Here is a 56,003-nt window from a genome sequence, read left to right on the forward strand (position 1 = left end):
AGCAGATGTCAGAGACCCGACAGTGGTTGCAAGGGCTGCAGCGCGCCCCTCAGGCAGCGGATTCGCCCGGCTGGCTCAGGGCCGCCGTCGTGCGCCGGTCGATCTTGCGGCTGAGCACCACCGAGGTATAGGTCTGCTGAATGCCGTCGATCAGGCCGATGCGGTCCAGCAGCGCATCGAGCTTTTCATTGCTCTCGCAGCGCACGAACACCATGTAGTCGTACTGGCCGCTGACGGCAGAGACCTCCTCGACCTCGGTGAAGCGGTTGAGCGCCTGCATGACCAACGTGGCCGTCTTGGGCTGCACGCGGATGCCGCAATACGCCCGCACGGCAGACTGCTCCACGCGTGCGCCCAGGCGCACGCCGTAGCCGGCGATCACGCCCTCTTGCTCCAGCCTGGCAATGCGCGCCACCACCGTGGTGCGCGCCAGATTCATCTGCCGAGCCAGATGTGCGGTGGAAGCCCGTGCATTGGTCTGCAGCAGACGCAGCAGCTGGCGGTCGGTTTCATCAAGACGGTATTCCATGCGGTTCCCTGGATTTCAACGGCAAGCACCCATGGAGGCTGCCCGGATGTGGTTCCACATTTCGGCAGAGATCTCCCCCAATCCGGCGATTTTATGCGTTGCGCATCGTCGTTCTATCGACAGGAGCTGCACTTTTCCTGGTACCGCGGCGGCAGGAACGGCTCTCCAACCCTCGCCGACCAGCAGCCGCCTCAACTGGCACCACCAGCTCTTGGGATATTCATCAGAAACAAAAGTAACTAATTACAAATTCTTGGTGCGACAGGAAGCAGGGACCACGCAGGGACCTGACTACGGAACCGTATGAATCATTAGCATGCACCCCATCTTTCCTTCACAAAAACTGCTCCAGGCGCACCGCTGCCACTTGAGGCAGCGCTGATCGGGCGTACCGGCGCCTGCGAAACGCTTTCATAGCGTGCTGTATGCAAGATGGATCAGTACTTGCAAATACATGCATTTCCGCTAGATTGACCCCGCAGGCGTAAATTTTGTGTACTCAAGTTACCCCGCACCTCTTGTCTGATCTGCCCCGAGGAGGATTTCCTGTTCCCGCTGCCCGCCGGGCCGCTCGTTCACCACCATGACAAGGGCATGGCCGCCATGCCCGACGAACGCGCGCAGAGTCCGGTGCCTCCATTCGGTCTCCACAGGGGAGACATATGTCACATCGCGCCGCATCCGGAGATCCGTGGAGCCTTCCACAAGCTGCAACGCCCTGGCGGGACAGCTTTGTGCTGGGCGGGGTGCTGTTCCTGTGCTCGGCCGTGGCGCTGGGCCTGCGCTCTCCGGAGCATCTGTCGTCCCTGTGGCTGTCCAACGCCCTGCTCCTGGGCTGGATGCTTCGCAGCCCGGCCTACAGCCATAGACACGGCTGGACGGCTGCCGCCATTGCCATGGCACTGGCCGAATGGCTTTCCGGCAGTCCGCTGGACCAGACCCTGTGGCTGACCTTTGCCGACCTGGCCGCCGTGGCCTGCGGCTGGGTGATGATGCGGCGCCTGCCCCAGCGGGTGCAGCAGATGCGCTCCCCTTCCTCGGTGCTGCACCTGGTGATGTGCAGCCTGCTGGTGAGCGTGGTCGGAGCCGTGCTGGGCTCGGCGGGCATGCACCATCTCATGCATTGGCCCTGGCAGCCCATGATGGCCATGTGGTTCAGCAGCGAGTTGATGCACATGACCCTGTTGCTGCCTGTGCTGCTGAGCCTTCCGGCAAAGCTGGAGCCGCTGTCCTGGCGCAGCCAGCCATTCAAACAAACGGCGCAGGCCTTGCTGCCGCTGCTTGCCCTGGCGATTTCCGAATCCATTGCCATCTACCTGGGCGGACCAGGCGCGCTGTCGCTCACCATGCCGGCCATGCTGCTGTGCGCCATGCGCTATCGGCTGTTCGTGGTCGCCCTGCTCAACCTGGTCAGCTGCGCCATCAAGCTGGCCACGTTTTCCCATGTGTTGTTCAGTTCGCCCGGCACCGAGCTGGAGACGACGTTCTCCTTCCGCCTGGGTCTGGCCATGCTGTCGATCGGCCCGCTGGCCGTAGCCTGCACGCTCATGGCTTTCAAGGACATGCTCAGCAAGCTGCGCCATGCAGTGAACCACGATGCGCTGACGGGACTGCTGGCACGCACCAGCTTTCTGGAGCGCGCACAGCGCACGCTGGAGCGCCTGCAGCGCGAGCGCCAGTCAGGCACCATGCTGATGCTCGACCTGGACCACTTCAAGCACATCAACGACCGCCATGGCCATGCCGCCGGCGACCGGGTGCTGCAGGAAGTCTCGGCCCGCCTGTCGCAGGCGCTGCGCCCGCATGAACTCATAGGCCGCCTGGGCGGCGAGGAGTTTGCGGTGCTGCTGCCCGGTGCCGACTGCGTCACGGCCAGAGCCGTGGCCCAGCGGCTGTGCGAGGCCACGCGCGAAATTCGCATCGACATGAACGATGGCGCAGCCATCTGCCCCACGCTGAGCATTGGCATAGGCTGCACGAACATGGCCTACCCACCGCTGGGTTTGAGTGCCTTGCTGCGCATGGCCGATACCGCGCTGTACCAGGCCAAGGCCAGCGGCCGCGACCGCTACTTCGTGGCCGGCGAGCGGCCGGGCGAGGCCGACTCACCGGCCTTTGCCTGCGAGCATTCCGGGGGCGCCAAAGCGGCCTGACACCAGGCACCGCCTCGGCGTTTTGCCAGCGCTCAGCGCAGGCGGCGGGCGCCGTTTCCTTCGTCGAGCTTGAAGCCCGCCACGGCCTGCGCCAGCTGCACCGCCTGCTGCTGCAGCGACTGCGCTGCGGCCGTGACCTCCTCCACCAGGGCAGCGTTCTGCTGCGTGACCTGGTCCATCTGGCCGATGGCGCTGCCCACCTCGGCAATGCCACGGCTTTGCTCCTGGCTGGCGTTGCTGATCTCGGCCACCAGCGTGCTGAGCTTGCGCACGCCGTCCACGGCCTGGTCGATGGTGGTGCCCGCATTGCGCACCAGGCGGCTTCCCGTGTCGATCTGGCCCACGGAATCATCGATCAGCGCCTTGATCTCCCTGGCCGCCGTGGCGCTGCGTTGCGCCAGCGTGCGCACCTCGCTGGCGACCACGGCAAAGCCCCGACCCTGCTCGCCGGCGCGCGCCGCTTCCACCGCCGCGTTCAGCGCGAGGATGTTGGTCTGGAAGGCAATGGAGTCGATCACGCCGATGATGCTTTCGATCTTGCGGGCCGAGGCCTCGATGCCGCCCATGGTCTGCACCACCTGGCCGACGGCCTCTCCGCCCTGGGTGGCGATCTGCGAGGCGCTGGTGGCCAGCTCGCTGGCCTGGCGCGCATTGGCCGCGTTCTGCTGCACGGTTGCCGTGATCTGCTCCATGGCGGCTGCCGTCTGCTCCAGCGAGCTGGCCTGCTGCTCGGTGCGTGACGACAGGTCCTGGTTGCCACCCGCAATCTCTGCCGACGCCATGCGCACCGATTCCGACGACTCGCGAATGCGCAGCAGCACCGTGGCGATCTTGTCCACGAACTGGTTGAAGGACTGGCCGATCTGCGCCAGCTCATCGCGGCCGGCAGAGGTGAGGCGGCGGGTCAGATCGCCTTCGCCCGAGGCGATGTCCTGCAGCGCATCGCGTGCCACGGCCAGGCGGTTGAGCATGCGGCGCAGCGCCACGGTCAGCAGCACCGCCGCGCCCAGCACGGACAGCACGGTGATGAGGGCGGCCACCTGCAGCAGCGCCCGCACCGAATCCGTGGCCTGTGCGCGGTCGATCACCACGGCCAGCGTCCAGGGCGTGCCCTCGACCTTGGCGGCGTAGAGCATCTGCGGTTCGCCATCGAGCACCAGATCGGCGCGGCCGCCCTGCTCGGCCAGGCGCTTGATCAGCGCGGCATCGAGTTCAGGGGCAATCGCGGAAGCGGGCTTGAGCGCCAGCTCGGGCTTGGCGTAGGCCAGCAAGCGGCCTTCGCCATCAATCAGAAAGGCAAAGCTTTTTTCCTGGGGACGGATGGCGGCCACTTTCCTGGACATGGCGGCCAACCGCACATCAGTGCCGACAACGGCCGTGATGGCGCCCGAGCTGCCGACCGGATCGACAAAGCTGATGGTCAGCTCGCCGGTGCTGGCATCGACATAGGCCGGCGTCACGCCCGGCCGGCCTTCGCGCACGGCCTGCTTGAACCAGTCGCGCTGGGTTCCGTCGTAGTTCTCCGGCATGGGATGGGTGAACACGGCGCGCTTGTCGGCATGGACGAAATAGGCGTCATCGAAGCCGCCAGCCTGCTGGCCGGCCAGCAGGAAGGGGATGGGGTCCGGCTGGTCCACCGCCTTCTTCAATGAGCCGGTGATGCGCTGCTTGTCCTGAACCCAGTCGGTCAGTGTGGATGCATGGGCCCGCGTGAGCTGGCCGATGTTTTCGTCGATATCGGACAGCGTACTGCTGCGCGCCGTCCAGAAGGTGGCCATGGACAGCGCGAACAGCGCGGCCACGGTGATTGCTACGCAGATGAGGATCAGGCGGGCACGAAGTGTTTGAAACATGATGCGTAGTGAAGGCAAAAACGAGGGCTGTGAATGCCCATCGAGCCTATCCGAGACGCATCGGCCGCCAGAGCTCGAAGAGTGCGTACTTGCCCTTGTAATTGCCTGCTTCCTGCGTGCGAAGAAGCCCGCTGGCTAGCCCCTTCGTGCAGGCACTGCATTGCTGGCAGCGCCGCCCAAACTGCAGTCGTCAGCCTTTTGCAAGAACCAGTCACAAGCTTGAAGGATGCGTGCTATAGTGTCAATTTGTAACACAGACACTTGCCGCCCTGGCTGCGGGATTTTTCTGTCGCAAACGCCAGCGCCTTGATTCCAGGACCCTGCCGTTTGCGCCGCGCACCCTGTGTTTTTCCCTCCCTCATATTTTTGGGGTGCACTATGCGGCCTTTTCTTCCCTTGCATGGACTGCCATTGATCGAGAGTGGCTTCCCATCGGGGGCCGGCAGGGAGCCGGGCAAGAAAGTGTTTCACCTTGATACAAAAATGCCGATAAGAAGGCAGATCTGTCATTCAAGGGAAGAGAAACATGAAGCGATGCATCATCAAAGTGGCCGGCGCCTGCTACACAGCCCTGTTCCCCAGCACCTGCGCCGCTGTGGCAGACGCGATGGCCCGGTTTCCATACGCTACAAAAATCAGCGTCCGACTCGCCTAGACTCGGGCAAGATGGGAATCCGTTCTCAGACAGGTTCCAGGCAATACGCCTGTCGTCGTCCGGGTGTTGCGCGGCAGTGTAGGCTCACTTTGCCAAAAGTCTCCTAAGATTCCTTTATATTGGCAGATCAACATCCATTGATATACATGACTACCGACTACAAGACACTGCTGCAGCAGAAAGCCCATCTCGAAGCCCAGATCGCCGAAGTGCTCAAGACCGAGAAGTCCGGAGCCATTGCCCAGGTGCGCACCATCATCGACCAATACGGATTGACCGAGGCCGACGTCTTCCCTTCGTCCAAAGCCAAGGCTGGCGGCGGTTTCCGCGTGGTCGGCGTCCCCAAGTACCGCGACCCGGCCACGGGCGCGACCTGGACCGGCCGCGGCAAGCAGCCCCGCTGGATCGAAGGCAAGGACCGCACTCCCTTCGCCATATGAGGTCCGGCGCAGCCCGCCCCCTGGCAGCCGCCAAGCTGCGACAGAGCCCGCCAAGTGCGGGCTTTTTGCTGCAAGAAGCAACGGGTTAACCCTATTGCTCAGAAGTTACAAATTCTTCACTGTAGTGCAGATGCGTGAACCGATGGGTGCCGGCATGTTTCGGTACCCAAGCAATCACAACAAGGGAAACAGCAGGTATCACACAGGGAACTGTCCTACAGCCCTGCTCTCCAAAATCATGTTGGCCACGCCTTTGCAGCAAGCGCAAGCCATGTGGATGCAACCACGCAGCGGCGAAGTCCAGGCGGCCACTGGAGCGATCCGCAGCCACCACGAACCATTTTCCAGCCGGGCCAGGGAGACTATCTCCTCCCTCCCCTCTCACTGACTTACCCTGGCAGGCCCGCAAGGGCACCGGCTTTTCTCTTCAAGGACCGCCCTCGGGCGGTCCTTTTTTCTGCGTGTGTTATTGCGCCTTGGTGCTGGTCAGCGCAAGGCTGGCACAGCATGGCCCACCTTGAACACGGCCACCATGCCCGACAGGCGCTGCGCCTGGTCGCTGAGGGCGGCGGCGGCCGCTGCGGACTCCTCCACGAGAGCCGCATTTTGCTGCGTCATCTGGTCCAGCTGGCTGACTGCCTGGTTGACCTGGCCAATGCCGTCGCGCTGCTCCGTGGAAGATGCCGTGATCTCGCCGATCATGTCCGAGACCTTGCGCACGCTGCCCACGATGTCATCCATGACCTGGCCAGCCTGGGCCACCTGGGCCGAGCCTTCCTGCGCGGCATCGACCGAGGTGCTGATCAGCACCTTGATCTCCTTGGCGGCCTCGGCGCTGCGATGGGCCAGGGCCCGCACTTCACCGGCCACCACGGCAAAGCCGCGGCCCTGCTCGCCTGCGCGGGCCGCTTCCACGGCAGCGTTCAGCGCCAGGATGTTGGTCTGGAAGGCAATGGAGTCGATGACACCGATGATGTCGGAGATGCGGCGTGCGCTGTCGCCGATGCGATCCATGCTGGCCACCACATGGCCCACCACGGCGCCGCCGCGCTCGGCGGCCTGGGCGGCGCTGCCGGCCAGATGATTGGCCTGGCGCGCGGTGTCGGCCGCCTGGCCCACGGTGGCGGTCAGTTGTTCCATGCTGGCGGCCGTTTCCTCCAGATTGGACGCCGTCTGCTCGGTGCGCGAAGACAGGTTGTGGTTGCCCGCGGCAATCTCGGTGGATGCGGTGGAGATGGAATGCACGCTGTCACGCACCTCCGTCACCAGCCCGCGCAGCCGCGCCGCCATGCCCGAGACCGAGCGCAGCAGGTGGCCAAACTCGTCTTTGCGACTGTCATCGGCCGACACCGTGAGGTCGCCCTGGGCGATGGCGTCCGTCAGCTGCACGGCACGTTCCAGGGGGCGGGTGATGGCCCGCGTCAGCACCAAGGCCAGCGCCAGGCCCGCCAGAAGGACCACACCCTGGACGATCCAGGCCAGCACGCTGGCCTGCTGCCGGGCGGCCTGGGCCTGCTCGCGGGCTGCATCGCGCTGGCTGCGCTGCAACTGCACGAAGACTTCCAGCGAGTCCACGTAGCGGCCAATGGCGCCCAGGTACTGCTGCTGGACGAACTCGCGGAATGCCGCTGCATCGCCGGTCAACTTGATCTCGCGCGCCCGCTTGTTCAGTGCCAGCACCTCGGTGCGGATGGCGGCAATGCGCTCCAGCGCCGCCTTGTCGGCCTCGCTGGCGCCCTTGACGATCTCGGCCTGCAGCTTGGTGATCAGTGCCGAGCCTTCCTTGACCCGGCCGTCGAGCAGGCGGGTCAGTTCCTCATCGGTGGAGGCATTGCTGGCCAGTACCCGCTCGCCCGTGGTCTCCGTTGCGCCCTTCCATTGAATGGCCAGGCTGATGCGACTCTCGTACTCGGACAGCGTCTGCATGCCATGGTCCATGGCGCGAGCCGCCGCAAACTGTGCCCAAAGCGATACCGCAAGCATCATCGCCAGCAAGCCGCCCAGCGTGCCCCAAAGCTTGGCGGACACGCTCCATTGATCAAATTTCATTCGTAGCACTCTCGTCGGAAAAACCGAATACAGGAAAGGTAAAACAACAGGCCGCGCACATCAGCGGCGACCGTTTTCCGGCGCAACGCCCTGCCATATCGGCATAGGCCACCAATCCGGAAAAGATGACCTGCTTTTTCGTCACAAATGCCCGGGACTTGAGGCCGCTGCACTGGTAGGCCCGATATCGCCAGCCGTGCACAACGCGGAACATGCGCCCATGCGGCCGCAAGCGCCGTGTCAACGGATGCAAAATGGACCGGCGCTTCGGAATGCAGCACCATTCAATGCCGCAATCGCGAAGCTGTCGCCACCCGCACCTGCAAGTGCATAACACGCTGTGGATGTGTCACTCGATACCGATCGCCTCTATGTATTGATTGCGCCGCTGAGCATTCTGCTGCTCAGTTGCACGCTGGCCGTGTGCTGGCTGGTGCAGCGGCGCCAGCGTTACCTGCTGTGGATTGCGGGCGGATACGCCCTGGTTTCTCTGGCGCTGGCCTGGCAAAGCCTTGCACCCCGGGAAGAACTGCACCACTGGGCGGTGTTCACGGGCGCCATGTATCTGTTCGGCACCTGGTGTTTCGCGCGCTGCATGGCGGGGCGCTATGGCGTCTCGGCCCATCCCTTGCTGGGGCTGCTCATAGGCGCCGTCGTCCTGGCTGCGCTGTACTACTACAGCCGGTTCCAGGTCGATCTGTGGGTGCGCGTGCACTGGCTCAACACCGGCTTGGGCCTGCTGCAGATGCTGCCGGCGCCCGCCATGCTGCGGCGCCGGCCGCCTCAGGATTGGCTGGAGAGAATGCTCTACTGGTCCTACGTGGTGTTTGCCGGCTACACCGCTGCCCGGCCGCTGCTGGTGCTGGCCCTGGGCAGCACCGACCTCAACGAGATTGCACGCTCCACCTACTGGCTGGTGACCCTGGTCAGCACGCTGTCGTTTGCGCTGCTGTTCACCCTCATGCTGCTGGCATGCACGGTGCGCGATGTCTTCACCGCGCTGCGCGAGGAGCGCAACCACGACTCGCTGACCAACCTGCTCAACCGCCGCGCCTTCCAGGAGGCAGCCGAGCTGCGCCTGGCCGATCCGCACATGGCCCCGATCTCCGTGCTGATAGGCGACATAGACCACTTCAAGCGCATCAATGACAGCTGGGGACATGACTGCGGAGACCGTGTATTGCAGGCCGTGGCCCAGACCCTGCAGCAACACGTGCGCAACGACGATCTGGTGTCACGCTTTGGCGGCGAGGAATTCGTGCTGCTGCTGATGCGCACCACGCCCCAGGAGGCCGAGCGCGTGGCCCAGCGCATACGCGCCCAGCTCAGCGCGGATGGCTATGTGCTGGCGGCCGGCCAGCGGGTGACCATCAGCTTCGGCATCGCACCCGTGGCCGCCAACACCGCCTTGACCGATGCGCTGACGCGCGCCGACGGCCTGCTGTATGCCGCCAAGCAGGCGGGCCGCGACCGCGTGCATGTGGCCACCGACCCTGGCCGCAGGGTGCCGCAGGCCGTCTGAAACAGGAAAGCGCGCAGCGCCTTCTTCGTACGCCCATTCATCAAAATCCGTGGAAAAGAAAAAGCCCGCCAGGGTGTGGCGGGCTTGTCCCCAAAGGCAGGGTGAATGCCTTATTTTTTTGCGTCCTTCAAGACTTCCTTCACATCACCCAGCTTCTTCTGGGCCGTGCCTTCGACCTGCTTGGCAATGCCCTTGGCCTGTTGCTCGGGGCTGTCGATCAACTCGCCAGCCTTTTGCTGCACCTTGCCTGCGGCATCCTTGAGCGTGCCCTTGATCTGATCCGTGTTCATAGTTGCGTCCTTTGCTGCAAGAGCCTTCAAAAAGGGATAGGTTGTTTAACACCCAACGCAACGATACGCGTGGCAAACCGGGGCGCGCGACAGCGCGCTGCAACGATACGCGTGGTCTGAGGCCTACAGCCTCAGGTCTTCTTGCTGGTGCGACGGGCCTGCACGCCATCCCCCGTGGCCTTGGGCAAAGACGCGGCCTCACCCGCTTCGGAGCGCAGGCGCTTGAGGGCTTCGGTCACCACGGCCTCCTTGTGCGCCTCGAACAGGCCTGCAGCGGCGTCCTTGTGTTCTTGCAGCAAGCGGCACAGGCGCGCGATTTCCTTTTTCAACTCCGCCACATCCAGGTCCGGGCCGGCCTGGGCCGTGTCGCCGGCTTCATCCAATTCGAAGCTGCGCCGTATGCGGGCAACGATTTCGGCATTCATGGAACGGTGGCCTGCCTTTGCCACTTCCGAGATGCGATCGCGCATTCCATCCGGGAAACGGACGATGAAGCGCTCCTGGGTTTCGCTGGGAAAGGGTTTTCGTTGCATTGGGCGATGGTACCTGTCAGATGCAAATTCAGATTCATGCCTAGTTGACATGATTCCAAGTTGGCATAACATTTGAATCGGCCCGACCGAGGACCGGGCAAACCAGCCCCCATGCCATGCACACGCCGATGCCCGTGCGTACGAGCACTGAACCCCAGACCTATTGCGCAAGAACAGAACCATGCCGGACACAGACATGCACGCCTGCGCGCGCCTTGCGCAGGCCCTCGCCAGAGCGCCCGATCCGGAGAGCCTGGCGACCGATGCGCTATGCCACATCAGCGCGGCGCTGAGCGTGCTGGAAATGCATGTGGAAAGATCCAACCGCGCCATGGTGGTCGGTGTCCATGACCTGCTGCGCAGCTACCACCTCAAGGCAGACCGTGCCGCTGCAGAGCAGCCGGTCGAGGCGCTGGCCAGCAGCGTGCTGCCGCAGATGTCGGCCGACCTTCAAGGCCTGCTGGAAATCATTGACCGCGTGAACGACGACGAGATGGACGACCCCATCCTCTATGCCGTGAGCTACCTGCTCAGGGCGGCCAAGAGATTCTCGGATGCGGCGCCGCAGGCATAGCGGCCTGCGCATCGCCGCCTGACCTCACTCCTCGTTGGTCCACTCCACCCGCGCGCCCAGGCTGCGCAGGTTCTCGACAAAGTGCGGATGCGCACGGCGAATCGGCGTGGCGTTGCGGATCTCCGATCGACCCTCGATGCTGCTGGCGACCATGAACAGCGCAATCGCCACGCGGATGATGTACGGGCTCTCCACCACGGCCGGCGTCAGCGGATTGCCGCCAAAGGTGACCACGCGGTGCGGGTCCGAAGAAAACACATGGGCACCGAACTTGGACAGCTCGCCCGTCCAGCCCAGCGCGCCGTCGTAGATCTTGTTCCAGAACAGCGCATTGCCCTGCGCATGCACACCCAGCGCAATGAAGATGGGCAGCAGATCCACCGGAAAGTACGGCCAGGGAGCGGCTTCCACCTTGGTAAGCACATTGCTGGTGAAAGGCGTCTGCACCTTCAGCGGCCCCGAGCGCAGCGCGCGCGACCAGCCGTTCTTGTGCTCCACCTGCACGCCAAACTTGGCGAAGGTGCGATCGATCAGCGGAAAGTTGTCTGGCGTGCTGTTGCGCACCTCCACATCGCCGCCCGTGATCGCACCCAGCGCGAGAAAGGTGGTGATCTCGTGGAAGTCTTCCTCGAAGGTGAAATCGCCGCCGCCCAGCGGCGCACCGCCGCGCACCGTCAGCCGAGAGGTGCCGATGCCGTCAATATCGGCACCCATCATCACCATGAAGCGGCAGAACTCCTGCACATGCGGCTCGCAGGCCGCATTGGTCAGCATGGACTCGCCTTGCGCAGCCACGGCGCACAGCACGAAGTTCTCCGTGGCCGTGACTGAGGCGTAGTCCAGCCAGTGGCGCACGGCCTTGAGCGGTGCGGCACTGTGGATCAGCAGGGAGCCGCTGGCGCGTTCCACCTCTCCGCCAAAGGAGCGAAAGATGTCCACGTGCGGATCGATCTCGCGCACGCCCAGCGTGCAGCCCTTGACGTTGTCCTCCAGCCGCGCCACGCCAAAGCGCGCCAGCAGCGGCGGCACCAGCATGATGGAAGAGCGCATTTCCTCGGGCAGGCGGTGCGAGGACGCGTCAAAGCGCGTGTCGCGGTGATGCAGCTGCAGCGTGCGAGTGGCCTCGTCCAGCTGCACCTCGCTGCCCAGCGTGCGAAAGATGTCGAGGATCTTGCGCACATCCGTGATGTCCGGCACGCCATGCAGCCGCAGCGGCTGATCGGTCAGCAGCGTGGCGCACAGAATCGGCAGCACTGCATTCTTATTGGCGGAGGGAACGACGCGGCCGCGCAAAGGCGTGCCGCCGTGGACGATGAGATTGGACATGGGGTGCAGCGCTAGCAGCGATAGGACAACGCGTGATTCTAGGGTTGCCGGGCTGCCCGCAGGCCTTGCAGCGGCAGCACACGCCCGCTGTTTCAACAGGTTTCGTATCCAGGCCGCCTACCCGACAACAAAGCGTCAGCCTCAGCCCTGCACTTCGTGCCCGTAGACGATGAAGCCCCGGTGCTCGGCCACCTGGTCATACAGCGCGCGGCCCGCCTCGTTGGAGGACTGCGTCTGCCAGTACACGCGGCGCGCTCCTGCCTGCGCAGCCTGCGCATAGACCGCACGGATAAGCGACTTGCCAATGCCCTGCTTGCGCCTCCGCGCATCGGCAAACAGATCCTGCAGATAGCACACCGGCTCCAGCCGCGTGGTGCTGCGATGAAACAGGTAGTGCGCCAGGCCGACCAGCTCACCCTCGCTCTCCGCCACGAGCGCAAACACCGGCTCCAGCGGATTGAGGAAACGCTCCCAGGTGGCCTGTGTGATGCCTTCGGGCAGCGCCGTCTCGCCAGCGCGCCCATAGAACGCGTTGTAGCCCTGCCAGAGAGGAAGCCATTGGTGGTGGTCCGCCTGTGTGACAGGCCGGATCTGGAGCGGAGGAACAAGAGACGACATGAAACTCCTGGCAAATAAATGAAATGGGGACCAGGAATTCTAGGCACGGCAAGCCGCCGCCAAGAGGTTTGCAGGCCAGTCCCGGCCCCTTCGCAAAGTCTGAGGACGCAGCGCACAGCGCGTCCGCAAAACACATACACGGCGTACAGGCCCGGCCTACATGCGACCTCAGCCTTGGCCCGCACAGAAACACCGCGCAACCAATTGAAATAGAGCCCATAGGAGAGCACGTACCCAGAAACCTCTCCAAATCATGTGACGGAGATACAAGATGAGTCGAGTCGTTCCGACAGAAAGCTTCAACCCGGACCCGGATGCCCGCTACCACCGCAGCCTGCTGGAAGCCTTTCCCGTGCGCGGCAGCCAGCCTTTGCTGCTGCGCATGGAGCCACGCTCGCCCCTGGGGCGCCTGTACGCGCGGGGCTTGCGCGCCTTGCGGGCCGCATTCGCCACCGAACTGCCGAGAACCTTCTGATGCGACACCTCTTCCTCGTCTTTCTGTGGTCCGCCATCTGCGCCATTTCCTTTGCCGTGGCGATGCTGGCCAGCCCCATGCTCAGCCACGCCATCTGACCGTGCTGCCAGCACGCGTGCCGTTGCCTTCACCACGCCCATAAAACCATCGGCCATCGCCTTGGCCGTCTCCAATGCGGCTTTATCCGACTCTGGATGCAAATTCCTGCCGCCTACACTGCGCCAGTCCATTGGCTTACAAAGGAATTGCCCGTGAAGAAAAGCACATTGCAGATTCGTCCCGTCGTGGGCGCATTGCTGGTGGGATTTGCCGGGCTTGCAGCCCTTTCCAGCGCCTGGGCCTGTACCCGCCTTGTCTATTTGGGTGCGAATGGCCAGGTCGTGACGGCACGCTCCATGGATTGGAAAAGCGACATCGTCAGCAATCTCTGGGTACTGCCGCGCGGCATGGAGCGCAGCGGCAAGGCCGGCCCCAATTCCCTGCGCTGGACTTCCAGGTACGGCAGCGTTGTCACCTCGGGCTATGACGTGTCCACCACCGATGGAGTCAATGAGGTCGGCCTGAATGCCAACCTGCTATGGCTCGTGGAATCCCAATACCCCGCTTTCGGCGCAGGCAGCAAACCCGGCCTGACCATTGCGGCCTGGGCGCAATATGTGCTGGACAACTTCGCCACCGTGAAGGAAGCCGTCGCGGCTTTGGAGAAAGAGCCCTTCACCATCGTCTCGGACAACGTGCCCGGAGAGAACCGCCTGACGACGCTGCACCTCTCGATGTCCGACGCCAGCGGCGACAGCGCGATCGTCGAGTACATCAACGGCCGGCAGGTGATACACCACGGTCGTGAATACCAGGTCATGACCAACTCGCCGACCTTCGATCAGCAACTGGCCCTGAACGCCTATTGGAAGCAAGTGGGTGGCACCACCATGCTGCCCGGCACCAACCGGGCCGCCGACCGCTTTGCCCGCGCATCGTTCTACGTCAACGCCATCCCCAAAAGCCCGGACCCCAACAAGGCGCTTGCCAGCGTCTTCAGCGTGATCCGCAACGCCTCGGTGCCATATGGCCTGAACACTCCCGAAGAGCCCAACATTTCGTCTACCCGCTGGAGAACCGTGTTCGACCACCAGCGCAAGCTCTACTTCTTTGAATCGGCCCTGACTCCGAACACCTTCTGGGTGGACCTCAAGGCACTGGACTTCAGCAAGCAAACAGGCAAGGTGCTCAAGCTCGACCTGGGACCGGATCAGGACCACACATTCTCGGGCGATGCCACGCAGAATTTTCAGGAATCGGCACCGTTTGAGTTTCTTGGATTGTGAGAACCAACTTCAGGCACAGGCCATGGGCTCGCGCACTGCTGCCTCAATGTTGATTTCGCTTTGTGCTTTGCACAGGAAAATGCCTCGCATTAATTCGAGGCATTTTTCCATTGAAAATCAAAAATAGCAGAGCTAATCTGCCGCCAATTAATACTATGATGGTTTATTGGCATTCAACTGGGAAATAAACCTAAACAAATAAAACCCAATAATCTCAAACTCAATACATTTTAATTTTCTATTGATTTATTTATATCAATATATAAACAATATCAACCTGACTCTACAAGCCGAAATCAAGTAATTCCTCAATAGACAATATTCAGACCATCACATAGCATCGCGCTCGCAAAATATATTCACCAAGGGATGAGGAAAAATGCGAGCAACAACACCGAATCAACAAAGATGGTTCACGCCTTGGCCTGAACTGCGCAAGGGCATATTGAATGCGCGTCTTCTGGCAGCTTGCGCTGCGTGCCTGGCCCCTGCGGCCTGGGCAGCGCCCTGCGTCAGTGGAACGGTGTACACCGCCGCTGGCGGGCCCCAGGTTTGCACCGTACCTGCAGGCATCACGACCATGACCGTCACCCTCATCGGCGGTGGCGGCGGGGGCGTTTTCAGCTCATCCATGGTCACAGGAGGAAACGCCGCCGTTGGCACAGGCAGCTTGGCGGTGACTCCTGCCAACAACCTGCTGATCAGCGTCGGAGGCGGAGGTGCCACAGGAGGGCCTGTCGGCGCAGGGGGCGGTGGAAGCAGCAGCATCATCGACACATCCGCCCTCACCGTTCTGGCCGTGGCGGGCGGCGGAGGCGGCGCCGGCCGCAACGACACCGCTGGAGTTTCCGGTGGCAATGCGGGAGTGGGCGCAGGTGGTGGCAACGGCAGCAACGGAACGATGGGCAACCCGGCACACCCCGGTGGCGCAGGCGGCACGGTGGCTGGCACGGGCGGGGCCGGTGGCATTGGCACCGATGGCACGGGAGGCGCTGGCGGCAGCACCAGCAGCAGGGACGGCAGTACGGCCACAGGCAATGACGGAGGCGGCAGCGGCGGCGGCGTGGGTCCTGCAGGACCAGGAGCCAGTGGCGCCAGCGCCGGCAGCATGGGCCCCGGTTTGGGCGGTGGCGGCGCTGGCGGCGGAGGAGCCGGCGGCTACAACGCCGGTGGCGGCGGTGGCGGCTACGGGGGTGGCGGCGGCGGCGGCGGGAACGCAGGCAACGCTGGCGACATAGGCGGCGCTGGCGGTGGAGGCAGCAGCTACGGCGCCGGAATCACATTCGCAGCAGCCACCAGCGGAGCCGGCATGGGCGGCGCAGGAAATTCGAATGGTGCGGACGGATCCGTTCTGATCACCTTCGCTCCCCCAATCGCGTCAGCCCAGGCCATCCCCACGCTTGGCGAATGGAGCTTGCTGCTGCTGTCGGGTCTGCTGGCCTTGGTCGGCGTAGCCAGGACGCGGCGCCAGTACTGAGCACAGGGGTGGGACGGATTTTTGAGGATCCGCCCCGAAAGGAATGATCACAGCGCGCGTGCGCTGTGATTCCCTCAAAGCCTTTCAGCCTGGTAGTAGTTTTTCCCGCCGCCCAAGCACGGCATGGGCGTCAGCATCACGGCTGCACTGCTATGGCAAAAGCCCAGTACCGTTCTGGCCGGTTGGACGAGTTGGCCGGCTGCATCCACCCCGCTCCAATGGATCCGTCCCGTCAGGACGCCGTATTCGTCCACGTGCAGCCTCTCAATCCTGTACATGTTCAAGCCGGATCGAGACGGAGCGCCTTTGCAGCTCAAAAGCCCCTCAGAGTAGATGCCACCTCCCGAATACCTCAGAGGCCCCTCGTAAAAGCAAGTCCCTCCGGCTGCAAATTCCTCCTCCATGCGGAACACATCTCCCTTGGCGTAGATATGAAGCTGCCCCCCCCTCGAACCACTCATCACCAGTTCCTCACCCGATGAGTAGCTGAAGCTCTTGCCATGCATGCGGGCCAAATTGTCCTCAAAGCCGAATCGCTTCATGGGCTGCGGCGCCTCCCCGGGCAAAGTGACCGTAGCAGAAGTCTCTGTATCAAAAACAATGCGGACAGGTCCTACGACTCGCACGGGCTCTCCATCCTGTGCGGGCCCTCCCAGAACGCGGCCGCCACGGTATTCCGTCAGTTCACCTTCGAAGATTTTTTCATCCTTCAGCTGACCCGCAGCCTGCAGGAAAAGTGCAGAGCCATCCGTTCTGTATCCGAAGTAGGTAACGATCACGTTCAGCCCGCCTTGCCTGTCTATCTGAATCCCACGCCCAGGCTTGCCATTCAGTTCACCATCCATCGCCCACATACCGGAATCAGGCAAGGCCGCCATTGTGTAAGCAGACAGGCAAGAGGCAAAGGCAGAAATCACAACACTGCGGATCCATCGATTCATAACGTCTCCATTGACATGAAAATTAAGCGAAACCGCCTGACTATAGCCTGCAACCGGCTCGTCAAGATAATTCACATCAAACGCTCCAATAAATTTAATTTAGTTAATTTATTTGCTTGCTAAGAAAAATCGGCACAAAACACGCGTGAACGAGCGGATGCGCTGGCCTCATTGATCCGCTCCTCCACGACCTGCGGCACAGCACCGCCAGCGAGAAGGTCAACGCTGACGTGACCCTTCTCGTAATGAGGGCAGGGAGCATAACCGCTCTGATGGGCCCTCTGGTGAAGTGGTGTTAACCACTCTTAGAGGAGCTGCAGAAAAAAATCACCTCCCTAGCCGCAAGCAATCTAATTCCAATCTGAAAATATGAATCATTTAATCCTGCGACACTTTCAGGAATTGACGAGCTTGGGATAAACCATAAATCACACTCTGAACTAAAATTCATTAGTTGATTTCCTATAATCAAGCATCTAACCAAGAAATTAAACGCGATTTAAATCCTTGGATATTCCCGGCCATGCAGCACCTAATGATTGGACATCGGCTGCGTGTCCTGCGGCCTTTGCTGCCATGTCCCCATACGCTGCGCGGCAGTCTTCATATACGGCATTGACGGCAGTGGCTTACTCAAGGACGGATGCGGGGGGAGCACTGGCAAGTCTGCGGGCGGCATCTGCAGATTGCTCGCGCAGGCCGTTAGAGACAGCGCGCGTCCAGCTCGACGCGCTCCCACTGCGGCGCCTGTTTCTGTTGCTTGCTCATCCGCCCGAAGCTGGCAGGCTTGGGGCGACCGCCACAGCACCAGGCCGCCCACTCCAAATAACTACCAAGTTTCAGTGATATACACAAAATACACAAATTTCTACAATTTGCAACGAATTCGGCCATCGAACATGGGTTCGGTATAGAGCGCTGCAGGGAGCGAGCCGTTCGCTAAATAAGGGAACCAACATGTCATCCGGGAATTTCCGCACATGGGCACTGGGCAGCGCCGTGGCTCTTGTGGCCTTTGCTGGCTCCGCCAGCGCACAGTTGCTCAACGTATCCACATCACATACCAATGTCTCGTGTTACGGAGGAAACAATGGCACCGCCACGGCCCAAGGCATCCAGAACGGTGTTGGGCCCTTCTCCTACTCATGGGCCCCCTCTGGAGGCACAAACGCTACCGCCTCAGGGCTCACGGCAGGCACTTACACCGTCGAAGTTACTGACTCGAACAACTTACAGGGAACTGCGTCTGTCACAGTTGGACAACCTGTAGCAGCCCTATCAGGCACAAAGTCGCAGATCAATCCCACTGGAGGCAACAACGGTAGCGCAGCAGTTGTCGCGAGCGGGGGGACTCCTGGCTACACCTACGCCTGGATCCCCTCCGGGGGCACAGCGGCAACCGCGACAGGACTAGCTCCCGGTCAATATTGGGTGACCATCACAGACGCCAACGCCTGCCAAACCGCGCTGAGCTACATGCTTGCGGCCGCTGCCCCCTCAGTACAAGCAGTAAGCGTTCCTCCCAACGGAACCTATAGTGCTGGGCAGAACCTGCAGTTCAATGTGACCTACAGCGCTCCCGTCGCCGTCACAGCTGGCGGCCCACCGTCAATTCCTTTGACGATTGGTTCAACGGTCCGGCAAGCGAACTTCGTCGGTGGCAGCAACACCTCCATCCTGACTTTCATATACACCGTGCAGCCAGGTGACTTTGATGCAAATGGAGTGACGTTAGGGACCGCCATCAATCTCAATGGGAGCACGATGACGAGCGGAGGCACCAACGTTGTACTGAATTTGGCAAACGTAGGCGCCACGACCGGCGTACTGGTGAATGGACAGCAAACCCAGAGCATCACGTTCACAAACCCCGGTGACCAAATTTTCGGCACAACGCCAACACTGGCCGCGACGGCCAGTTCCAGCCTGCCCGTGGCCTTCAGTGCAACCACAACTGCCGTGTGCACGGTCACGTCGGGCGGCATGCTGACTTTTGTGAACACAGGCTCTTGCACCGTCGATGCGAACCAAAGTGGTAACGCAAGCTATCTGCCTGCATCACAGGTGTCTCAAACCTTCATGGTGAATGCAGCGGCACCCGGAGCCCCCACCATTGGCAACGTCACTGCAGCCGACGGGCAGGCTACGGTGACCTTTACTGCACCTGCATCTGACGGCGGCACCCCCATCACAGGCTATACCGTGACCGCGACCCCCGTGGCCGTGCCCGGTGCGCCTGGTGTGATCACTCAGCAAGGAACGACATCCCCCATCGTCGTGGCTGGCCTGAGCAATGGCTTCACCTACAACTTCATGGTCGTGGCATCCAACGGGACAACCGGTGCAGCCTCTGCAAGCACACAAGCCACGCCGCGCAAGCTGCAACTGGTGAGCGCGCCCGGCAGTGTGCCTGGCATGACCGGCACACCGTCTGCCACGATGTCCGGCGGCGGCACCACCTGCACGCTGCAACCTGGCGGCGGCTTCGGACCTGTGACCTCCACCCCTCCGAACCTCCAAGCGCCCAGCGGTCAATTCGCTTTCAGCGCCGAAAACTGCATCGGATCTGTGACGATGACCCTCACCTATCCCAGCGCTCTCCCCGAAGGCGTGCAGTTCCGCAAGCCCGATGGAGCCGGCGGATGGTTCGACCCTGCGACCGCGCTGAACGTGATCGTGAACGGTGCGCGCACCACGGTGACCTACACCATCACCGACAACGGCCCGGGTGATACCAACCCTGCCGTGGGCGTGATCGCAGACCCACTCGTGCCCGTGCTGGCAGCAGTTCCAGCCGGCGGCGCTGCAGCCATTCCTACGCTCAGCGAGTGGGGTGTCATTCTGATGTCTGCCCTGCTGGCGATGTTCGGCCTGCGTCGCATGCGCCGCCAGCGTTGATGCAGCCCTGATCCCAAAAAACAAGGCCCGCAACTGCGGGCCTTTTCTTCGTCTGCCCGTCTACAGGCGGCGCGCGGCGATCTGCAGGCGCTCGGCCAGCGTGGGCTTTGCAGCCAAGCGCTCTGCCGTTCCCAGCACGCCATCGCGGCCCGTTACCGCCCGCGCTATCAGTGCCGTGCCCAGCGCACCACTCACAACACGGCCCATGCCACTTTCCGTGCGCCGGGCGTGGCGCAGAGCCAATAGGCCAGCACCGAGCACCAGCCAGTGCTCACCCATGAATCCCTTGCGAGAGTCATCCCACTTGCGCAGGTCCTGAATCTTTTCTGAAATCGCCATTCATTGCTCCTGTTTCTTCAGAGCTTGCATGGTGCCCCGCCAGCGGGCTGCAGGCTGTCGGTCCCTGAGCAAGATTCCGGTGGCGAGAGTCCTACGGGCGCGTTGTGGGCGTCCAGCTCAATGCGCCCCCACTGGGGGCTTGCTTCTGTTCCTTGCTCATCCTGCCGAACGTGGCAGGCTTGGGGCGGCACCGTCATCTCTGCGAGGCGGCTCGTCGGAGGCTGTCGCACAATGCGCCCGACCGTCTGGTAGCCTGTATGTGAACGGGGCGATATGAGCCTCCTAGAAAGGACCTGCATGCTTTCCAGAATTTGCACAGCTGCATTTGTCGCCTGCCTCACGGTCGTGCAAGTGCCAGCGATGGGCCAGGCGGATGTTCCCTCTACTGCGGTGAACTTCAAGAAAGGCACGTCGAGCGCCACCGTCCAGGGCAAGCTCCAAGGCAACAAGGTGGAGACGCGCGACTACGTGGTGCGCGCGGGCGCCGGGCAGACGATGACCGTGCAGATGGAGACGAAATCCACCTCGACCTACTTCAACGTGCTCCCACCTGGTAGCGATGAAGCGCTGTTCCGCGGCGAAATGGCAGACGGGTCCAAGTGGACCGGCGTATTGCCCGCCAGCGGTGACTACCGTACGCGAGTCTTCCTCAATCGTGCAGCCGCCCGGCAGGGCAAGTCGTCCGCGTACACGCTCAAAATTTCAGTCGTGAATTGAAGTGGCGCCGCGCCCGCAGACAGCGCGGGCGCAGCACTATCTGCGTATGAAAAACCTTCCTCGCATCGCACTGACGGCTCTGCTCGCTCTGCCGATCGCCTCCTTTGCCCAGTCGAGCGTGCAGGTAGGGTTCTCACCCGAAGGTTCCGCCCGCAAGTTGGTGCTGGACACAATCGCCAACGCCAAGACAAGCATTCAGGTGCTGACTGAATGTCAGGTGGCGTGCCGCCCAGTCTTAGCCGATACCGCAGCACTGGCTTACAAGCTGGCAGCTCCGTGAGCCGGCTTTCCACCTGGCCCTCACGCACTAGGTACTGCAATGCCCAATCAATTTCCCCCTTGCTGCGGCCCAGAACCAGGACCAGCTCGGAATGGCAGAACCAGCGCCCGTGGGCCTGGCGCAGAAACCGCAGCAGCACGTCAGTACCACTGCCCGGGCGGATGACGCCCGCAGGACGCGGGTTGTTATGCCGCGCCCCCTCCTCGTGCCAGCCCTCCAACTGGCCAGCTATCCAGTCCATGCAGCTCAATCCAAGGCTGGCGCGCGAGCGGCCGGCTACAGCCATGCCCGGCTGCATGATCTGCGGCACAGCACAGCCAGCGAGATGATCAACGCCGGCGTGGATCTGTACACCATGGGTGGCGTACTGGGGCACAAGTCTGCCGTGAGCACGAAGCGGTACAGCCATCTGGCGACGAAGACGCTGAAAAGTGCCGTTGCGTTGGTTGGCAAAAAAGCCCGCACAACGGCCAAGAAAAAAGCGGCCTGAACGCCGCTCTTGCTGCATCTTCGATAGCAAAGAAAAAAGGCCCGTATTGCTACGGGGCCTTGTGTTCTTTGGTGGGTCCTGCGAGATTCGAACTCGCGACCAACGGATTAAAAGTCCGATCTATCAAAATAGGCATAAGAGAAAATACCTTTCGTATCAATTACTTGCAACGATACACCGGCGCCCATTTGCGCCAACTCTTTCCCCGGGCTTGGGAGAGCCAAGCTGCCAGGGACCCCAGCAGGGCAATTGCGATCTGATCGAGCGTCATTTCTACATATTATGTGAAACCAGAAACCTATTCAGGCCCCTTTTTACCCTACAAAATAAAATCCTTTCGGCACGCTGCTTACACATTAAATAATCATTGGCCTATTTGACTACAGCAGAAAATTAGGAAAAGGAACATCGTTAGACCTCAGGAGCCGATCTTGGCTTTTGATAACCAAGGAGCTCTTCATGTCCGTTTTCCAAAATACCCCTGGCAACAATCAGCAACAAGGCAACAAGCCGCAACCCTCGCAGCAGGAGCAAAGCCGACCTCTGAAAGAGGGATCGCACGCGCCCGAGCAGCAAAAAAAACGGTCTGAGCAAGAACAGGCTCAGCAATAAATCTGCTGGATAAAAATCCAAAGGGCCAATAGGCCCTTTTTTCTTCAGCGAGCAGGTAAGCCGCATTGAAAGTCACCGCATGAACACCGGAGACAAGGCACGTATATGAAATTCGATGACTGGGCAAAAGCTCTACCAGATGAGATACGCACAACCCTAACCGTTTCGGAAGCATGGAATGCAGGGGCCTTATCCATGCTGGAGACATTAATAAAGCTGGGCTATATCGGCGAAGGATACGCGGAGAAAGCTAGAAACGACGTGAAGGATCTTCTAGGAGGTCTGACCTGCAGGGCCGAGTGGGTAGATGAAGCATGGCTCCAGTGTTCATCCGTATCGCGCTCTGGACAAGCCCTGGGCATGGACCGGACGGCTGAACATTAAACCGGCCGCTGCCGCACCTCTGCGCGCCAAGGAGTCAGTCCCTTGGGTTGCAATGACTTGCCCTCAGCTGCAGCGATATGAAGATAGTTGCTCCCCGTCAACGCCCGAGCCTCCTGTGACAGCCGCTCACGAACATCAACAGATTCAGCACGCAACATGTTAATGACCAGCTTGTTCACTTTGAACTCACGACAACAGGGACACACAAAATGCGTCCACTTGGCATAGTTTTCCAAGTAGGCTGTACTGGTCAGGCTGCACAAAGGACAGGGAGCTTGGATGGAATTTTTCATGTTTTCTACTCCAAAAAAGTGCTGAGCATGTGGTTGACGTTGTGAGCTACTGCCGGTTTTGATGACACCTTGCTAAGGTGGAAGATGAAACCGGCAGCAGCCCAGACCTCTATTCCTCAATTGGGGATAAAACGAAAGCCGCGCTACTTTTACGATAGCGCGGCTTCCGCGTTTTTGTTGTTGGGTCCTTCGAGATTTTAACTCGCGACCAACAGATTAAAAATCCTTTTCGCTGAAATAGACAAAAAAGAAAACACATTTTTAATCATCCACGCTTCTGGTGTTTTCGAAATCATTCCTCTTTCACCCTATTTCTGCATACTTTGGAAAGTTTTCGGTCATGGCTCAGATCCTTTCTGATTCATCAGACATCCGCTTCAGGTAGGCACGACGACAATGGCTATGAATTGGCGACAACGATTCATGCCCCCGGCCTTCGCCAAAATTGTCAGATGATGGTCATCCTGTCAAATACCTGGCGGACACCCGGGCTTCCCCAGGCAGAATGAACTACGAGATCACGCTCCGTCCAACTACGGACAGTCCCTGTTAACGTCACATCGCCACCCGTGACATCAACAACAATCGTTTTCGTATCAGAAGTCGCACGACGCTTGATGGCATCCTCGATTTCTGACTTTACGACGATGGCTGAAGCCCTGGGTTTGATGGAAATTTGGTTGCTCACACCGCGCACTCCCGGCAAGAGGCGCACTCTGTCGGCAGCATCGCTACGCTGATAGTTCCAAACCACTTCCCCAGACAAGGTAATCCAACCATCTTCTACAAGGACCTGAACGGTGTCGATAGGAACCGAATTCGTCCAGCTAAGCACGTTTCGCGCGGATGCCGCGATATCGGTATCAGTCCTCTTTCCCATTTGCGACAACTTGACAGTCATGTCGATCGCCAAGGCTCTAACACCTACCACACGTTGCACGGCCCTTTCAGCCCCCCATTTTTCCAAATAGCTACTGACCTCTCCAGCCAAAGTGACAACGCCATCCTTGACCTCTACACCAATCTGGGAAGCGTGCACAGAAGGCTCCCACTTCAACTCCGCCATTACATCTTGCTGTAATTGTGTGTCAGTTTTCATGGTAATTCCTAGATGCTTCAACAATCAGAATAATATGTCTAACCTAAAATCATGTCTGTGCGCCAGCACACACTTGAAATATTTCCAGATAAATTTCTGCATCAAGGGTGTCAGGGTTAAAAAATCCACTGTACGTTCGCGTACAGACAGAGCTACTTGATAAGTATAAAAGCGATAAAACGTACACCAAACATCCAACACCCGATGTGGTACGTTTTGGAGAACCTCATCATGAAAAATCAACATTCACACCATTTTCTTGCCGTTCTGGCATTAGCCGCTGTCCTAGCTTCTGCTGCAACAGCAAGGGCACAAATTGCAGGATCAACTACCACAATGGATGTCAAGACCTCCCAAACCACCAGCGCCGCCCTGGGATGGAGCGCAAAGAAATCACTGATAGGGAAGTTTATATTTAACGACACTGGAGGAAAAGTTGGCAGAGTAGATGATCTTATTATTTCACCTGACAAGAACGTGACTTATGCCATCGTGAGTGCAGGAGGGTTTGTCGGAATAGGACAACATGATGTGGCCATTCCAATCCGTGAAATTAATGAAATATCAGGAAAACTGATTATCATGGGAGCCACAAAACAAAGTGTAAAGGACATGCCAGCATTCACCTATACCAACGAGGCAATGGTTCGCGAGCAGTTCTTAGCAAATGCCGAAAAGGAGATATCCAAAGGGAAGGCAGCGGTATCAGAACTTGAGAAGAAATATGACTTGGCAAGCTCCGATGCCAAAGTAAATATTCAGATGCACATTAATAGAATGCATACCGAGATTAAATCCGCAGATGAGAAGATGAATGAAATGCGTCACTCTGGCGTAAAAAACTGGAGAGATTTTGAGGCGGGCGTAGTTGCGGTGATCGATCGAATAAAAAAATCCATGGCATTATCTGAAGGCTGATAAATCCCAATGGAAATTTATTCCACATTAGAGAATCCATGAAAATAATCACTACATCCCACACGACAACACGCTGCCGCATACTGCTTGGCGCTCCTCGCGTTGACGAAAAGATGCCTATGAAGTCATTCCACTATCGAACGCATCCTGAGCGCCATGAACCGCTCACGTAGGTTGGCTGCGCGCTGCAGTGCTGGGCCCCAACGACGGAACCATCTCGACGGCGAGCGTTGTCGTGTTCTGGCAAGTCGCCTCTACGGGAACACGCGCGGCGCCAACGGCCAGAGCAACGCCTACTACGAGAACCTCAAGCGGATCCACATCAGCGAGAACGAGTTCAAAGCCCGGGTTCAGCGCGGAGAGGATGCTGATGGAGTGTTGGCGGATGTGCCGCTGGCCAGGGCTCATGGCGCAGCGAAGGCTCTGGACAAGAAGATCTCGGACCTTCGAAAGTTCCGACGAATGCTACAGACCGCGGATGTCCCGGACAAACGCGAACAGGTAAACACCGTGAGAGTTTCCTGATGATTTCCTGATAACCGGAAGCACAGGGAGTGCCTTGCGCCCTCTTCTAATGTCCTTCGACGCCATGAAACGCTACTACATATAGATAATTATTGTTACGCCAACGGTTTTACCGTGCAAATCAGAGTAGTGTAAAAAGTCAGTCATCTTTGACCAACGATCCAAACAGGAGTTTCACATGAAATTAAGAAAAAATCTGATTCAACCATCCACATCGAAAGTTTTTCGCTACCTGATGTTGATAGCCATTCCGTATCAAGAGATGATTACTCCCACACTCCTGATCCACCGCACAAAATAATGCGCAGCTGGTGGAATACAGCATCTCTGGTCGCTCTTAAATCTGCCGTATTGCACGAACGACAGATATGCCCGCCCGCTCTAAATGGCTTGCGCACTGGAGGCCAATATGTTCTTACTCCCTCGCACCCCTTTTGAAAAATTCTGGGATTCTATAAAAACCGTATTTTCTCCCAAAGCTCACCTAGATCCCATGGAAAACACTGAGCAAGATTACCACTTGTCTAAAGAAGATATATTAATATACGAAGAAGAGCTTCAAAACAATCTCAACGCCCCGTCGTACAGCCAAGCATCTTCTCAGAACGAACACATCAATAGGCACAATGCACATATAAAGGAACGCGAGGATAAATATTACAGACCGATATAATGATAATTATAGAAAGCCCGCTGAATGCGGGCTCTTTTTCATCCATCTGAACCACTCTGTTTTTATAATCTCTCCCCTAAACCTCTTCATAGAGGCCTTTTTGGGATCGCACTTCCCCGCAAGGCTGTTATGTACAGCTCGCAAGAGCAGCCGTGATCATCTACCAGGGAACAAGCGTAACCAGAAGAGCAACAACTACCACAGCGATGCCGATGTAGAGTGTCCTGCGCGTGGAAAACCTGTTACGAGAAGAGGATGTGGGCACTTGGCCAGGGGATTTTTTACTAGGTGTGGTCATTAACACAGCATGAGCTTCTGTACTGGTGAGCGCTGTAAGACAAATGCAATTCAACATCTAGGCCCATTAGCCATTTCACATCTATCACAAGCATTGTGGTTATTGCATGCACCAGAAAAGGGATTTTTTTGGCAACATGTCATTTATACGACAAAACGGCGAGAGTCTGAGTGTTTTAAACGCAGACGAGCCTATGCCGTAAACCTGCTAAGGCTCGCGCGAATGCGATTTTGGGTGGACACATCCCAAGGATCGTCTACCTCTATCACTAGCATGTGATATGGGGACTCACAGCGTGCGGCTAGGCTTGCGATCGCAGGCGCTTCATATACAGAAATTCCAAGCATCTCGCCACGGCGTGCCAGCAGCACCATGCTTGCATGCCAAACGTGCAATGCCCCTAGCTCGGGCTCACTTATTCTTTGATCCATAACATTTTCTCCCGAATTTCAAATTAAGGAACGCCTCTGGAGGAAACGAAATTGCCAATGAGCAGTTTCATTGGGCGCCTATTTTTGTTCCTTTGGAAGCTGTATTACATCCGCGTACACATATCGAGAAGCATGAGCGCAGCACGTGCAGCACGCTGTCTTGGTACCTTCTCGCGCAGCCAAGCCAGCCTGCGGCCTGGAGATACCGCAAGGTCCGGAAGCAGCCTCTTATAAGAACGGCCAACAGTTAAGCAACGACAGGCCCATACGCCACTCAAAGGGGTGCGCGCCAAGTCTAGGCGGCTCCCCAAGCCCCTGGATGCGAGACTGCCAGGGGTCTTTTTCCTTCATAACAGCCCCCGAGATGGATCGTTTGCAAAGACCGCGAGCAGTTCCTGACATTTCCTGAGGGCATGGATGCGGGGCGCGAGACGCGCCCTCTCGCGACGGGCTTCGCTGCCCTGATCCGCTTCTACATATAGGTAATTGTTGTTACCCAAACGGTTTTCCGCTGGAAATCAGAGTAGTGTGAAAAAAGTTGGTCGTTTTCGGTCAACACACAGGACCGGAGGTCCACATGAAAGTCAAAGACACAAAAGGCTCATTTAGCCGCCAAAATAAATATTCTCTTCCAGATGTTGATAGTCATGCTGTATCTAACGATGACTATTTCCGCACATCTGACCCACCTCGCAAGAAAAAAATCAGCGATTGGGACACAGAATTTACTATAAATTTGGATTCTGCTGAACTGCGGGACACACCTCCTCCCTACCTCAACGGAAGATAATTGGAGTTTAATATGCTTTCACAACCTCGCACCCCATGGGAAGTCTTTTGGGATTCCGTCAAGAGTATCTTTTCTCCAGGAGTTCAGATAGAAGCACTTGATAGCAAAAGAAGGAATGACCCTTTATCCAGAGAGGAACGAAGGATTTATGAAGAAGAAAAGCAAATAAATCGAGATGCTTAGCTAGGCAAACCTTCGTCAACCAAATTAAAGCCACTCAACAGTGGCTTTTTTCCGTGCGTGAGCACAGCGCGTCAAGTGCGCTGTCCTGATCTCTCCTTCTTCAAAAAGCCAGCCACAGAGCTGGCTTTCTGTGTTCTGGACCAGCATGAGCCAAGTCACTCCCCCCGCATTGCGCCCTCAGGCAAGTTGGACTACCGGCTCAGACGATTCCGGATTCCATCGGCCAGGTGCGCGCCAATCGGGAGAAGTCCCTGTTCTCGCACATGTGGAACTTTGCCCGGGAACAGGGCCTCACGAAGGCCTCCAACCCCTGCGCAGGCATGCGAGGCTTCCGGGAGGATGGGCGGGATGTCGTAGTCGGCGACGACCTGATGGCTCGGCTGCTGGAGAAGGCCGCAGTATCCCTGCGGTTCGCTGTCCACTTGGCGCTCCTCACTGGCCAGCGCCCGGCCGACGTGCTTCGCATGAGCACCGACCACATTGCCGGCGGCATGCTCCACGTCCGCCAGGGCAAGACAGCCAAGCTGCGCATCGAGGTAACAGGCGCACTTCAGGAGCTGCTGGCCGAGATCCAGGCGTACAAAGTCCAGGTCAAAGCGGACACCGCGCAGCTGCTTGTGAACGAGGCGGGTCAGCCGCTGACAAAGAACATACTCCGCGACCGCTTCGGCGCCGCTCGGGATGCCGCCGGCATTCCAAGGCGCAATTCCAGTTTCGGGACCTGCGCGCCACGGCCGCCACCACTGTGGATGACGACGGCGGGATACGCCACGCCCAGGCGCTGCTGGGGCACCCGACGGAGGGGATGACAGCCCAGTACATCCGCCACAAGGTGGGCAAGAAGGTGAGGCCCGTGCGGTGAATTGCGGAACACGCCCAGAATTGCGGAACACGGGCCGCAATTCTCTGCTCCGTTTTGCTACTTCTTCGATAGCAAAGAAAAAAGGCCCCGTATTGCTACGGGGCCTTGTGTTCTTTGGTGGGTCCTGCGAGATTCGAACTCGCGACCAACGGATTAAAAGTCCGCTGCTCTACCGACTGAGCTAAAGACCCGAACCACGCTTTGCATGCATCAGATGCTGCTTAGCGAAGACATAGATTCTAGCACCAAAATTTACGCTTCAATTCTTGATGCGGCTCAGTTGATCGATGACCCAGCCTGCGGCGCACTGGCCGAAGGTGGCGGTGACGGCCACTACCGAGCCGTAGCCGTGACAGTTGAGCGTGCCGTCGCCTTCGATGGCGCAAGAGGCATCGGGCGGGGCGACGGCCTCGCGGCTGAAGACGCAGGCGATGCCGATGCGCTTGCCTTCCTTGGGTGCGCCGTGCTCGCGGCGCAGGCGGTAGCGCAGTTGTGCCAGCAGCGGGTCGTGCGTGGTGGCGCTGAGGTCGTCGATATCGACCTTGTGAGCCAGGCGCTTGCCGCCCGCTGCACCCACGGAGATGAAGCATTTCCGCGTAGCGCGCGCATGGGCGGCCATGGCGGTCTTGGCCTTGACCTGGTCGCAGGCGTCGATGACGGCGTCAGCGCCCGGGGGCAGCAGGCGCAGCCAGTTGTCCGGGTCAACGAAGTCGTCGATGCAGTGCACGCGGCAGGCGGGGTTGATCTGGGCGATGCGCTCGCGCATGGCTTCGATCTTGGCCTGGCCCACGGTGGTGGAGAGCGCGTGAATCTGCCGGTTGATGTTGGACTCGGCGACATGATCCATGTCGATCAGGGTGAGTTCACCCACACCGCTGCGCGCCAGCGCCTCGGCGGTCCAGGAGCCCACGCCGCCGATGCCCACCACGACGACGTGCGCGGCGCGGATGCGCGCGGCGCCCGGTACGCCATACAGGCGCTCCAGGCCGCCGAAGCGGCGCTGCAGGTCGGCATCAGAAAAAACAGCGCCTGCTTCAGGCGCTGTCTTGTCTTCTTCCGGAAGGGATGAAGAGACCGTGTCGTTCATCACTTGAGGCTGGCGAGACGGTTCTTGGCCGCAGCCGTGGCTTCGGCATTGGGATAGGCCTTGATCAGGTCTTCCAGCGTCTTGCGCGCGCCCTTGGTGTCCTTCATCTCGATCTGGCAGTTGGCGATGGACAGTGCCGCCTCCGGCGCCCGGCCGTGCATGGGGGCTGCCGCCAGCAGCGCGCGGAAGTTGGTGATCGCGTCCTTGTAGTTGCGATTGGCGTACTGCGCATTGCCCAGCCAAAAGCGTGCCGAGGGCACATAGCCGCTCTTGGGCCACTGGTTCAGGAAGGACGAGAACGCCGAGGCGGCTTCGGCAAAGCTGCCTGCGCGGAACTGCGCCAGCGCGGCTTCAAAGTCGCGCTTCTCTGCCGGGTCGGCTGCGAATTCCTGGCCGTCCACCGTCACCGTGACGGGCTCGAACTGGCGCAGGCGCTCGTCCACGCCCTTGGCGATGTCGCGCTGGCCGCGCTGCAGCTCGGCCACATCGCGCAGCAGCTGCTCGTTCTGGCCGCGCAGCTTGGCTTGCTCGGACTTGAGCTGCTCTATCTGCGACTGCAGTTCGAGCAGGCCACGGCGCGTTTGCGAGCTTTCCTCGGTCATGCGCTGCTGCGACTGCTGCATGCTGTCGACGCGCTGGCGCATTTCCAGGATGGCGCGGCGCGCCTCGTCATCGCCGAACAGTGCGGCATGGCCGCTGGCGGCGTAGCCGGCCATCAGGCCGGCCGCCAGCAGCGTGCGCAGCGCGGTGCGATGCAGGATCGGGGAGCGCTGCATGTTCATCAACGGTAGGACAGTTCAGCGCGGCGGTTTTGCGCGTAGGCGTCTTCGGAATGGCCTTCGGAGGCAGGCTTTTCCTTGCCGTAGCTCACGGCTTCCATTTGCGCATCGCTGACGCCCAGCAGGCCCAGCGAGCGGCGCACGGCTTCGGCGCGCTTTTGGCCCAGGGCCAGGTTGTATTCGCGGCCGCCGCGCTCGTCGGTGTGGCCTTCGATCTGGACCTTGCGAGCGGAAGATGCCTTGAGGAAGCGTGCATGGGCTTCGATCTGAGGCTGGGCGTCGGCCTTGACGACGTAGCTGTCGAAGTCGAAGTAGACGACGCGGCTGACGCCCTGGGGACCTGCCTTGTCGGCGGCCGAGCCGGTCAGGTCCACGCCCGAGATGCCGCTTTGCGAGGTGCTGCCGGTGCCGGCGCCGCTGCCCTGGCCCGTGCTGGTGGCGCCCGCGTCGGTGACCGGGGTTTCGTCAAGCTTGACGCCCGAGCTGCAACCTGCCATGAGTGCAGTGACTGCAAGTGCCAGGGAAAGTCGTTTGATGGTGATCATGAAAAATCTCCGTATGTCCGGGTGGACTTCGTGCTGAGTTGACTGGTTGACTGAAAAGAAATCGGGGAAGCCGGATATCACTGGCGCTGGAACGGACCCCAGTCGGGCTCGCGGATGTCTCCGCCCTGCCCTGCCAGCCGTGCCTTGATCTTGCCGTCGAGCGTGGTGGTCATCAGGGATTCGCGGCCCTGCTGCAGGGTGGCGTAGACGATCAGGCGGCTGTTGGGGGCGAAGCTGGGGCTTTCGTCGGCCGTGGTGTCGGTGATGGCATTCACTGTGCCGGTGCCCAGGTCCATGACGTGGAGCTTGAAGCCCCCGCCCACGCGCGAGACGTAGGCAAGCCACTTTCCATCGGGGCTGACGCTGGGCGAGATGTTGTAGTTGCCGGTGAAGGTGACGCGTTCCGCACTGCCGCCCGAGGCCGGCACCTTGTAGATCTGCGGAGCACCGCCACGGTCGCTGACGAAGTAGATGGAGCGGCCATCGCTGGAGAAGTTCGGCTCGGTGTCGATGCCGCTGCTTTGCATCAGTCGGCGCGGCTCGCCGCCCTGGGCGCTGATCAGGTACAGCTGCGAGCCGCCATCGCGGCTGAGCGTGACGGCCAGGGAGTTGCCGTCAGGCGACCAGGCAGGTGCGCTGTTGGAGCCCCGGAAGTTGGCAACCAGGCGGCGGCGGCCACTGGCCACATCGTGCACATAGACCACGGGCTTGCGCGACTCGAAGGACACGTAGGCCAGCTGCGTGCCGGTGGGCGACCAGGCAGGCGAGATGATGGGCTCCGGGCTGGACAGGGCCGACTGGGCGTTCTCGCCATCGGCATCGGCCACCCACAGGCGGTAGTTGCTGCCCGCCTTGGTCACGTAGGCGATGCGAGTGGAGAACACGCCCTTCTCGCCCGTGAGTTTTTCGTAGATGTAGTCGGAGATACGGTGGGCCACCAGGCGCAGGTCGCCGGTGGTGACGGCAAAGCCCTGGCCCCCCAGGTCCTGGCCCTTGACCACGTCCCAAAGGCGAAAACGCACGTCGTAGCGGCCATCGGCCAGGCGCGTGATGCTGCCCACGGCCAGCGAGTCAGCGCTCTTTTGGCGCCACATGGCAACGTCGGGGCGCGAGGTTTCGTCCAGCTGGACGCCGGCCGTGTCCACGGCGCGGAATTGACCGCTGCGCTCCAGGTCAGCCTGGATGATGGCCGAGATCTTCTGGGGCGCCTGCCCTTCTCCCTTGAATGCTGCAATGGCGATGGGCAACTGGGTCAAGCCCACGCCCGTCACTTCGACGCGGAACTGGGCCAGCGCGGGAATTGCGGGGGTTGAAGCGAGAGCGGCCAGCAGGGTTCGGCGCGAAGTGCGCGGCACGGCCGCCAGGGAGGAGGGAGAAAGGAGTCGGTCAATAGTCATTGGCATTCATCAATATCTACGGGAAGACCCCGGTACTTGCACAGGTGCGAATGTTACACACACTGGATGCGTCTCGATGTAAGAACGTGCACTGTAGGGTCTGTCGGCCCAGGCTTTCTCGATCCCCGGCAGCCGCATCAGTTCCCCATGAGGCAGCCACAGGCAAGGCCACCGTAAAATCCGCGCTTCATGCAAGCACCATCCTCACCGCCGCCGGCCCCTGCGCCGTCTGCCGCACCGGCGGCCCTTGATCTCGCCAGCACCCTGACCCTGTCGCAGCGCCTCAAGCGCCTGTCACCCTACTTTGGTGGCCAGCGCCTGGCCTGGACGCTGGCCGTGGCTGCCACGCTGGTGGGCGCGGTCACCGAGCCATTGATCCCTGCCCTGCTGCAGCCGCTGCTGGACAGCGGCTTCACCGACGGCACGCTGCCGCTGTGGTCGGTGCCGCTGGCCATCATCGGCGTGTTCCTGGTGCGGGGCCTGTCGCAGTTCGTGGGCCAGTACGCGCTGGCGCGCATTGCCAACGAGGGCATGCTGGCGCTGCGCAAGCGCCTGTTCGAGCGGCTGCTGGCGGCCGATATGGCGCTGTTCTCGCGCCAGTCGGCCTCATCGCTGTCCAATACCGTGGTCTATGAGGTGCAGACCGGCTCCACGCTGCTGGTGCAGGCCATGCTGGGCATCTCGCGCGACGGTTTCACGCTGGTGGCGCTGCTGGGCTACCTGCTGTATCTGAACTGGCAGCTGACGCTGGTGGTGGCGGCCGTGGTGCCGGGCGTGGCCTGGATCATGAAGACGCTGTCGCGCCGCCTGTACCGCATCACCAAGATCAGCCAGGAGGCCACCGATTCCCTGGCCTATGTGGTGGAAGAGAACGTTCTGGCCCACCGCATGGTACGTCTGCATGGCGCGCAACAGGGCCAGCAAAAGCGCTTTGGCGGCCTGAGCGGGCAGCTGCGCAAGCTGGCCATCAAGGCCACCATCGCCTCTGCCGCGATGACGCCGCTGACCCAGCTGCTGGCCGCCGCCGCCCTGTCGGCCGTGATCTGCATCGCGCTGTGGCAAAGCCGGGGCACGGGCGCTGCTGCGGCCAATGTGCAGGATGTGACGGTGGGCAGCTTTGCGGCCTTCATCACGGCCATGCTGATGCTGATTGCCCCTATCCGCCGCCTGGCCGATGTGGCCAACCCCATCACGCGTGGCGTGGCGGCGCTGGAGAGGGGCCTGCATCTGCTGGAGGGCTCGGGCGACGAGACCGGCGGCACCCAGGTGCCCGGCAAGGCGCGCGGCGAGATCGAGTTGCGCGACGTGTCCGTGCAGTTTGGCGAGGACAAGGCCCCCGCCCTGAGCCATGTGGACCTGCGCGTGCGCCCGGGCGAGGTGGTGGCCCTGGTCGGCCCCTCCGGCGCGGGCAAGACCACGCTGGTGAACCTGCTGCCACGCTTTTTGCAGCCCACGGGCGGCCAGTTGCTGCTGGACGGAACGCCCCTGCCCGAATGGGATCTGGCCGCGCTGCGCCAGCAGTTCGCCATGGTCAGCCAGGACGTGGTGATGTTCAACGACACCATTGCCGCCAACGTGGCGCTGGGCGGGGTGGAAGACGAGGCCCAGCTGTGGGCCGCGCTGGATGCCGCCAATCTGGGCTCCCATGTGCGCGGCCTGTCCAACGGCCTGCAGACGGTGGTGGGCCACAACGCCAGCCAGTTGTCGGGGGGCCAGCGCCAGCGGCTGGCGATTGCACGGGCGCTGTACAAGGATGCGCCCATCCTGATCCTGGACGAGGCCACCTCGGCCCTGGACAACGAATCCGAGCGCCTGGTGCAGGAGGCGCTGACGCGGCTGATGCAGGGCCGCACGACCCTGGTCATCGCCCACCGGCTCTCGACCATCGAGCATGCCGACCGCGTGGTGGTGATGGAGCGCGGCCGCATTGCCGAGCAGGGAACGCATGCAGAGCTGCTGGCGCGGGACGGCCTGTACGCCCGATTGAGCAGGAATCACACAACCTGAGGTGGACAGCGGCGGCACCGGCAGTGCCACTCGCCTGGCTTGCTGCTACCAGCTTCCGCGGGAAGGCTGGGTCTTGCGCTCGGCCTTGATGGCCTTGGTGAGTTTGTCCACCATGTATTGGCGGTCCACCTGCCGGGCAAAGTCGGCGGCGGTGAAGCCGCGCTGGTTGCGAAGGATGACGTCGGCGCCCTCCTTGATCAGCAGGTCCACCACGGCCTCGCTGCTGTATTGGGCGGCCAGCATCAGCGGCGTGGTGCCGTTGGGCGAGTCGGCGTCGATGTAGGCGCTGTTGTCCAGCAGCAGCTTGACGATGTCCAGCGTCTTGGGCAGGTCGGCCGAGGTGGCGTAGTGCAGCGGCGTCCAGCCGGGGCGGTTGACATCGGCGCCCCGGCGTATGAGTTCCTTTGCCAGGTCCAGGTGGCCCTTGATGCAGGCCATCATCAGCGGCGTTTCGCCCTGCTGGGAGGCTTCGTTGACCTTGATGCCCGGGGATTTGAGCAGCACGTCGAAGACACCCAGCGAGCCCTGGTGCAGGGCCGCTACCAGGCCCGGGCGGCCGCGCGTGTCGCGGGTGTTGGGGTCGAAGCCGCGAAAGATCAGGTTGACCATGGCGCGCTCGTTGTCGCTGATGATGGCGCGCACGTAGTCGTCGTACTGGCTGGCATGCGCCAGCCCGCCGCTGGCTGCGGCCAGGGCCACCACGGCCTGGCCGGCCTGGGCCAGCCAGTGGCGCCGGTCCACGCCCACGCGGCCACTGGCCGCAGCATTCAGTCGCATGCGACAACCCCCTTGAACAGCTGGTCGAAGTTGGCACTGGTCAGGGCCGCCACGTCCTCCACGGCCATGCCGCGCACCTGCGCAATCTGCTGTGCCACGTAAGGCACGTAGGACGGATTGTTGGTCTTGCCGCGATAGGGAACGGGCGCCAGGTAGGGGCTGTCGGTCTCGATCAGCAGGCGGTCGGCCGGCACGAAGGCGGCCACGTCGCGCAGGTGCTGGGCGTTCTTGAAGGTAACGATGCCCGACATGGAGATGTAGTAGCCCAGGTCCAGCGCCGCACGCGCGACCTCCATGGTCTCGGTGAAGCAGTGGAACACGCCGCCAGCCTGGCCTGCCGAGCCGTCCTCGCCTTCTTCGCGCAGGATGGCCAGCGTGTCATCAGAGGCGCTGCGCGTGTGGATGACCAGGGGCTTTTGCGTCTGGCGCGCCGCGCGGATGTGCACGCGAAAGCGCTCGCGCTGCCATTCCAGGTCGGCAATGGTGCGCCCGCCCTTGCGGTCTTCCATGCCGTAGTAGTCCAGTCCCGTTTCGCCGATGGCCACCACGCGCGCCAGAGCGGCGCGCTCCACCAGGTCGGCCACGCTGGGCTCGGTCATGTGTTCCGTATCGGGGTGCACGCCCACCGTGGCCCAGAAATTGTCGTGGTCCAGCGCCAGCTGGTGCACATCGCCGAATTCCTCCATCGTGGTGCAGATGCACAGCACACGCGTGACGCGCGCGGCCGCCATGGCCTCGCGGATCTCGGGCAGGCGGCTTTGCAGCTCGGGGAAATTCAGATGGCAGTGGGAATCGGTAAACATGGAATCTCGTGGTTCAGAAACAGGCATGCCGACCGGAGAGCATTTCCTCCGTGTCGGCATGCGGGCAGAGGCAGGTGAAGGACTCAGACCGTCTGCGTGGCCTTGTCCGAGGCCAGGGCCGAGCCCAGGATGTTCTCGATCTTGGCCTTGAGCTCGGCGGACTTCTCGTCCTTGGGGAACTGTATGCCTATGCCCTGCGTGCGGTTGCCCGAGGCGCGCGCGGGCGTGATCCACGCCACGCGGCCGGCCACGGGGTAGCGCTGGGGCTCGTCGGGCAGGGTCAGCAGCACGTAGACATCATCGCCAAGACGGTACTCACGCTGCGTGGGCACGAAAACGCCCCCTTCGGCGAACATGGGAATGTAGGCGGCGTACAGCGCTGCCTTTTCCTTGATCGCCAGTTGCATCACGCTGGGACGGGGTGTGGTGGGTGCGGTGCTCATGGATGGTTTGCAGACATTGGTTCGGTGAGCGGCCGGCGCGATCGGCACCGAGCCCAGGGCAGTAGGTTAACAGGCCGGGCTTTCATGTGGCGAAAAGCACCCAGCCGCGCTGCTGCACTGCCGCCACGCCCCGCTCCCCGCGCCTCATCCCCGGCGCTGGCGGGCAGGCTGGCCGGACATGAGCACGCGCCGGGCCTCGGCGGCCAGGGCCTCGGTCATGAGCCCGGCGTTGAAGGGGTGGTCCGCCGTGCGCGCGGCCTGGGCCAGGGCGCGTGACCATTCGGCCAGCAGGCCCATGTCCAGCGGACGCGACGGCAGGTCGGCCGGCGTGAAGTAGCGCGGCGCGGCGCCTGCGGCCAGGGCCATCAGGTCGTGGCAGATCTTCTGCAAGGCCTCCACGGCATGGGGCGGAGCATAGGCGGCCAGGGCCGCCACATCGCCCTTGGCCAGCGCACGCGGCAACTGGGACCATGCGGCCATGTCCTTGCCGCCACCGCTGTGCGCCAATGCCAGCGCGTCGCCGGGCCGCCCGCCTGCGGCGCGCAGCGCCACGGCGGCCGCTTCCGGGGCCACGCCCTGCCCCTGCAGCCAGGCCAGGGCCTCTTGCTGATCGGGCCAGGCCATGGTGTGGGTCAGGCAACGGCTGCGGATGGTGGGCAGCAGCTGGTGGGCCGCCTCGCTGGCCAGCACGAAGCGGGCATCGCCCGGCGGCTCCTCCAGCGTCTTGAGCAGCGCATTGGCCGTGATGGCGTTCATCTGCTCGGCCGGGTAGACCAGCACGGCCTTGCCGCGCCCGCGCGCGCTGGTGCGCTGGCAGAACTCCACGGCGTCGCGCATGGCCTCGACACGGATTTCCTTGCTGGGCTTGCGCTTCTTGTCGTCGATATCGGCCTGGGCCTTCTCGGGCAGCGGCCAGCCCAGCGCCATCATCTGCACCTCGGGCATGAGCACGCACAGGTCGGCATGGGCGCGCACGTCGATGGCGTGGCAGCTGCCGCAGTGGCCGCAGGCTCCCTGGGGCGACGGCGATTCGCACAGCCAGGCGCGCACCAACGACAGCGACAGCGCGTACTGGCCCAGGCCGGAAGGCCCCTGCAGCAGCCAGGCGTGGCCGCGCTGGGCCAGCAGGCGCATGCGTTGCCCGGCGATCCAGGCGGTGTCGGTCTCGGCCGGTTGTGGCAGGGCCTCGCTCATGCCGCACCTGCCTGTCCGCCGACCATGATGGCCAGCCAGCCCCGGCGCACCATGACCTGGGTGATCTGCTGCCAGACCGCATGCCGGCTGGCGTTGGAGTCGATCCGCGCAAAGCGCTGGGGCGCGGCGGCAGCGCGCGCCGCATAGCCCTGGGCCACGCGTGCGAAAAAGCTGCCGGGCTCGGACTCGAAGCGGTCCGGGACACGGGCCGAGGCCAGGCGCTCGGCGGCCACCTCGGCGGGCAGGTCGAACCAGAGCGTGAGGTGGGGCTCGCGCAGCAGATCGGGCTGGGGGGCGGTGCCCGTCTGCACCATGCGCTCCAGCGTGGCCAGCGGCTGCAGGTCGAAGCCCCGGCCCGCACCCTGGTAGGCAAAGGTGGCATCGGTGAAGCGGTCGCAGAGCACGACTTCGCCGCGCGCCAGCGCGGGCTCGATCACCTGCACCAGGTGGTCGCGTCGCGCGGCAAAGGCGATCAGGGCCTCGGTCAGCGGGTCCATGGCGTCGTGCAGCATCAGCGCGCGCAGCTTTTCGGCCAGCGGCGTGCCGCCGGGCTCGCGGGTGAGCGTCACCGTGCGGCCCTGGTCACGGAAAGCCTGGGCCAGCGACGCGATGTGCGAGGACTTGCCGGCGCCATCGATGCCTTCGAAGCTGATGAACAGGCCGGCGGGAGTTGCAGTGGTCATATGGAAAGAGAGGATACGCAAGCGCTGCGCAAAGCGCAGCAGCCCTGGGGGAATATCTCAGGGCTTTTGCCCAGGGCTTTGCTGACCGCGCTGGTAGCGGTTCACGGCGCGGTTGTGCTCGTCCAGCGAGGCACTGAAATGGCTGGTGCCGTCGCCACGCGCCACAAAATACAGCGCCTTGGTCTGTCCGGGCTGCACGGCGGCCATGAGGGCGGCCTTGCCGGGCATGGCGATGGGCGTGGGCGGCAGGCCCGCGCGGGTGTAGGTGTTCCAGGGAGTATCGGTCTGCAGGTCGCGGCGGCGCAGGTTGCCGTCGAATTTCTCGCCCAGGCCGTAGATCACGGTGGGATCGGTCTGCAGCAGCATGCCGATGCGCAGGCGGTTGCTGAAGACACCGGCAATCTGTGCGCGGTCGGCCGCGCGGCCGGTTTCCTTCTCGACGATGCTGGCCAGGATCAGCGCTTCGTCGGGCGTCTTGAGCGGCGTGTCGGCCGAGCGCAACGCCCAGACATCGGCCAGGCGCCGGTCCATGGCATGCAGGGCGCGGCGCAGCACGGCCAGGTCGGAGCTGCCCTTGGCATAGGTATAGGTATCGGGGAAGAAGCGGCCCTCGGGTGCTACGCCCGCGCGGCCCAGGGCCTGCATGAGGGCAGCGTCGTCCATGCCTGCGCTTTCCTGGCGCAGGAATTCCTCGCGGGCCAGGGCGGCGCGCACCTGGCGCCAGTTCCAGCCTTCCACCAGGGTCAACGCCTTGAGCGATTCCTCGCCGCGCGCGAGTTTTTGCAGCAGCACATAGGGAGTCAGGCCCGTGGTCAGCTCATAGTTGCCGGCCTTGATCTGCCGGTCCCGCCCCGAGACGCGGAACCAGGCGTACAGCAGCCGCGCATCGGTCTGCACGCCGGCCTTGACCACTTCGCGGGCCACGCCACGCGGCGTGGTGCCGGGCTCGACCTCCAGCTCCAGCGTGGGCTGGGCCAGCGGCAGCGGCTGGTTCAGCCACCACCAGCCGGCACCGGCCAGCACGGCGGCCAGCACCAGCAACATCATCAAAGCGCGAAAGATAAAGCGCACAACCTCGGTCCAAGCAAGCAATAGAGCGGCTGATCATAATTCAGCCATGACCCAGCCTTTACTGAACGGCATTGCTTCCGTTCCCCATCTCGGCGTGATACGCGCCCTCGGCGAAGACGCCGCCCAGTTCCTGCATGGACAGCTGACCAACGACTTCGCGCTGCTGGATCTGCAGCACGCGCGTCTGTCGGCGTTCTGCACGGCCAAGGGCCGCATGCTGGCCAGCTTCATCGGCTTCAAGCGCAGCAAGGACGAGATCCTGCTGCTGTGCGACCGCAGCCTGCTGGCGCCCACGCTCAAGCGCCTGTCCATGTTCGTGCTGCGCGCCAAGTGCAAGCTCAGCGACGCCACGGCCGAATTCACGCTGCACGGGCTGGCTGGCGATGCCGCCGCGCAGGCCCTGGGCCCGGCAGCCGTGCCCTGGACCAAGACCGATGACGGCGACGCCAGCCTGATCGCCCTGTACCCGGCCGCCGGCCAGCCGCGCGCCCTGCGCGTGGCGCCCGTGGGCGCGCCCCTGCCCGAAGGCCCTGCACTCGGAGAGGCCGACTGGCTCTGGAGCGAAGTCGCCAGCGGCATTGCCACGCTGTCGGCGCCTGTCGTGGATGCCTTTGTGCCGCAGATGCTCAACTACGAATCGGTGGAGGGCGTGAATTTCAAGAAGGGCTGCTACCCAGGCCAGGAGGTGGTGGCCCGCAGCCAGTTCCGGGGCACGCTCAAGCGCCGCGCCTACCTTGCCCATGCACAGCAGCCGCTGGCCACCGGCATGGAGGTCTTCACGCCCGAGGACCTGGAGCAGGCCACCGGCACCGTGGTCCAGGCCGCCCCGGCGCCCGGTGGCGGCTGGGACGCCATCGTCTCCATGCAGACCAGCTCGGCCGACCAACCCCTGCTGGCCCACGCCGCACTGGGCGAAGGCCAGCGCGCCGATGCCGCACAGGCCTTGGCGCTGCAGCTCAAGCCCCTGCCCTACGCGTTGCGCGAGGACATCTGAGATTTGAGCCTTGCACCGCCTGAGCTGCCTGCAGCTCAGGCGGTGAGCACTTTCCTCATGGTGATGTGGGGGATGCCGGCCTCTTCATAGGGCTCGCCTTCCGGCGTGAAGCCGGCGCGCAGGTAGAACGACTCGGCATGGCGCTGCGCATGCAGCACGACTTCGCGGTCGCCGCGCTGGCGGGAGGCTTCGACCAGGCTGTCCAGCACGATGCGGCCCCAGCGGCCGCCGCGCACGCTGCGGTCCACGGCCATGCGGCCGATCCTGCCCGCGCCGGGGCTGTCGCTGACCAGGCGGCCGGTGGCAATGGGCTGGCCCAGGCCGTTGTAGACCACGGCGTGGCGGGCCACGGGGTCGAACTCGTCGATCTCGATCTCGCGCGGCACGCCCTGCTCGTGCACGAACACGGCCAGGCGCAGGCGCTCGGCGTCGCGGCCCAGGTCGTTCCAGCTGCCCGATGCCACGCGCACCACGCTCTGGCCGGCCTCATAGGCCGTGAGCACGTCGCGCAGCTGCTGCGGCACGGGCAGCGGCTGGCGCGTGGTGGCATCGGCGAACACATAGACCAGTTCCACGGTGTTGAGCAGTTCCATGCCGCGGAAGATGCCGGCCTCGAACAACAGCGAGGTATTGCCCTGCCTGGCACAGCGTATGCCCACATGCAGCACGTCGCCCAGCGTGGCCGATGCGTGGTAGGTGGTGGTGGCCTTCTTGACGAACAGCTCGCCGCCCAGGGCCGCGAAGGACGACTCATAGGGCATGCCCAGCTGGCGCCAGTAGTCGGTGACGGCCACGTCGGCGTACATCAGGTAGTGGGCGTTGAAGACGATCTTCTGGGCGTCCACTTCGGACCAGCGCACTTCGATGCGTTGCAGCGTGCGGAAATCTTGGCGTTGCATGGGGGTGTTTCTCTCCTGTTGTCTTGGGGTGTCTTGGTGTGTTTTGGTGCGTCTTGGCCTTCAGGCTGCGAAGGCGTCGCTCAAGGCGCGCGCCATGTCGGCATGTGCACGGCGCGCTTCGGCAATGGCGCGGCCCATCTTGACGAATTCATGGGTCACGCCCCGATAGATCTCCAGGTCCACGGGCACGCCGGACATGCGCAGCTTGTCGGCGTATTCCACGCCCTCATCCACCAGCGGGTCGCATTCGGCCAGGCCTATCCAGGCCGGGGCCACGCCGTCCACATCGGGGGCCAGCAGCGGGGCAAAGCGCCAGTCCTCGCGGTCGGCGGGGCTGTTGAGGTACTGGGCGAAGAACCAGGTGATGGCAGGCTCGTCGATCACCAGCCCGTGGGCGAAGCGGCGGTGCGAGTCGGTGTCCTGGTTCGCCGTAGTGCCCGGGTAGATCAGCAGTTGCAAGGCCAGCTTGAGGCCGGTGTCGCGCGCATGGATGGCGCAGGCCGCGGCCAGCGTGCCGCCCGCGCTGTCGCCGCCCACGGCCAGGCGCGCAGGGTCGGCGCCCAGCGAGGCCGCCTGCGCGGCCAGCCACTGCAGCGCGTCCCAGGCGTCGTTGTGGGCCGTGGGGAATTTGTGCTCTGGCGCGCGCCGGTAGTCCAGCGAGACCACCATGGCGCCCGACAGATGGGCCAGCTGGCGGCACAGCACGTCGTGCGTGGCCACGCTGCCCACGGTGAAGCCGCCGCCGTGCAGGTACAGCAGCACGGGCAGGCCCGTGGCCGGCGTCTGGCTGCGCTCCACGGGCGCATAGAGCCGCGCAGGCAGCAAGGCGCCATCGCGCGCGGGAATCTGCAGATCCTCGACACGCGGCAGAACCGGCTTGGGAATTTCGAGCACGCCGGCCCCCGCCTCGTAGGCGGCACGTGCGCCCTCGGCGCCCAGCTGGTGCAGGGGCGTGCGCGCGGCACGCTCCATGCGGCGCAGCACATCGCGCATCTGGTGGGTCAGGGACGCCGGCAGCGGCGTGGCATGGGAGGAGGATTCAGTCTGGGGCACGTTCAGGAGCACGTTCAGGGACAGGTTCGGTAGCGACTATCTGGCAAGGCAATTCGGTGCGGCCGGCCAAGTGCGGCCGGCAAGGTGCGGCCGACCAGGCACGGCAGGCACAGCGCAGCAGGCATTGTGCCGCGAGCACAAGGCCCTGGCAGCCATGCGATGGCAGCGCATGCCCGCGCTGTCGCCCCCGTGACCGCCGCAGCGCCCTCTCAGGGTTTGCTTTGTTTGCAGTGCAGCACGCGCGGTCTAGATTCGGCGCACTCCCCCTGATCCCCACCATGGGCCGCAACGGCCCGCAACGAGTCACCGACCATGGCCTTCATCAACTACGTCACCCAGATCCAGTTTGACTTCGGCGCCGTGCGCCTGTTGCGCCAGGAGTGCGAGCGCGTGGGCATCACGCGGCCGCTGATCGTCACCGACCAGGGCGTCAAGGCCGCTGGCGTGCTGCAAAAGGCGCTGGATGCGCTGGGCGGCATGCCGCATGCGGTGTTCGACCAGACGCCCTCCAACCCCACCGAGGCCGCCGTGCGCGCGGCCGCTGCCATCTACCAGGAGCAGCGCTGCAACGGCCTGATCGCCGTGGGCGGCGGCAGCGCCATCGACTGCGCCAAGGGCGTGGCGATTGCAGCCACGCACGAAGGGCCGCTGTCGCACTACGCCACCATCGAGGGAGGCTCGCCGCGCATCAGCGAGCGCGTGGCCCCGCTGATCGCCGTGCCCACCACCAGCGGCACGGGCAGCGAGGTGGCGCGCGGCGCCATCATCATCGTGGACGACCACCGCAAGCTGGGCTTTCACAGCTGGCACCTGGTGCCCCGTGCCGCCATCTGCGACCCTGAACTGACCTACGGCCTGCCCGCCATGCTGACGGCCGCCACGGGCATGGACGCCATCGCCCATTGCATGGAGACCTTCATGGCGGCGGCCTTCAACCCGCCTGCCGACGGCATTGCGCTCGATGGCCTCACGCGCGGCTGGGCCCACATCGAGCGCGCCACGCGCAACGGCCAGGACGCCGAGGCGCGCCGCCAGCTGATGAGCGCCAGCATGCAGGGCGCCATGGCCTTCCAGAAGGGCCTGGGCTGCGTGCACAGCCTCAGCCACAGCCTGGGCGGCGTGAACCCGCGCCTGCACCATGGCACGCTGAACGCCATGTTCCTGCCCGCCGTGGTGCGCTTCAATGCCGAGGCCGAGAGCGTGCGCGCCGAACAGCGCCTGCAGCGCATGGCCCACGCCATGGGCCTGGACTCGGGCAGCGACATTCCCGAAGCCATACGCGACATGAACGCCCGCCTGGGCCTGCCCACGGGCCTGGCGGCCATGGGCGTGGAGCGCGCGCAGTTTGCAGCCGTGATCGGCGGCGCGCTCAAGGACCATTGCCACGGCACGAACCCGCGCCTGGCCAGCGCCGACGACTACGAGCAGATGCTGGCCACCTCGCTGTAAGCGGGACTCAGCCGCCAGCACTCGGCTGGGGTGTTGTCGATGGTGACGACGATGGTGGCTGGGATGCCACTTGCGCCGAAGTTTGTGCCGAAGTCTGCACTGGAGCCGGCGCAGCGCCAGCTTCCATCATCCGGCGCACTTCCACGTTCTGCATCAACTGCTCGGCCATGACGCCCAGCAGTTCCAGATCGGCCGCCGAGACCTCGCGCGGCGCGTCGTCCATGATGCAAAAGCTGCCCAGCACCGTGCCGTGGCGGTTCTTGAGCGGCACGCCCGCATAAAAGCGCAGCCGCATCGCCTGCAACGCGGGGTTGCCGGCAAATCGGGGGTCGCGCGCGGCGTCATGCACCACCAGGGCGTCACCGCCATGGACCACGTAGGAGCAGATGGACTGCGCACGCGGCATGCCGGCGGAAGCCGGGTCGCCCTGGTCCGCCACCAGCAGGCTGCCCGGCGTGTGCACGCGGTCGGCATCGACCCATGAGACCTGGGCCCATTTCACATCGAAGGCATTCGCGGCCTGCTGGGCTGCCTCGTGGTACAGCTGCGGCAGGCCGGGCGCGAGCACGCCGCTGTCGTGCAGCTGGCGCACGCGCTGCGCATCGTCATCGGGAATGGGCGCGGCCAGGCCCTGGCCTGCCGCGTCAGGCAGGCGCAAGGCGTCCACCCACAACTGCAGCTCGCGCAGGCCGGACACGCAGGCGGCGGCGCCGCAGCGGCGCGCGAACTCGGGGTCGGACACCACGGCCGGCGCATTCCACAGCGCCAGCACCACGCGCAGGTGCGGCCAATGGCGGCGCACGCGGCGCATCAGTTGGCGCACCACGGTCTGGGGCTGGGTGCTGAAGACGGACAGCACCAGCAACTGCGCCTCGGCCAGGGCCTGGGCTCCTGCGTGGCCTTGCGGCAGGCCGCCCTGCCCCGGTCCCAGCTGGCGCCATTGCGGGTCGGCGGCCAGGGCCCAGTCCGAGCAGCTGACCACGTGGCCGCGCAGCGCCTCGCTGTGCGCCACCATGGCGGCGGCCAGGGCATCGACCTCCCAGCGCGCGCCCACGCAATGGATGCGCAGGGCGCGCGTGGCCAGGGCCGCAGCGGGCGGCGGATGGCTTTCGCGCAGTTCCTCGATCAGGGCATCCATGCCGCTGGACAGGCGCAGCCGGTGTTCGGCCGTGGCCGATTCCAGGTGCTGCTGCGTGGCCAGGCGCAGTGCGGGGATGGCCACCTCGTCATAGAAACCGGCCACCGCTGCCGAGCGTTCGTCCGCCGAGGCGCGCGCCGGCAGCCTTGCGTCCACCAGTTCATGCGCCAGCGTGACCGCGTCTTCCACGTCGTCGGCCAGCAGGCGCTGGTACAGGCGCTGGGCCGGCCCCAGCACGGGCGAGCTGCCCAGCAGCACTTCCATGAATTGCAGCGCCGGGATGTAGCGCCCCAGCACCAGCAGGCAGACCGTCAGCGGGGTGGACAGGATCAGCCCTATCGGCCCCCACAGCGCCGTCCAGAAGGTGGCCGACACGATGATGGACAGCGTGGACAGGCCCGTGCTGCTGCCATACAGCCAGGGCTCGATGAGGTTGTTGCTGATCAGCTCCAGCGCCATGATCAGGCCCAGCGTCATCAGCAGCATCTGCCAGCCCGGGTCCACGGCAAAGGCCAGCGCCAGCGGGAAGGCGGCCGAGATCATGGCCCCCACATAGGGCACGAAACGCATGATGGCCGCCAGCACGCCCCAGAGAATGGCGCCCGGCACGCCAATGAACCACAGCCCCGCCGCCATGGGCAGTCCGTAGGTGATGTTGACGACGAACTGCATGCGCAGGTACTTGCCTATGCGCTGCGAGGCCTCGTCCAGCGCGTCGGTGGCCACGTGCAGGTTGCCGCCCATCAGGCGCAGCAGCCGGTCGCGCAGGTCATCGCGGTCCAGCAGGATGAGGATCACGAACAGCAGCACGATGCCGGCCATGGTCACGGGCTCGGCCACGCGGCCCAGCCACTGCAGCATGCGCGCCGTGGGCTTTTGCTCGGGCGACTGGATCTCCACCTTCTGCACGCGGGGCGTGGTGGCGCCGCGCGATATCTCGCGCTCCACGGTGTCATAGGTGCGCAGCGCGCCGTCCCAGGCACTGGGCATGTTGGCGTTCCTGCGCAGGCTGCGCAGCTTGTCGCGGATGGTGTTCTGGTAGGTGGGCAGATCGGCGCTGAGCTGCTGCACCTGGCTGCCCAGATAGGTACCCATTCCCGCCAGCGTCGCCAGCGCCATGACCACCACCAGCAGCGTGGCCGCCATGCGCGGCATGCCCCAGCGCTTGAGCCGGGAGACGGCCGGATCCAGCAAAAAACCGAACAACAGCGCCAGCGCCAGCGGAATCAGCAGACCCTGGCCGAAATACAGGCCGGCAATGACGATGCTGGCCACCAGCAGCCCGGTGAGCAGGCGCAGCGCAGGCACCATGTCGGCCAGCTGTGCCAGGCCCGGCAGGGCCGAACGCACGCTGCGCGCGAAATCTGCATGGGTAGCGGAATTCGCAGCTGCATTGGCAGCATTGGCGCCTTCGGTGGCTGCAGGAAGGGCCTGCCGTGAAGGCGACGGCGCAGGGTCGGGATGTGGGTTCATGGAAACGGGATGTCAGGGCTGGGATGCAGGTATGGATACTGCCTCACATCCGCATATCGGGGGATTGCACAGCGCGCCGCAGGCCTGCCCTGTCAGCGGGCACCGCAATTGCCGGAACGCCGTTGCCGCCGGCGCATCGGCCCGATCACCAGCGCACACGCACCACGGTACCCCCACCGGCCCGCGGCAGGATGTCCAACACAGCCCCGATGGCATGGGCGCGGCGATGCATGCCTGCCAGGCCCATGCCCTGAAGGCCAGGCGGGATGGCACCCTGCGCAGGGTCAGGGTCAGGGTCAGGGCCAGGGCCAGGGTCGGAAGGCAGGCCGCAGCCGTCATCTTCCACGCGCAGTTCCCAGTGCAATGCACGCCGGGCATCGCGGCCAGGGCTTGCAGCATCTGCACGATCCACCGGCTCCAGCACCAGCCACAGCGTGGTGGCGCGCGCATGCTGCAGCGCATTGCTCACGGCCTCCTGGGCGATGGCCAGCAACTGCTGGGACGGCTGGCCACGCGGCAAGTCTGGCAGGTCGGACAGGTCTGGCACCCCGCGCAGCCCGGCGGCGGCATGCGGATCGGCCACGCTCCAGCAGATGCGCATGCCGCGCCGGTCCAGCACGGGCTGCAGCCGGTGGCGCAGGCGCGCCAGCCGCACGGGCAAGGCGTCTTCCATGGCGTCCATGGCATCCACCATGAGCCGCAGGTCCAGCAAGCCCTGCTCCAGCAATTCCTGCGCCTGGCGCTGGCGGGTCTCGCGCGGGTCCAGCAAGGCCATGGCATGCACCAGCAGCCCGCCCACGCCGTCGTGCAGGTCGGCGGCAATGCGCCGGCGCTCGGCCTGCACTTCGCGCGAGGGCCGGGGACTGCGCCGGCGCCGCCACAGCAGCAGCCTGTGCAGTCGCCGGGCGCCCATGGCGCACAGCAGCGCCGTGGATACCAGCAGGGCCAGGCTGGCCAGGCTCAGCCACGGCGGGGCCTGGGCGCCCGCCTGCCATAGCCAGGCGCACAGGCCCAGCATCTGCAGCAGGCCCAGGGCCAGGCAGATGGCCAGCGTGCGAAGGGGATCTTTCATGGCCAAGCCGTGCCAGGCGCGGCCGCCATGGCCCGGGCGGCGGCAGGCCGCTGCGGGCAGGACGCCGCCCCAGAATCAGAACAGGCCGCGCAGCGATGCAAAGCGCACCGCCTGGGCGCGTGTGCGCACCTGCAGCTTGCGGTAGATGTTCTTGATGTGCGTGTTGACCGTCATGGCGCTGATCATCAGGCGCGAGCCGATCTCGGCGCTGGTGTAGCCGCTGGCGACCATGCGCAGCACCTCGCGCTCGCGGGTGGACAGGCGGTCTGCCTCGTCGGGCGTGCGGCGCTTGGGCTCAGCGCCCTGGGTCTTGTCGAAGCGCTGCAGCAACCTGCGCGCCAGGCTGGGGGTGACGGATGCGCCGCCATTGGCCACCTGCAGCACGGCCTGCGGATAGTTGCCGAACCAGGAGTTCTTGACGAGGTAGCCCGTGGCGCCCAGCTCGAAGGCGCGCAGCACCTGTTCGTCGTTTTCCATCACGGAGATGATGACGGCCTCGGCCGTGGGCCGCACGGTCTTCATCATGTCCAGCAGCTCGAAGCCCTCGCCGTCACCCAGGTTCAGGTCCACCAGCATCACGTCGAATTCATGCTGGCGGATGGCCTTGCGCCCGTCGCGCACGCTGCCGGCCTGGGCCACGACCAGGGTGCGCGGGTCGTTCATGATTTCCTGCGCAATGACCATGCGGATATGGGCATCGTCGTCCACCAGCAGCACCCGCACGGGCTTGTCGGGCTGGCCCGCCAGGTAGTCGGGCCACATGGCAGAGCTCAGACCTGTGCCCAGCATGCCCTGGGCGCGAGGGGACTCGGCGATCAGGGGACGGGCATCGGCGGGAACGTCGGATGGATTCATGCTGCTCTCCTCAAATGTCACGCCATGTGTATGACGCAACCGATCACAGACTTGCCTTTCCACATTAAGAGAAATCGCAACCGATATCCACAATCTTTGACGAAGTTTGTGAAAGATTGCGTAGATTACAAATTAACACCTTTGTGTGAGGAATCGACTACGGAGTTTCCTGAGCGCCGGCCCGGCAGATCTTGCGGATCCAGACACCACGCACCGCGCCTTCAATCCCGCCCTGTGACAAAGGCCGATCCTGCCTTTTTGCCGCCGACGGCCTCAGTTGCGTGCACTTCGATACACCAGGTTGCCCAAAATCCCCCGCACCCGCCGAAACGGCGACCCCAAGCAAAGCTGCAACCGTAAATTTTCTGTCGTTACACCTTGAAACTACCCAGATCCATTCATCGCGCACGGCTGCCGTTTTAACGCGATGCAGCCTGCCTGCAAACGGCTTGGGTGGGTAAGTACCCGGCAAGTGGATCAGCGCTCATGGCTACCCCGGACAAGAGATGGAACGGACGGATCTCCCCGAGCACATTGGAGTCCAGACAACGAGCAGGGGTCCAGGGAGACAAAGCCGGAAACCTCCGCAAAGTGTCTGCAAAACGGGTGCTTACACACCTCTTCCTGATAGTCCGATTCTTCATCAAGGAGCCATCATGAAATCGCTTGCAATTCTTTCCCTGAGCTTGATCGCAACAGCTGCCATGGCAGGCCCCATGGGTGGTGGCGGCGGTGGCGGCGGCGGCAGCAGCAGCTCCCAGATCGAAATCAATGGCCCCAGCGTTCAGGTCACCCTGCTGAACAGGAGCGGCGTGCTGAACGTGGCAACGGGTGGTGGCAAGGCCTCCCAGAACCTGGCCAGCAATGCAGGCAACGTGACCATCGATCGCAGTGGCAGCTCGCTGCAGGTCGTCGCAGCCACCGGCAGCGGCATCCTGAACAAGGCCGATGGCTATAGCGCAGTGGCCGTCAACAACCTGGCCTCCAACTATGGCGAAGTGGACGTGAAGAGCACTTCGATCCAGGTGGTGGCTGCCAAGAACTCCGGCATCATCAACTACGCCGGCAACGGTTCCATGGCAGTGCAGAACATCTCCAGCAACAACGGCTGCGTGACCTGCTACAACAACCACTGAGCCTGGCTGCCGGACGAAGGAAACTGCCGGGCGGCCCCAGGCCACCCGGCGGCACCTTCCCGGCGAAGACCCAGCTCACCGCACCAGGAGAGCCCACCATGCACACCGCCGCCCATCTCTGTTCGGCTGCCCTATTGGCCTGGCTCGCCCTCGGAGCGAACCCCCTTCATGCAGCGGCCCCCGGCGAAGACCCGGTGGTGCTGAACAAGCCCGTCGACTACCTCAGGCTGCCCACGGCCAAGCAGCCGACATCGTCGGGGCTGGACACCGTCACCGACATCCCCATCAATGTCAAGGCCAAGATCGCGCGCTACGAAGCCATGTCCATGACCAATGCGCCCGGTATTTCCACCGAGGCGAACGTGGTGACCACGACCACGACGAGCAGCACGGGCATGCAGCGCACCTGCACCCAGGACCTGGCCAGCAACACCAACGCCAGCGCATTCAACCGCTACGGGCCCCAGACCAAGGACCAGATCGTGGTCCTCAAGGGCGACCTGGTCAACGTCTGCCGCTAGCGCGACACAGGGCGGCCAGCCTTCGGGCCGCCCACCATTTCTCGATCCCCCATTTCCGGCGCCGACGCCCGTGCGCGCCTGTGCCCTGGCTCGCCGTTTTCCAGCAGAGGTCCATCATGCGCAACCGCCTTCCATCGCCAGGACTTCCCCGCCCCGATGCCGCGCTGCAGCCGGCACTCGGCGGCCATGCGGACGACCGTGGGACTTTCCGCCAGCGATGGTCCGGCAGACAGGGTTGCATGCGGACCATTGCCTGCGCCGTCTCTGCCTCCATCGTGCTGCTGTCGGGCTGCGCGCCGCTGGATGCGCGCAAGGACGCCAAGTACCTGGACAAGGTCTATGCGGCCGACCGCCCCGTGGTGCGGCCGGTGCGCTCGATATCGAGCTTTTCCGACTCGCTGATGTGCATGGACAGGATGTTCCGCAACAGCCACATGCCCACGGTACTGATCACCAGCAAGCAGCTGCCTGACTACTCGGGCCGCGTGGCCGTGGCCGCCAAGGAGATGGTGGTCACCGCCCTGTCCCAGATGTCGCGCGTCAGCAGTGCCTTCCGCTACGTGGACTATGAGGTGGACATCGCCCGCCAGGATACGGTGCAGAACCTCACCACCATCTTGCTCAACAACAACCAGATCCAGCTGCAGCGTCCCGCCCTGTATGTGTCGGGCGCCGTGTCCTTCATGGACCAGAACGTGCTGCGCAACAACGTGGACATAGGCACCAGCGCCTCGCGCCTGGAAACCGGCTACAGCGCCAACCGCAGCGGCGCCGTGCTCGGCATGGAGCTGCACCTGGGCGACTTCCGCACGCGCACCATCATCCCGGGCCTGGATTCGGCCAACGAGGTCGTCATCGGCAACGGCAGCCAGGGGCTGGACCTGTCCGGCCGCATCGGCACCTACGGCGTGCAGTTCAGCGTGGGCCGCGACTATGCCCAGGGCTCGGGCCCGGCCGTGCGCACCCTGGTCGAGCTGGGCATGATCGAGCTGCTGGGCAAATGGTCGCGCCTGCCCTACTGGCAGTGCCTGACGCTGGACCAGACCCACCCCGACTTCCAGCGCCAGCTGCGCGACTGGTACGAGGAAGGCGAAGCCGGCATCCACCAGGAACTGGTGCGCCAGTCGCTGATCAGCAAGGGCTATCTGCCGCCGGACGCCCCGGCCTTCACCGCAGGCAACCCGCAGTGGCGCGAGGCCATAGGGCGCTTCCAGGCGGACAGCGGCATGGTGGTCAGCGGCGTGGTGGACTTCAACACCTATGAACGCGCACTGCGCGACTTCGTGGCCGTGGGCGCCGATGGGCACATCACGCGCATTGGCTGGAACACCAAGAGCGCAGCGCCGGTCACCACCGCCTCCGAGAACGTTGCCGTGGGCACGGGCGACTACCGCTACGGCGCCCCCGCGCCCGACCGCAAGCTGGACCTGTGGGTGGAGAACATCACGCCCACGCGCACCTCCTTCGAGACGGGTGAGCAGCTCTTCCTGTCCACCACCGTGTCGCGTGCCTCCTACCTGTCGTGCTTCATGGCGGGCGCCGATGGCGAGGTCACCCGGCTGGTGCCCAACGACGTGAACCGCTCGGGCTGGATCACCGCCGCCCAGTCCGTGCGCCTGCCCGACTGGATGAGCCCCAACCCCGGCTATGTGATCAACGCCGGCCCTCCCGGCAAGGAAGGCGTGGCCTGCTTCGCCACCGAGCAGAACATGACCGACAAGCTGCCCACGCTGCTGCAGGGCAAGGCCTTCATCGCCATCCCGGGCATGCGCTCCCTGGAGGATGTCAACCAGTACATGGCAAGCTCGCTGGGCGCAGACGGGTACACCGGCTCGGCCCGCTTCTGGCAGGTGGTGCCGGCCCAGGCCAAGCGCTGATGCACGGTGCGGAACACAAGCCAACCAGAGGCACCTGCCATGCCCTCCAGCGCTCATGAAACCTCGCCGCGGCGGCGCCGCGGGCTGCGCCTGACCGCCAGGCTTGTGCTGCCCGGGCTGCTGGTGGTGCTGCCCGGTCTGGCGCCCGCCGTGCTGCCGCATGTGCAGGCGGCAGCCCGCTTCACGCCGGTCATGCCCATCCGGGTGGCGACGGCCAGCGTGTACGGCTCCCAGCCGGGCACCAGCAACATCACTTCGACCTCGGATACCGCCCAGCAACGGGCCCTGTCCCAACTGCGCAGCCGCGCCGAAGGCAAGGGCGTGAGCCCGGCCACGCAGCGCGAGGCGCAATGGGTCATGGGCCTGCTGGCACTGCACGGCATTGCCATGGCCCAGGACGGGCCGCAGGCCAGGCAATGGTTCGAGCGTGCCCAGCGCGCCGGCCATCCGCTGGCCAGCGCGGGACTGGCCTGGTGCGCCATGGACGGTTGCGGCCAGCCCCCCGATCCACCGGCCGCAAGGCCCTGGATCGCCCAGCTGGCCAAGACCGACCCGGCCCGTGCGCAATACCTGGAATGGCTGCTGGCACGGCGCCTGGCGCCGCTGTCCACGGCCGAGCCCGTGGGCGAGGCCTTGACCGTGGCAGGCACGCCCGACCAGGAACTGCTGCAGCGCGCGGCGCGTTCGGGCAGCCCCGGCGCCCAGCTGGAATGGGGCCTGGCCCTGCTCGCGCAGGACGAGCCCGAGGCCGCACTGCGCCAGTTCCGTGCAGCGGCGCCACGCTCATCCAGCGCGGCGACCAATGCGCAGATGCTGGGCAACCGCATGCGGCCCGCAGGCCAGCTGGTGTCGGCCCAGGGCACGTCTGCCCCGCCTGCGGCGCAGGGGCCGCAACGGCTGCAGCGCACGCCGGAGTTGCGGGGCTCGCCCAGCGAGCAGGACATCCAGGTGCGCCAGCCCGTCACGGCCCAGCAGCAGTGGGAGCAGGCCCAGCGCTATCACCGTGGCGAAGGCGTGCCGGCCAACTACACCGAGGCCCTGCGCCTGTACCAGCAGGCGGCGTCCCACGGCCATGTGGCATCGCGGCGCATGCTGGAGTTGATCTATTCGCGCCCCGCACAGGGCGGCGGTGTGGACATTGGCTGGATGCAGCAGCTGGCACGCATCGATCCCATGACCATGCAGCCCATGGCACCCATCAGCCCCGCGCCCTACCGGCGCGACCCCACGCCGCTTTTCGACATGGTGCCGGCGCCCTGGCACCGGAACTGACGCTGGCCCTGGGTCCTGCCCTAAAGCAGCACATCCAGGCCCGTGTCGGCCATCCAGTCCACCGGGTCCTGGCGCAGCACCATGTCGATGTCCAGGCCCAGGGCCACCCCCACTTCGCCGGGAAAGCTCACGGCCAGCGCGCGCTCGCCCCATTGCGCCTCGCGCGATCGGGCGCGCCAGGCGGCGATGTGCAGCACGCAGGCCAGGGGATCGAAGCCGGGCTGGGCCAGCGGCGCGTGCAGGTGCTGCAGCGCGTCGGCCAGCAGCGGCGGAAGATTCCAGCGCCGTGCCAGGCCTGCGCTGACATGGCTGTATGCGTAGCCGCACAGCCGCATCTCCACTTCGGCACGGCGCGGGTCCAGCGGGCCGACCAGCTCGGAGATGGTGGCCGCACGGCCGGGGTCGATCATGTGCATGGCCAGCTCGCCCAGCCCGTGCAGCAGGCCTGCCGCGTAGGCCGCCGTGGGGCTGGCCTGCACCGTGCCGGCCAGCGCGCGGGCCACGCGTGCGGCATCCACGCTGTAGCGCCAGAAGGCCGGCATGGCCACGCCCGGCACGGCATGCGTGCCCACGCCCAGCGGCATGCCCCGCACGATCTGGCGCAACTGCGCGGGCGCCAGCAGGGCCAGCGCCTCCGGAATGCCGGTGACACGGCCCGCCATGCCGAAGACCGGGCCGTTGGCCTGCGCCAGCAGCCCGGCAGCCAGCGCGGGATCGGCCGCGAACAGCTGGCTCAGCCGGCGCAGGCTGGGCTGCTCGGGCACCAGCTCGCGCAGCAGCAGCGCGACAATGCGCGGCTGCGCCGGCAGGGCCAGCGTCTGGGTCAACAGCGTCTGCAGATCCAGTGCGTGCGCAGCCATCGCGTTTCCTGCCTTGCCCTGCCCGGCCTTACTTGCGGGTCTGCAGCTTGGCGAAGGCCGAGGCCATGGCCGACTGCTGCGCCGGCTCGGGCGCGCGGCGCTGGCCGCCCTGATGGCCCTGGCTGCCCCGGCCTGCGCTCTCGAAGCGGTTGTCACGGGGGCCATCGCGGCGCGCGGGCGCCGCATCCAGCTTCATGGTCAGGCTGATGCGCTTGCGCGCCACATCGACCTCCAGCACCTTGACCTTGACGATCTGGCCGGTCTTGACGACCTCGCGCGCGTCCTCGATGAACTTGTGGCTCATCTGGCTGACGTGGACCAGGCCGTCCTGGTGCACGCCCAGGTCCACGAAGGCGCCGAACTGGGCCACGTTGCTGACCGTGCCCTCCAGCGTCATGCCTTCCTTGAGGTCCTTGATGTCTTCCACGCCGTCATTGAAGCGGGCGACGACGAAGTCCGGGCGCGGATCGCGGCCGGGCTTTTCCAGCTCGCCCAGGATGTCCTTGATGGTGATGGCACCGAACTGCTCGTTCACGAACTGCTCGGCCTTCAGGCCCTTGAGCACCTCGGAGCGGCCCATGAGCTGGTCCACGCTCTTGCCCGTGGTGGCAATGATGCGTTCGACCACGGGATAGGTTTCCGGGTGCACGCCCGTCATGTCCAGCGGGTTGTCGCCGCCGCGGATGCGCAGAAAGCCTGCGGACTGCTCGAAGGTCTTGGCGCCCAGGCCGGCCACGTCCATCAGCTGCTTGCGGCTCTTGAAGGAGCCATTGGCATCGCGCCAGCGCACCACCGACTTGGCCACGCTGCCCGACAGGCCCGAGACGCGCGACAGCAGCGGCGCCGAGGCCGTGTTCAGGTCCACGCCCACGGAGTTCACGCAGTCCTCGACCACGGCGTCGAGCTGGCGCGCCAGCTCGCTTTGGTTCACGTCGTGCTGGTACTGGCCCACGCCGATGCTCTTGGGGTCGATCTTGACCAGCTCGGCCAGCGGGTCCTGCAGGCGGCGCGCAATGCTGGCGGCGCCGCGCAGGCTCACGTCCACATCGGGCATTTCCTGCGAGGCGAACTCGCTGGCGGAATACACGGAAGCGCCGGCCTCGCTGACCACGACCTTCTCGATCTGGCGGTCGGCCTTGCTGGCGATCTTGATCAGGTCGGCCGCCAGCTTGTCGGTCTCGCGGCTGGCCGTGCCGTTGCCGATGGCAATCAGGTTGATCTGGTGCTTTTCGACCAGGCGGGCCAGCACGGCCAGGGAGCCGTCCCAGTCGCAGCGCGGCTCATGCGGGTAGATGGTGGTGGTGTCCACCAGCTTGCCCGTGCTGTCCACCACGGCCACCTTGACACCCGTGCGGATGCCCGGGTCCAGGCCGATGACGGCGCGCTGGCCCGCAGGCGCGGCCAGCAACAGGTCCCGCAGGTTGTCGCCAAAGACCTTGATGGCCACCTTCTCGGCGTCTTCGCGCAGGCGCGAGAACAGGTCGCGCTCGGTGGACAGGCTCAGCTTGACGCGCCAGGTCCAGGCCACGCACTTGCGGATCAGATCGTCGCTGGCGCGCTTGGCGTGGCTCCAGCCCAGGTGCAGGGCGATCTTGCCTTCGGCCAGGCTGGGCTGGCCGGGCTCGGGCTCCACGGGAAGAACCAGCTTGGCTTCGAGGATCTCCAGCGCGCGGCCGCGGAACACGGCCAGGGCGCGGTGCGAGGGCACGCGGCCAATCGGTTCGTCGTACTCGAAATAGTCGCGGAACTTGGCGACCTCGGGGTCGTTCTCGTTCTTGGCCTCGATCTTCTTGGAGCGCAGCAGGCCGTCTTCCCACAGCCATTCGCGCAGCTTCTGCACCAGCGCCGGGTCTTCGGCCCAGCGCTCGGACAGGATGTCGCGCACGCCATCGAGCACGGCGAAGGTGGTGGAGAAATCGGGGCCCGGCTTGCCGTCGTCCAGGGTGGTGGCGGGCTTGCAGAAGGCCTCGGCCTCCTTGTGCGGGTCCAGCGTGGGGTCGGCAAACAGCTTGTCGGCCAGCGGCTCGATGCCGAATTCCTTGGCAATCTGGCCCTTGGTGCGGCGC

The 56,003-nt window shown here is 63.7% G+C and carries 52 protein-coding genes, 2 tRNA genes and 1 pseudogene (1 of these 55 running past the window's edge); 24 read left to right on the forward strand and 31 right to left on the reverse strand.

Annotation, left to right across the window (positions count from 1 at the left end):
• Positions 1-49: 49 nt before the first annotated feature.
• Entirely contained in the window at positions 50-529 is a 480-nt protein-coding gene (locus tag DELCS14_RS16550; protein ID WP_012205315.1) for an Lrp/AsnC family transcriptional regulator, read from the reverse strand.
• Positions 530-1,191: 662 nt separating this feature from the next.
• Between DELCS14_RS16550 and DELCS14_RS16555 the strand changes: the two genes are divergently transcribed.
• Complete coding sequence (locus DELCS14_RS16555) at positions 1,192-2,682, forward strand: GGDEF domain-containing protein (protein WP_013802672.1); 1,491 nt, start codon at positions 1,192-1,194, stop codon at positions 2,680-2,682.
• A 32-nt stretch (positions 2,683-2,714) separates the two neighbouring features.
• Here DELCS14_RS16555 and DELCS14_RS16560 read toward each other — a convergent pair whose 3' ends face one another.
• Positions 2,715-4,535 carry a methyl-accepting chemotaxis protein gene (locus DELCS14_RS16560; RefSeq protein WP_013802673.1) on the reverse strand — a complete coding sequence of 607 codons (1,821 nt, stop codon included), beginning with the start codon at positions 4,533-4,535 and terminating at the stop codon, positions 2,715-2,717.
• 801 nt (positions 4,536-5,336) lie between these two features.
• On the opposite strand from DELCS14_RS16560, the gene DELCS14_RS16565 reads away from it, so the two are divergent.
• Positions 5,337-5,630 (forward strand): H-NS histone family protein, encoded by a 294-nt coding sequence (locus DELCS14_RS16565; protein WP_012205312.1) that lies wholly within the window; start codon positions 5,337-5,339, stop codon positions 5,628-5,630.
• 486 nt (positions 5,631-6,116) lie between these two features.
• Here the strand turns inward: DELCS14_RS16565 and DELCS14_RS16570 are convergent, their stop codons facing one another.
• Positions 6,117-7,679, reverse strand: coding sequence for a methyl-accepting chemotaxis protein (locus DELCS14_RS16570; RefSeq protein ID WP_013802674.1), 1,563 nt, complete (start codon positions 7,677-7,679; stop codon positions 6,117-6,119).
• Complete coding sequence (locus DELCS14_RS30665) at positions 7,669-7,893, reverse strand: hypothetical protein (protein ID WP_157158288.1); 225 nt, start codon at positions 7,891-7,893, stop codon at positions 7,669-7,671. The genes DELCS14_RS16570 and DELCS14_RS30665 overlap by 11 nt, the downstream gene beginning before the upstream one ends.
• Before the next feature lie 126 nt (positions 7,894-8,019).
• Between DELCS14_RS30665 and DELCS14_RS16575 the strand changes: the two genes are divergently transcribed.
• Positions 8,020-9,201, forward strand: coding sequence for a GGDEF domain-containing protein (locus DELCS14_RS16575; RefSeq protein ID WP_013802675.1), 1,182 nt, complete (start codon positions 8,020-8,022; stop codon positions 9,199-9,201).
• 110 nt (positions 9,202-9,311) lie between these two features.
• Here the strand turns inward: DELCS14_RS16575 and DELCS14_RS16580 are convergent, their stop codons facing one another.
• Both DELCS14_RS16580 and DELCS14_RS16585 read right to left on the reverse strand, forming a co-directional pair.
• Positions 9,312-9,491 carry a CsbD family protein gene (locus DELCS14_RS16580; RefSeq protein WP_012205309.1) on the reverse strand — a complete coding sequence of 60 codons (180 nt, stop codon included), beginning with the start codon at positions 9,489-9,491 and terminating at the stop codon, positions 9,312-9,314.
• A 131-nt stretch (positions 9,492-9,622) separates the two neighbouring features.
• Positions 9,623-10,024 (reverse strand): Arc family DNA-binding protein, encoded by a 402-nt coding sequence (locus DELCS14_RS16585; RefSeq protein ID WP_013802676.1) that lies wholly within the window; start codon positions 10,022-10,024, stop codon positions 9,623-9,625.
• Between the two features lie 181 nt (positions 10,025-10,205).
• Between DELCS14_RS16585 and DELCS14_RS16590 the strand changes: the two genes are divergently transcribed.
• Entirely contained in the window at positions 10,206-10,598 is a 393-nt protein-coding gene (locus DELCS14_RS16590) for a hypothetical protein (protein ID WP_012205307.1), read from the forward strand.
• Between the two features lie 24 nt (positions 10,599-10,622).
• Here DELCS14_RS16590 and DELCS14_RS16595 read toward each other — a convergent pair whose 3' ends face one another.
• Both DELCS14_RS16595 and DELCS14_RS16600 read right to left on the reverse strand, forming a co-directional pair.
• Positions 10,623-11,924 carry a UDP-N-acetylglucosamine 1-carboxyvinyltransferase gene (locus tag DELCS14_RS16595; protein ID WP_013802678.1) on the reverse strand — a complete coding sequence of 434 codons (1,302 nt, stop codon included), beginning with the start codon at positions 11,922-11,924 and terminating at the stop codon, positions 10,623-10,625.
• Between the two features lie 141 nt (positions 11,925-12,065).
• On the reverse strand, positions 12,066-12,542 hold the full coding sequence (locus DELCS14_RS16600) for a GNAT family N-acetyltransferase (RefSeq protein WP_012205305.1): 477 nt from the start codon (positions 12,540-12,542) through the stop codon (positions 12,066-12,068).
• 271 nt (positions 12,543-12,813) lie between these two features.
• Between DELCS14_RS16600 and DELCS14_RS16605 the strand changes: the two genes are divergently transcribed.
• The 3 genes from DELCS14_RS16605 (at position 12,814) to DELCS14_RS31415 (ending at position 15,819) form a co-directional block, all read left to right on the forward strand.
• Positions 12,814-13,017, forward strand: coding sequence for a hypothetical protein (locus DELCS14_RS16605; RefSeq protein WP_013802679.1), 204 nt, complete (start codon positions 12,814-12,816; stop codon positions 13,015-13,017).
• 251 nt (positions 13,018-13,268) lie between these two features.
• Entirely contained in the window at positions 13,269-14,342 is a 1,074-nt protein-coding gene (locus tag DELCS14_RS16610) for a linear amide C-N hydrolase (RefSeq protein ID WP_013802681.1), read from the forward strand.
• 580 nt (positions 14,343-14,922) lie between these two features.
• The gene (locus tag DELCS14_RS31415; RefSeq protein ID WP_267232369.1) at positions 14,923-15,819 is read left to right on the forward strand and encodes an IPTL-CTERM sorting domain-containing protein; all 897 of its coding nucleotides are present in this window, start codon (positions 14,923-14,925) and stop codon (positions 15,817-15,819) included.
• A gap of 74 nt (positions 15,820-15,893) precedes the next feature.
• Here the strand turns inward: DELCS14_RS31415 and DELCS14_RS16620 are convergent, their stop codons facing one another.
• On the reverse strand, positions 15,894-16,835 hold the full coding sequence (locus tag DELCS14_RS16620; RefSeq protein ID WP_157158289.1) for a hypothetical protein: 942 nt from the start codon (positions 16,833-16,835) through the stop codon (positions 15,894-15,896).
• Between the two features lie 1,356 nt (positions 16,836-18,191).
• Between DELCS14_RS16620 and DELCS14_RS30035 the strand changes: the two genes are divergently transcribed.
• Positions 18,192-19,658, forward strand: coding sequence for an IPTL-CTERM sorting domain-containing protein (locus DELCS14_RS30035; protein WP_228676774.1), 1,467 nt, complete (start codon positions 18,192-18,194; stop codon positions 19,656-19,658).
• A gap of 60 nt (positions 19,659-19,718) precedes the next feature.
• Here the strand turns inward: DELCS14_RS30035 and DELCS14_RS16630 are convergent, their stop codons facing one another.
• Positions 19,719-19,997: a hypothetical protein gene (locus tag DELCS14_RS16630; RefSeq protein ID WP_013802685.1), complete on the reverse strand. Its 279-nt coding sequence runs from the start codon at positions 19,995-19,997 to the stop codon at positions 19,719-19,721.
• 297 nt (positions 19,998-20,294) lie between these two features.
• Between DELCS14_RS16630 and DELCS14_RS16635 the strand changes: the two genes are divergently transcribed.
• The 3 genes from DELCS14_RS16635 (at position 20,295) to DELCS14_RS30045 (ending at position 21,484) form a co-directional block, all read left to right on the forward strand.
• Entirely contained in the window at positions 20,295-20,714 is a 420-nt protein-coding gene (locus DELCS14_RS16635) for a hypothetical protein (protein WP_013802686.1), read from the forward strand.
• A 46-nt stretch (positions 20,715-20,760) separates the two neighbouring features.
• Entirely contained in the window at positions 20,761-20,994 is a 234-nt protein-coding gene (locus DELCS14_RS30670; RefSeq protein WP_157158290.1) for a hypothetical protein, read from the forward strand.
• 91 nt (positions 20,995-21,085) lie between these two features.
• Complete coding sequence (locus DELCS14_RS30045; protein ID WP_043796223.1) at positions 21,086-21,484, forward strand: tyrosine-type recombinase/integrase; 399 nt, start codon at positions 21,086-21,088, stop codon at positions 21,482-21,484.
• A 69-nt stretch (positions 21,485-21,553) separates the two neighbouring features.
• On the opposite strand, the gene DELCS14_RS30675 is transcribed toward DELCS14_RS30045, so the two are convergent.
• Positions 21,554-21,690, reverse strand: a tRNA-Ser gene (locus tag DELCS14_RS30675).
• Between the two features lie 253 nt (positions 21,691-21,943).
• On the opposite strand from DELCS14_RS30675, the gene DELCS14_RS30680 reads away from it, so the two are divergent.
• Together DELCS14_RS30680 and DELCS14_RS30685 are read left to right on the forward strand one after the other, a co-directional pair.
• Entirely contained in the window at positions 21,944-22,096 is a 153-nt protein-coding gene (locus tag DELCS14_RS30680) for a hypothetical protein (protein ID WP_013802687.1), read from the forward strand.
• A gap of 105 nt (positions 22,097-22,201) precedes the next feature.
• Positions 22,202-22,480 carry a hypothetical protein gene (locus tag DELCS14_RS30685; RefSeq protein WP_157158291.1) on the forward strand — a complete coding sequence of 93 codons (279 nt, stop codon included), beginning with the start codon at positions 22,202-22,204 and terminating at the stop codon, positions 22,478-22,480.
• On the opposite strand, the gene DELCS14_RS30050 is transcribed toward DELCS14_RS30685, so the two are convergent.
• Positions 22,477-22,773: a hypothetical protein gene (locus tag DELCS14_RS30050; RefSeq protein WP_225614168.1), complete on the reverse strand. Its 297-nt coding sequence runs from the start codon at positions 22,771-22,773 to the stop codon at positions 22,477-22,479. The genes DELCS14_RS30685 and DELCS14_RS30050 overlap by 4 nt on opposite strands.
• A gap of 448 nt (positions 22,774-23,221) precedes the next feature.
• Positions 23,222-23,872, reverse strand: coding sequence for a BON domain-containing protein (locus tag DELCS14_RS16660; RefSeq protein ID WP_013802689.1), 651 nt, complete (start codon positions 23,870-23,872; stop codon positions 23,222-23,224).
• 231 nt (positions 23,873-24,103) lie between these two features.
• Here DELCS14_RS16660 and DELCS14_RS30055 point away from each other — a divergent pair, with 231 nt between their 5' ends.
• The 4 genes and pseudogenes from DELCS14_RS30055 to DELCS14_RS16670 all read left to right on the forward strand — a co-directional run bounded on the left by DELCS14_RS30055 (position 24,104) and on the right by DELCS14_RS16670 (position 28,499).
• Entirely contained in the window at positions 24,104-24,790 is a 687-nt protein-coding gene (locus tag DELCS14_RS30055) for a PRC-barrel domain-containing protein (protein ID WP_013802690.1), read from the forward strand.
• A gap of 119 nt (positions 24,791-24,909) precedes the next feature.
• Positions 24,910-25,028 (forward strand): annotated as a pseudogene (locus DELCS14_RS31310) (VIT family protein); the annotation flags it as partial.
• A gap of 2,266 nt (positions 25,029-27,294) precedes the next feature.
• Positions 27,295-27,507, forward strand: a complete 213-nt coding sequence (locus DELCS14_RS30695) for a hypothetical protein (protein WP_157158292.1) — start codon at positions 27,295-27,297, stop codon at positions 27,505-27,507.
• A gap of 446 nt (positions 27,508-27,953) precedes the next feature.
• Positions 27,954-28,499: a tyrosine-type recombinase/integrase gene (locus DELCS14_RS16670; RefSeq protein ID WP_212739083.1), complete on the forward strand. Its 546-nt coding sequence runs from the start codon at positions 27,954-27,956 to the stop codon at positions 28,497-28,499.
• 168 nt (positions 28,500-28,667) lie between these two features.
• Here the strand turns inward: DELCS14_RS16670 and DELCS14_RS16675 are convergent.
• The 5 genes from DELCS14_RS16675 to tolB form a co-directional block, all read right to left on the reverse strand.
• Positions 28,668-28,743: transfer RNA gene (locus DELCS14_RS16675), tRNA-Lys, on the reverse strand.
• Between the two features lie 68 nt (positions 28,744-28,811).
• Positions 28,812-29,639, reverse strand: coding sequence for a tRNA threonylcarbamoyladenosine dehydratase (locus tag DELCS14_RS16680; RefSeq protein WP_013802694.1), 828 nt, complete (start codon positions 29,637-29,639; stop codon positions 28,812-28,814).
• Entirely contained in the window at positions 29,639-30,421 is a 783-nt protein-coding gene (gene ybgF, locus DELCS14_RS16685) for a tol-pal system protein YbgF (RefSeq protein WP_013802695.1), read from the reverse strand. The genes DELCS14_RS16680 and ybgF overlap by 1 nt, the downstream gene beginning before the upstream one ends.
• Positions 30,421-30,963, reverse strand: coding sequence for a peptidoglycan-associated lipoprotein Pal (gene pal / locus DELCS14_RS16690; protein WP_013802696.1), 543 nt, complete (start codon positions 30,961-30,963; stop codon positions 30,421-30,423). Before pal ends, ybgF begins: the two co-directional genes overlap by 1 nt.
• Before the next feature lie 77 nt (positions 30,964-31,040).
• Positions 31,041-32,360 (reverse strand): Tol-Pal system beta propeller repeat protein TolB, encoded by a 1,320-nt coding sequence (gene tolB, locus DELCS14_RS16695; RefSeq protein ID WP_013802697.1) that lies wholly within the window; start codon positions 32,358-32,360, stop codon positions 31,041-31,043.
• 189 nt (positions 32,361-32,549) lie between these two features.
• Between tolB and msbA the strand changes: the two genes are divergently transcribed.
• Entirely contained in the window at positions 32,550-34,367 is a 1,818-nt protein-coding gene (msbA, locus tag DELCS14_RS16700; RefSeq protein WP_013802698.1) for a lipid A export permease/ATP-binding protein MsbA, read from the forward strand.
• Between the two features lie 45 nt (positions 34,368-34,412).
• Here the strand turns inward: msbA and DELCS14_RS16705 are convergent, their stop codons facing one another.
• From DELCS14_RS16705 to mltG, 6 genes are all read right to left on the reverse strand, one after another.
• Positions 34,413-35,144 (reverse strand): ankyrin repeat domain-containing protein, encoded by a 732-nt coding sequence (locus DELCS14_RS16705; protein WP_013802699.1) that lies wholly within the window; start codon positions 35,142-35,144, stop codon positions 34,413-34,415.
• Positions 35,135-35,947, reverse strand: coding sequence for a TatD family hydrolase (locus DELCS14_RS16710; protein ID WP_013802700.1), 813 nt, complete (start codon positions 35,945-35,947; stop codon positions 35,135-35,137). Before DELCS14_RS16710 ends, DELCS14_RS16705 begins: the two co-directional genes overlap by 10 nt.
• An 83-nt stretch (positions 35,948-36,030) precedes the next feature.
• Positions 36,031-36,390 (reverse strand): PilZ domain-containing protein, encoded by a 360-nt coding sequence (locus DELCS14_RS16715; protein ID WP_012205228.1) that lies wholly within the window; start codon positions 36,388-36,390, stop codon positions 36,031-36,033.
• Between the two features lie 144 nt (positions 36,391-36,534).
• The gene (locus DELCS14_RS16720) at positions 36,535-37,584 is read right to left on the reverse strand and encodes a DNA polymerase III subunit delta' (RefSeq protein ID WP_013802701.1); all 1,050 of its coding nucleotides are present in this window, start codon (positions 37,582-37,584) and stop codon (positions 36,535-36,537) included.
• Positions 37,581-38,267, reverse strand: coding sequence for a dTMP kinase (gene tmk, locus DELCS14_RS16725; protein WP_012205226.1), 687 nt, complete (start codon positions 38,265-38,267; stop codon positions 37,581-37,583). Before tmk ends, DELCS14_RS16720 begins: the two co-directional genes overlap by 4 nt.
• 57 nt (positions 38,268-38,324) lie before the next feature.
• A complete protein-coding gene (gene mltG / locus DELCS14_RS16730; RefSeq protein ID WP_013802702.1) occupies positions 38,325-39,338 on the reverse strand; it encodes an endolytic transglycosylase MltG in 1,014 nt (337 codons plus the stop codon).
• Positions 39,339-39,384: 46 nt separating this feature from the next.
• Here mltG and DELCS14_RS16735 point away from each other — a divergent pair, with 46 nt between their 5' ends.
• Entirely contained in the window at positions 39,385-40,332 is a 948-nt protein-coding gene (locus DELCS14_RS16735; protein ID WP_013802703.1) for a folate-binding protein YgfZ, read from the forward strand.
• Between the two features lie 35 nt (positions 40,333-40,367).
• Here DELCS14_RS16735 and DELCS14_RS16740 read toward each other — a convergent pair whose 3' ends face one another.
• Positions 40,368-41,231 carry a YbgC/FadM family acyl-CoA thioesterase gene (locus tag DELCS14_RS16740; RefSeq protein ID WP_013802704.1) on the reverse strand — a complete coding sequence of 288 codons (864 nt, stop codon included), beginning with the start codon at positions 41,229-41,231 and terminating at the stop codon, positions 40,368-40,370.
• A 60-nt stretch (positions 41,232-41,291) separates the two neighbouring features.
• A complete protein-coding gene (locus DELCS14_RS16745) occupies positions 41,292-42,296 on the reverse strand; it encodes an alpha/beta hydrolase (RefSeq protein WP_013802705.1) in 1,005 nt (334 codons plus the stop codon).
• 300 nt (positions 42,297-42,596) lie between these two features.
• Here DELCS14_RS16745 and DELCS14_RS16750 point away from each other — a divergent pair, with 300 nt between their 5' ends.
• Complete coding sequence (locus DELCS14_RS16750) at positions 42,597-43,733, forward strand: iron-containing alcohol dehydrogenase (protein ID WP_013802706.1); 1,137 nt, start codon at positions 42,597-42,599, stop codon at positions 43,731-43,733.
• A 7-nt stretch (positions 43,734-43,740) separates the two neighbouring features.
• On the opposite strand, the gene DELCS14_RS16755 is transcribed toward DELCS14_RS16750, so the two are convergent.
• The 3 genes from DELCS14_RS16755 to DELCS14_RS16765 form a co-directional block, all read right to left on the reverse strand.
• A complete protein-coding gene (locus tag DELCS14_RS16755) occupies positions 43,741-46,344 on the reverse strand; it encodes an AI-2E family transporter (protein WP_013802707.1) in 2,604 nt (867 codons plus the stop codon).
• Between the two features lie 145 nt (positions 46,345-46,489).
• Positions 46,490-47,416 (reverse strand): ATP-binding protein, encoded by a 927-nt coding sequence (locus DELCS14_RS16760; protein WP_013802708.1) that lies wholly within the window; start codon positions 47,414-47,416, stop codon positions 46,490-46,492.
• A 75-nt stretch (positions 47,417-47,491) separates the two neighbouring features.
• Entirely contained in the window at positions 47,492-48,271 is a 780-nt protein-coding gene (locus DELCS14_RS16765) for a response regulator transcription factor (protein WP_012205218.1), read from the reverse strand.
• 656 nt (positions 48,272-48,927) lie between these two features.
• On the opposite strand from DELCS14_RS16765, the gene DELCS14_RS16770 reads away from it, so the two are divergent.
• The 4 genes from DELCS14_RS16770 to DELCS14_RS16785 all read left to right on the forward strand — a co-directional run bounded on the left by DELCS14_RS16770 (position 48,928) and on the right by DELCS14_RS16785 (position 53,077).
• A complete protein-coding gene (locus DELCS14_RS16770; RefSeq protein ID WP_013802709.1) occupies positions 48,928-49,407 on the forward strand; it encodes a hypothetical protein in 480 nt (159 codons plus the stop codon).
• A 197-nt stretch (positions 49,408-49,604) separates the two neighbouring features.
• A complete protein-coding gene (locus DELCS14_RS16775) occupies positions 49,605-49,928 on the forward strand; it encodes a hypothetical protein (RefSeq protein ID WP_224985943.1) in 324 nt (107 codons plus the stop codon).
• 239 nt (positions 49,929-50,167) lie between these two features.
• Entirely contained in the window at positions 50,168-51,805 is a 1,638-nt protein-coding gene (locus DELCS14_RS16780; protein ID WP_013802710.1) for a DUF4384 domain-containing protein, read from the forward strand.
• Between the two features lie 39 nt (positions 51,806-51,844).
• Complete coding sequence (locus DELCS14_RS16785; RefSeq protein ID WP_013802711.1) at positions 51,845-53,077, forward strand: SEL1-like repeat protein; 1,233 nt, start codon at positions 51,845-51,847, stop codon at positions 53,075-53,077.
• A gap of 20 nt (positions 53,078-53,097) precedes the next feature.
• Here the strand turns inward: DELCS14_RS16785 and DELCS14_RS16790 are convergent, their stop codons facing one another.
• Positions 53,098-53,937 (reverse strand): HDOD domain-containing protein, encoded by an 840-nt coding sequence (locus DELCS14_RS16790; RefSeq protein ID WP_013802712.1) that lies wholly within the window; start codon positions 53,935-53,937, stop codon positions 53,098-53,100.
• Positions 53,938-53,965: 28 nt separating this feature from the next.
• Positions 53,966-56,003, reverse strand: the 3' portion of a protein-coding gene (locus DELCS14_RS16795) for a Tex family protein (RefSeq protein ID WP_013802713.1). 323 nt of this gene lie beyond the right edge of the window; the window shows 2,038 of its 2,361 coding nt (coding positions 324-2,361); its start codon lies off the right edge, out of view; the stop codon is at positions 53,966-53,968.

Source organism: Delftia sp. Cs1-4 (assembly GCF_000214395.1).
In the GTDB taxonomy this organism is placed as follows: Bacteria; Pseudomonadota; Gammaproteobacteria; order Burkholderiales; family Burkholderiaceae_C; genus Comamonas; species Comamonas acidovorans.

What these genes read in the sequence shown, in the direction of transcription:
- DELCS14_RS16550 (WP_012205315.1), bottom strand. Translation starts at nt 529, where the DNA reads ATGGAATACCGTCTTGATGAAACCGACCGCCAGCTGCTGCGTCTGCTG.
- DELCS14_RS16555 (WP_013802672.1), top strand. Translation starts at nt 1,192, where the DNA reads ATGTCACATCGCGCCGCATCCGGAGATCCGTGGAGCCTTCCACAAGCT.
- DELCS14_RS16560 (WP_013802673.1), bottom strand. Translation starts at nt 4,535, where the DNA reads ATGTTTCAAACACTTCGTGCCCGCCTGATCCTCATCTGCGTAGCAATC.
- DELCS14_RS16565 (WP_012205312.1), top strand. Translation starts at nt 5,337, where the DNA reads ATGACTACCGACTACAAGACACTGCTGCAGCAGAAAGCCCATCTCGAA.
- DELCS14_RS16570 (WP_013802674.1), bottom strand. Translation starts at nt 7,679, where the DNA reads ATGAAATTTGATCAATGGAGCGTGTCCGCCAAGCTTTGGGGCACGCTG.
- DELCS14_RS30665 (WP_157158288.1), bottom strand. Translation starts at nt 7,893, where the DNA reads ATGTTCCGCGTTGTGCACGGCTGGCGATATCGGGCCTACCAGTGCAGC.
- DELCS14_RS16580 (WP_012205309.1), bottom strand. Translation starts at nt 9,491, where the DNA reads ATGAACACGGATCAGATCAAGGGCACGCTCAAGGATGCCGCAGGCAAG.
- DELCS14_RS16585 (WP_013802676.1), bottom strand. Translation starts at nt 10,024, where the DNA reads ATGCAACGAAAACCCTTTCCCAGCGAAACCCAGGAGCGCTTCATCGTC.
- DELCS14_RS16590 (WP_012205307.1), top strand. Translation starts at nt 10,206, where the DNA reads ATGCCGGACACAGACATGCACGCCTGCGCGCGCCTTGCGCAGGCCCTC.
- DELCS14_RS16595 (WP_013802678.1), bottom strand. Translation starts at nt 11,924, where the DNA reads ATGTCCAATCTCATCGTCCACGGCGGCACGCCTTTGCGCGGCCGCGTC.
- DELCS14_RS16600 (WP_012205305.1), bottom strand. Translation starts at nt 12,542, where the DNA reads ATGTCGTCTCTTGTTCCTCCGCTCCAGATCCGGCCTGTCACACAGGCG.
- DELCS14_RS16605 (WP_013802679.1), top strand. Translation starts at nt 12,814, where the DNA reads ATGAGTCGAGTCGTTCCGACAGAAAGCTTCAACCCGGACCCGGATGCC.
- DELCS14_RS31415 (WP_267232369.1), top strand. Translation starts at nt 14,923, where the DNA reads ATGACCGTCACCCTCATCGGCGGTGGCGGCGGGGGCGTTTTCAGCTCA.
- DELCS14_RS16630 (WP_013802685.1), bottom strand. Translation starts at nt 19,997, where the DNA reads ATGGCGATTTCAGAAAAGATTCAGGACCTGCGCAAGTGGGATGACTCT.
- DELCS14_RS16635 (WP_013802686.1), top strand. Translation starts at nt 20,295, where the DNA reads ATGCTTTCCAGAATTTGCACAGCTGCATTTGTCGCCTGCCTCACGGTC.
- DELCS14_RS30670 (WP_157158290.1), top strand. Translation starts at nt 20,761, where the DNA reads ATGAAAAACCTTCCTCGCATCGCACTGACGGCTCTGCTCGCTCTGCCG.
- DELCS14_RS30045 (WP_043796223.1), top strand. Translation starts at nt 21,086, where the DNA reads ATGGCAGAACCAGCGCCCGTGGGCCTGGCGCAGAAACCGCAGCAGCAC.
- DELCS14_RS30680 (WP_013802687.1), top strand. Translation starts at nt 21,944, where the DNA reads ATGTCCGTTTTCCAAAATACCCCTGGCAACAATCAGCAACAAGGCAAC.
- DELCS14_RS30685 (WP_157158291.1), top strand. Translation starts at nt 22,202, where the DNA reads ATGAAATTCGATGACTGGGCAAAAGCTCTACCAGATGAGATACGCACA.
- DELCS14_RS30050 (WP_225614168.1), bottom strand. Translation starts at nt 22,773, where the DNA reads ATGAAAAATTCCATCCAAGCTCCCTGTCCTTTGTGCAGCCTGACCAGT.
- DELCS14_RS16660 (WP_013802689.1), bottom strand. Translation starts at nt 23,872, where the DNA reads ATGAAAACTGACACACAATTACAGCAAGATGTAATGGCGGAGTTGAAG.
- DELCS14_RS30055 (WP_013802690.1), top strand. Translation starts at nt 24,104, where the DNA reads ATGAAAAATCAACATTCACACCATTTTCTTGCCGTTCTGGCATTAGCC.
- DELCS14_RS30695 (WP_157158292.1), top strand. Translation starts at nt 27,295, where the DNA reads ATGAAAGTCAAAGACACAAAAGGCTCATTTAGCCGCCAAAATAAATAT.
- DELCS14_RS16670 (WP_212739083.1), top strand. Translation starts at nt 27,954, where the DNA reads ATGTGGAACTTTGCCCGGGAACAGGGCCTCACGAAGGCCTCCAACCCC.
- DELCS14_RS16680 (WP_013802694.1), bottom strand. Translation starts at nt 29,639, where the DNA reads ATGAACGACACGGTCTCTTCATCCCTTCCGGAAGAAGACAAGACAGCG.
- ybgF (WP_013802695.1), bottom strand. Translation starts at nt 30,421, where the DNA reads ATGAACATGCAGCGCTCCCCGATCCTGCATCGCACCGCGCTGCGCACG.
- pal (WP_013802696.1), bottom strand. Translation starts at nt 30,963, where the DNA reads ATGATCACCATCAAACGACTTTCCCTGGCACTTGCAGTCACTGCACTC.
- tolB (WP_013802697.1), bottom strand. Translation starts at nt 32,360, where the DNA reads ATGACTATTGACCGACTCCTTTCTCCCTCCTCCCTGGCGGCCGTGCCG.
- msbA (WP_013802698.1), top strand. Translation starts at nt 32,550, where the DNA reads ATGCAAGCACCATCCTCACCGCCGCCGGCCCCTGCGCCGTCTGCCGCA.
- DELCS14_RS16705 (WP_013802699.1), bottom strand. Translation starts at nt 35,144, where the DNA reads ATGCGACTGAATGCTGCGGCCAGTGGCCGCGTGGGCGTGGACCGGCGC.
- DELCS14_RS16710 (WP_013802700.1), bottom strand. Translation starts at nt 35,947, where the DNA reads ATGTTTACCGATTCCCACTGCCATCTGAATTTCCCCGAGCTGCAAAGC.
- DELCS14_RS16715 (WP_012205228.1), bottom strand. Translation starts at nt 36,390, where the DNA reads ATGAGCACCGCACCCACCACACCCCGTCCCAGCGTGATGCAACTGGCG.
- DELCS14_RS16720 (WP_013802701.1), bottom strand. Translation starts at nt 37,584, where the DNA reads ATGAGCGAGGCCCTGCCACAACCGGCCGAGACCGACACCGCCTGGATC.
- tmk (WP_012205226.1), bottom strand. Translation starts at nt 38,267, where the DNA reads ATGACCACTGCAACTCCCGCCGGCCTGTTCATCAGCTTCGAAGGCATC.
- DELCS14_RS16735 (WP_013802703.1), top strand. Translation starts at nt 39,385, where the DNA reads ATGACCCAGCCTTTACTGAACGGCATTGCTTCCGTTCCCCATCTCGGC.
- DELCS14_RS16740 (WP_013802704.1), bottom strand. Translation starts at nt 41,231, where the DNA reads ATGCAACGCCAAGATTTCCGCACGCTGCAACGCATCGAAGTGCGCTGG.
- DELCS14_RS16750 (WP_013802706.1), top strand. Translation starts at nt 42,597, where the DNA reads ATGGCCTTCATCAACTACGTCACCCAGATCCAGTTTGACTTCGGCGCC.
- DELCS14_RS16755 (WP_013802707.1), bottom strand. Translation starts at nt 46,344, where the DNA reads ATGAACCCACATCCCGACCCTGCGCCGTCGCCTTCACGGCAGGCCCTT.
- DELCS14_RS16760 (WP_013802708.1), bottom strand. Translation starts at nt 47,416, where the DNA reads ATGAAAGATCCCCTTCGCACGCTGGCCATCTGCCTGGCCCTGGGCCTG.
- DELCS14_RS16765 (WP_012205218.1), bottom strand. Translation starts at nt 48,271, where the DNA reads ATGAATCCATCCGACGTTCCCGCCGATGCCCGTCCCCTGATCGCCGAG.
- DELCS14_RS16770 (WP_013802709.1), top strand. Translation starts at nt 48,928, where the DNA reads ATGAAATCGCTTGCAATTCTTTCCCTGAGCTTGATCGCAACAGCTGCC.
- DELCS14_RS16780 (WP_013802710.1), top strand. Translation starts at nt 50,168, where the DNA reads ATGCGGACCATTGCCTGCGCCGTCTCTGCCTCCATCGTGCTGCTGTCG.
- DELCS14_RS16785 (WP_013802711.1), top strand. Translation starts at nt 51,845, where the DNA reads ATGCCCTCCAGCGCTCATGAAACCTCGCCGCGGCGGCGCCGCGGGCTG.
- DELCS14_RS16790 (WP_013802712.1), bottom strand. Translation starts at nt 53,937, where the DNA reads ATGGCTGCGCACGCACTGGATCTGCAGACGCTGTTGACCCAGACGCTG.